The following is a 55574-nucleotide window of genomic DNA, read 5'->3' as shown; positions in this document are numbered from 1 at the left end:
TGCAGCAATTGGCCGGTTGTTCAGTGGTGATAGAGGCGGTAGTCGAGGATTTGCAGGTCAAGCGCGAGCTGTTCGCTGAGCTGGAGAATATCATCGGCGACGAAGCGATTCTGGCCAGTAACACCTCGTCGCTGGTCATGGCCGACATCGCCGCAGGTTGCCGAATTCCGCAAAGGGTGGCCGGGCTGCATTTCTTTAATCCAGTGCCACTGATGAAAGTGGTCGAGGTCATCGCTGCGGTGCGTACTGCACCGCCAGTGGTTGCGGCGCTGGTGGCGCTGGTGGAAAGCGCCGGCCATCGTGCGGTGGTTGCAGAGGATCTGCCTGGCTTCCTCGTCAATCATGCTGGTCGCGGGCTTTATACTGAGGGTTTGCGGATTGTCGAGGAACAGGTAGCCGATGTCGCTGATGTAGATCGCATTCTGCGTGAGGCGGCGGGCTTTCGCATGGGCCCGTTCGAGTTGCTGGACCTGACCGGTCTGGATGTCTCGGGCAAGGTGATGAGTTCTATTTATAGCCAGTTCCTGCAGGAGCCGCGGTTGCGTCCATCACCGTTGGTGCCGCCGAGGATTTCAGCCGGCCTGTTCGGTCGTAAGACGGGAGAGGGCTGGTACCGCTATGACGGCGCTGTACGGATTGAGCCGCAAGCGTTGGCCGTCCCACGCCTGCCTGGTGCCTTGACTGTTTGGGTGGCGCCTGAATGCGAACAGTACGACACGCTGCTGGATCGCATTATTGCAACGGGCTGCGCACGGGTCGTGGAGAGTGCCGAGCAGGCCTCGATCCAGATCGTTCAGCCCTGGGGCGAGGACGCGACCACTGCCTGTCTGCGTCTGGGGCTGGATCCGCAGCGCTGTATCGCAGTGGACCCCTTGGGGCTGCCGGGCGGGCGGGTGACGCTGATGCAGACGGTTGGCACCCGCGCCGAAGTTCGCGACGCGGCCCATGCATTGTTCGTGGCCTTGGGCGCTCCGGTAACGGTGATTAATGACAGCCCGGGATTTGTGCTGCAGCGTGTGCTGGCGACCATTGTTAATATTGCAGCCGATATCGCCCAACGCCGGATTGCCTGCGTAGCAGATATTGAAGACGCGGTACGCCTAGGGCTGGGCTACCCGTGCGGGCCATTGGCCTGGGGTGATCGGATCGGGCCCAAGCGGGTGTTGAGGATTCTGCGTAACTTGCATCAGTACACGGGCGATCCCCGTTATCGTCCAAGCCTTTGGTTGGTGCGCCGCGCTGAGGCCGGCTTGTCACTGCTGAGCGAAGAACCGGCGCGCGAGGCCAGAGCGGTATGATTGATATTAAGCATCTCGAAGGCTGGGTCGGTCGTGAGCGGGTGATGGAAGATCAACTGCCGGTGTTCCCAGCACGTGCCTTGGCGGCGGCCTTGTCTCGTGACACGTTGCTTGAAATGGGCGATCCCCTGCCGCCTTCGTGGCACTGGTTGTACTTTCTGGACACCCCTTCGACGCTGGGAACAGGGGTGGATGGACACCCGCTCAAAGGCGATTTCCTGCCTCCGGTGCCACTGCCACGACGTATGTGGGCATCCGGACAGTTGCGCATTGATAAGCCGCTGATCATTGGCCAAAGTGCCCGGCGGCAGAGCCGGGTAATGTCCGTCGAGTTGAAAGAGGGACAATCGGGCAGTCTGGTGTTCGTGACGCTGGAGCATCTGATTTTCCAGGAGCAGGCCTGTCGAGTCCGAGAGTTGCAACATCTGGTGTACCGCGATGCACCCACCTCGGCCATGCCGTTGCCGATAGGACAGCGGCCGATCGAGGAGGCACAGTGGGAGCGAGTGCTACAGCCAGATCCTGTGCTGCTGTTTCGTTTTTCAGCCCTGACCTATAACGGTCACCGTATCCATTACGACCGTGACTATGCTGTGCAAGAAGAGTTCTATCCCGGTCTGGTGGTGCAGGGGCCACTGCTCGCGACCGCGTTGTTGGAGCTGGCACTGGAACAGGCAGGACCTGGGGGTGTAGAGAATTTTAAGTTCCGCGCGATACGGCCGACGTTCGCTCAGGGGCCGATTCGGTTATGTGGTCGCCGTGAAGGCGAGCAATTGCAGCTGTGGAGCCTGGACCAGGACGGATTTATTGGTATGACGGCACTGGCTGTCGTGCGCGGTTAGGAAAATAAGACTTTATTTGTAGACATGCATGCTATAAAAAGACCGACCATACGGTCTTTTAATTGAAAGAACTTCCGTTATTAAGTGGATGCCTTGCGAGCAGGAGTACATATGACAACAACAAATGTAGCGGTCCAGCATTACGACACCATTATTCTCGGCGCAGGTGCAGGGGGTATGTGCGCCGCTGCGCGCATGGTCGCAGCCGGAAAACGTGTTCTGGTCGTCGAGAGTTTGAACCGTGTCGGCGGCCGCGCCTCCAGTGAAGTGATTGACGACTTCATCGTCAACATCGGTGCGATTGCTATCGAGCTAGGCAGTACTTTTGAAGAAACCTTTGCGGCCCTTGATGTACGGATGGATGTACGTGAGCCGAATCCGGCAACCGTGTTCTACGTGGATGGCAAGGTGATCAACGTGGCCAAGGGTGGGGGATGGGGTTTTCTCCTCGGCACCTTCACCAAGCAGGCTGCCAAGATTGGCGCCAAGTTCGCCGACGCCCGTGGTGGAGATCTGCCCGAGGCCCGCCTGACGACCGCCGAGTGGTTGGCCAAGTACACCAAGAACCAGACGGTGCATGCGATTTTTCGCAACCTGTGTGCCGCTATTTTTGCGGTCAATTCCGATGAATTGCCCGCTCGTGCCTTCCTGACTTACTTTGCAGTCAAGGGCGCGTTCAAGCGCTTCGGTTTCTGCCCCCGTGGCACCATTGGCCTGTGGAATGATCTGGCTGATGCCATACGTGCCCACGGCGGTGAAGTTTGGTTGGAAAGCCGAGCCCAAGGGCTGCGTGTTGAAGACGGTCGTGTCACTGCCATCGAAGTGGAGCGCAATGGCGAGCGTATCTGGGTCGCTGCCTCCACAGTGATCAGCAATATCGGTCCGCGGGCAACTGCGGCGCTGGCCGGAGCGGATATTCTGGCAGGTGATTACGCGGCTCAAGCGGCGAACACATTGCGTCCGGCGTCCAACATCGTGATCAACTTCGCGACCCGTGAGCGCCTGATCGATGCCCCGGGTCTGATTACCTTCGGTCCGACCCGTCGTTTGTGCAACATGGGTGAAATGACGGCGACGTGCCCGGAAATGGCGCCGCCTGGCTGGCACCTGTATGTGGCCTACGCAGTACCGCGCCCGGCCATCGATGCGTTCGATGAGGCGGCCGAGATCGAAGCTTCGCTACAGGATCTGCATGACCTGTTCCCAGGCTTCGCCAATGCCAAGATGCTGTCGGTGCGTGTGATGCGCGGTGAATGGCCGGCCCAGCGTACTTGTGCCGGATTCGATATGCCGCAGGACACTCCGTTGAGCAACCTCTGGCAGGTAGGCGATGCGGTCAAGGAGTATGGCGATGGCGGTACTCAGGCCTGCGCAGTAACCGCGCGCAATGCGGCGGCCAAGGCACTGGCTGTGCTTGATGGGGTTCGAGCATGAGTGCCCTGGCGGCACAACTGGAAAATGCACAGTCGTTGTTGGTAACGCTTCGTGAGGCTTTCTCGCTTGCGACCAAGAGTCTGGCTATTCGCTGCCGGCGCGGTCAGTGCGGTCAGCTGGATGCCGATCTATTGGATCGGCACCAGGTTCCCAGCTACGAGCTGGCACTGGCCAGCGCCGATTTGCTTGCGGCTGAGACCCTGGCTAAGGATCCAGGTAATGAGGCTCGCCTGGCGCTTGTGTTCATCTGTGAGGCCGTGCAGGCGCTGCTGACTCGTCTTGAGGGGCTTTTTCTGGAGCTGGATCTTGATCCAGTCGCCCTGCAAGAGTTAGCCCGCAGCACCGCCTGGCGTGAGCTGCGGGCCGCCGGTGGTGGTGCAGAGGCTTTGCAGCAGGCAGGCCTTGAAGTGTTCCAGCGTGATGATGAGCTCGGTGCCGAGTCGCTGGATCAGGATCAGGATCTGGCAATGGCTCGCGACAGCTTCCGGCGCTTTGCCGAGGAAGTGGTGGCACCACAGGCAGAGGGTATTCATCGTCACGACCTTACGGTACCAGAAACGCTGTTGCAGCCGTTGCGTGATATGGGGGTGTTCGGCCTTTCAATACCGCAGCGTTTCGGAGGCACTGCACCGGATGATCGTGATGACAACATCATGATGATCGTGGTCACAGAAGCGCTCTCGCAGGCGTCGTTGGCCGCTGCCGGTAGCCTGATCACCCGTCCTGAGATTCTTTCCCGGGCCTTGTTGGCGGGGGGTACTGAACAGCAGAAAAACGACTGGTTACCGCGTATTGCCGTTGGCGAGCCACTGTGTGGCATTGCTATCACCGAGCCGGATTTTGGCTCGGATGTGGCCGGTCTATCCCTGCGAGCCAGTCGCTGCGAGGGTGGCTGGTTGCTCAATGGTGCCAAAAGCTGGTGCACCTTTGCCGGCAAGGCCGGGTTGTTGATGGTGGTCGCACGTACTGATCCGGATCGTAGCCTGGGGCACAAGGGGTTGAGTTTGTTCCTGGTCGAGAAGCAGTCGACGGATCAGCATGCCTTCAAAGAAGTTCAGGAAGGCGGTGGTTGCCTGACGGGCACCGCGATACCGACGATTGGCTATCGGGGCATGCACTCGTTCGATCTGTTTTTTGACAACTATTTCGTTCCAGATAACTGTCTGATTGGCGAGCAAGGCGGGCTTGGTAAGGGGTTCTACTACACCATGGCCGGCATGATGGGTGGACGCATGCAGACCGCAGCGCGTGCCTGTGGCGTTATGCGTGCGGCTTTGCTGGCGGCTATTCGTTACTCGGGAGACCGCAAGGTATTCGCTGCGCCCTTGGTGGATTATCCGCTGACTCAGGCCAAGTTGGCCCGTATGGCGTCTCGGTTTGTGGCTTGTCGCCGACTGACGTATGCCGTGGGTCGCTTGATGCAAGATGGGGCCGGTCGTATGGAAGCCAGCCTGGTCAAATTGCTGGCCTGCCGATCGGCAGAGTTGATTACCCGCGAGGCCCTGCAAATTCATGGTGGTATGGGCTACGCCGAGGAGTCGGCCGTCAGCCGCTACTTTGTCGATGCGCGCGTACTGTCGATCTTCGAAGGCGCTGAAGAAACGTTGGCGCTCAAGGTGATTGCACGCAGCTTGCTGGAGAACGCACTGGAGTCAGCATGAATACGATTCTTGAAGGAATGCGGGTTGTCGAAGTCTCGGCCTTTGTCGCAGCCCCCCTCGGCGGCATGACGCTGGCTCAGATGGGGGCGCAGGTGATTCGCATCGATGGGTTGCGTGGAGGTCTGGACTACCACCGCTGGCCGGTGACCGAGGATAACACCAGTCTGTTCTGGTGTGGCCTGAACAAGGCCAAGCGCTCGGTCGCCATCGATATTGCCAGTGAAGAGGGGCGTGAATTGGCCATGGCTCTGATCTGCGCGGAGGGTGCGGATGCCGGTATGTTGCTGACTAACTTCCCCCCCCGTGGCTGGCTTGACTGGGAGCAGTTGCGCCAGCAACGGGCGGATTTGATCCAGCTGACTGTGCAGGGCGACCGCAAGGGTGGTTCGGCGGTGGACTACACCGTTAACCCTTCGGTGGGGTTGCCATTGATCACAGGCCCCGAGGCTTCGACTGCAGCTGTTGTCAATCATGTGCTGCCGGCCTGGGATCTGGTCACTGGGCAAATGGCTGCCACGGGGCTGCTGGCGGCGGAACGGCACCGTCGCCTGACTGGTCAAGGCCAGCATGTGCAGCTGGCGCTTGAGGATGTAGCGCTAGCTGTGGTTGCGCACTTGGGCTTTACCGCTGAAGCCGAGTTGGGAGGAGCGCGTGAACGGGTAGGTAATTACCTATACGGCGCCTTTGGACGCGACTTCGTGCTGGCGGATGGGAGCCGCATCATGGTCGTGGGCCTGACCGCGCGCCAGTGGAAGGGGCTTTGTGAGGCGACAGGGCTTCAGCAGCCGCTGCAGGCGCTGGCCCAACAGTTGAGTCTGGACTGGTCGCGCGAGGGTGATCGCTATCTAGGCAGGCATGCCATTGCGGCGCTGTTCGAACCTTGGTTTGTCCGTTTGACCCTGGTTGAGGCGGCGCGGATTCTGGACCATCACGGGGTGTGCTGGAGCCGCTACCGAGAAATGGCAGAGGTTGTCCAGGCGTTGGCTGGCGACGAGCCCAACCCGATGTTCTCGCAAGTGCAGCAGCCAGGTGTTGGCCCGCTTCTGATACCGGGCCTGCCATTGAGCTTTTCTGCCAGCCGGCGTCAGGCTCCACGCCCGGCACCCCGATTGGGCGAAGACACTGAAAGTGTTTTGACCGAGGTGCTGGGGCTGAGCTCGGTGGAGTTTGGCAAGTTGCTTGATCGGGGTGTGGTAGCGACCGCTGAGGGAGATGCGACATGAGTCAACAGAGCGTGAGCGAAGCCATACGAAACCGTTGCAGTGTCCGTGCTTTTGGCAGTGATCCGGTACCGGTTGAGGTGTTGCGTGAGGTGTTGCAACTGGCAGCGCGCTCACCTTCGGGCGGCAACGTGCAGCCATGGCGTGTGTATGTCCTGGGGGGGCAGGAGCTGAGTCGTTTCTGTGCCCGGATGCAGGTGCGTCTGCAGGCGGGGGAGCCTGATCCGGAGGAGTACCCCATTTACCCGCCGAACCTGAAGGAGCCATACCGGGACTATCGCTTTGATATTGGTCAGCGGTTGTACCGTACTCTGGGGATCGAGCGTGAAGACCGTGCCGGGCGTCAGCGCTGGTTTGCTCGCAACTTTGCTTTCTTTGGGGCGCCGGTCGGCCTGTTCTGTTTTGTCGATCGTTGTATGGGAAAGGCGCAGTGGGCCGACCTTGGCATGTTCCTGCAGACACTCATGCTGCTCCTGGAGGAGCGTGGCTATGGCAGCTGTGCTCAGGAAGCTTGGGCCTTATATCACCGTACCGTTACCGAGTTTGTCGGCTCCCCTGATGACTGGATGCTGTTCTGTGGCATGGCCATCGGAAAGCCGGATGCCCAGGCGCCAGCCAACCATCTGGACAGCCCCCGTATGGGGTTGGATGAGTTTGTCGTTATGCGTGGATTTGAGGAGTAATGGCTATGCAATCAATGCGTTCCGGCCCGTTGGTCGGCGTAACGGTGATCGAAATGGCCGGTATCGGTCCTGGCCCGTTCTGCGGCATGCTGCTGGCTGATCTCGGGGCTGATGTCATTGTCATCGATCGTCCCCCTAGAGAGGGGGGCGGGGATCATTTCGATAGCCTGCGGGCGGCTACGGCAGTGATCGGGCGTGGTCGCCGTTCGTTGGCCTTGAATATCAAGCAGCCCGAAGCGATAGAAACGCTGCTGAGCCTGCTTGAGACAGCGGATGTCCTGATTGAAGGCTTTAGGCCAGGTGTGATGGAGCGTCTGGGCCTTGGTCCGCAGGTGTGCCAGGCGCGCAATCCGGCACTGGTCTATGGGCGCATGACCGGCTGGGGACAGGATGGTCCCTTGGCCCAATCGGCCGGACATGACCTCAATTACATTGCTTTATCCGGTGCTCTGTATGGCATGGGGAATCCTGAGCAACCGCCGATGCCGCCGCTGAATCTGGTCGGCGATTATGGTGGGGGAGGGCTGATGCTGGCCTTCGGCGTGGTATGCGCGCTGCTGGATGTGCGGCACTCCGGTAAGGGGCAGGTGGTGGACGCGGCCATGAGTGATGGGTCTGCGACCCTGATGGCCATGCTCTATGGACTGTTGGCGGAAAAAAGCTGGAGCCCGCGTCGGGGGGAAAACTTTCTGGACGGCTCGGCGCCCTTCTATGCAACTTATGCGTGCGCAGACGGTGGCTATGTCTCGGTCGCTGCCATCGAACCTCAATTTTACCATCTGCTGCTGGATAAACTTGAGATCACCGAGTCTGCACTTCGACGCCAGTGGGACAAGAAAACCTGGCCGCAATTGCGCGAGCGCCTGAAGACCGTGTTCCTCTCACGCCCACGTCGGCACTGGTGCGAATTGCTGGAAAACACGGATGCCTGCTTTGCGCCTGTGCTGGATATGCACGAAGCGTTGGTCCATCCGCATAACCTGGCGCGTGGCACCTTCGTGGACTTTGAGGGCCTGATGCAACCGGCACCAGCGCCGAGGTTCAGCCGAACATCGGGTCAGATCCGTAATCTGGCGCCGCAGGCGGGCGCGGATACGCTCTCGATATTGGAGGGGCTTGGCCTCAAGGCTTCGGCCATTGACGTGTTACAGCGTAGTGGGGCTGTCTATGTCCGCTGAACGGGAGGCGCCAGCAAAGCCCGGCCGGAGTCTGGTTCACACCCGAAAGGTGGTTTGTCAGGGCTATGTCCGTGAAGACGGGTTATGGGATATCGAAGCCACACTGGTCGATACCAAACCCTTCGAAATTGGCTTGATCGAGCGTCGACTGATCCATCCGGAAGAGCCGATTCACGGATTGATGTTGCGTGTCGCCGTCGATCGAACGTTGCTTATTCATGAGGTGCAGGCCTGTTTCACGCACTCCCCTTATAAAATTTGTTCAAGTATCACGCAGGCTTACCAGCAGCTCGTTGGCATGCGGATCGAATCGGGCTTCATTCAGGCGGGGCGCAGGCTGTTCCGTGGGGTGGCTGGCTGCACACATGTCACCGAGCTGTTGGGGCCGCTTTCTACAGTGGCCTATCAGACCCTTTGGAACTGCCTGGAGGGCGATGGTGAAGGTTTCGATACCTTAAATACGTTGCCAGAGTTTGCGGTGAATGGCTGTCATGCCCTGCGCGAAGACGGGCCGATCGTACAGACTTATTTACGTCGCTGAGTAACACGCCTGTGGATCGCTAGTAGAAAGCGGCTGCACGGTGAAAATAAGTGCTGCCTTTATATTGACCGTCCAGACGGTCTTATGTAGTGTTTGTTCATGTGACGTTCCCTGGCCTATGTGCCGGGGGGAGCGAAAACAGCCAATCCGTACTGAGTTGCCTGGTGCGGCAATAAGAATAAAAGCCCTGATAAGAGGGTGGAGGAGCCCATGAGAAAACGATTCTTCGTCCCGGGTGGCCGTTGCGTATTTGCCCCATCTTTTAGCATCAAGGGCGTTCGCCAACTCCTGTGCCTGTCGCTGCTGGGGATTGGTCTGATGGTAGGTAGCGTGTCTGCTCAGGAACGCTCCCTGACGGACCGTCTAGAGGTTCCCTCTAGACTTTCCGAAAAGGCTGGCGAGGGTCTGCTGACGGCTCTGAGCGTGGCTGGCCAGCGCGTGATCGCCGCCGGACAACGTGGTCATATCCTTTGGTCCGATGACGGTGGTCACAGTTGGCACCAGGCGCAGGTTCCGGTCAGCTCCGATCTGACGGCCCTACAGTTTGTTGGTGAACGCTTGGGGTGGGCTGTCGGGCACGACGGCGTAATCCTGCACACTCAGGATGCCGGGGCTACTTGGCGGTTGCAGCTGGATGGGCATCGGATTGCCGAGCTGCTGAGGGCACAAGCGGCACGTATGGATCGCGATTTGAACCCGCGCGCTCTGCTCGATCTTGAACAGGCCGCTTCGCAGGGCCTGAATCAGTCGCTGCTGGCACTGCATTTCCTTGATGCCAACGATGGCTATGCATTAGGTGCAGGTGGCTTGCTGCTGCGTACCCGCGATGGTGGTCAGAATTGGCAGTCGGTATCCGATCAGATCGAAAACCCACGTGGTCTGCATCTCTACGGTATGCAGCAAGCCTTCGGGCGTCTGTTCATCGTCGGCGAGCAGGGCCTGATTCTGCGCCAGGCACTGAATGGCGAGGCCTTCGAGAAGGTTCAGAGTCCTTATCAAGGCTCCTGGTTTGGGGCGTTGGGAGATGCCGACAGCTTGCTGGTTTATGGCCTGATGGGCAATGCCTGGATCACTCGCGACAGCGGCGCCAGCTGGCAGCAAAGCCAACTCGACAGTGCCTTGGCACTAACTTCGGCAAGTACTGCCAATGGGAAGGATCTGGTGATGGTGAGTCTTGGTGGTGAGGTGTTTCGCTCTGCTGATGGAGGCCGGCACTTTCAATCCCAGGATATCGAGCAGCGTTATCCCTTCTTTGCAGTCGCGGCTACGGCGAATGCCGGCCTGGTACTGGCTGGCATCCACGGGGTGCGAAGCGTGACCAGCAAGAGCGGAGTACAGCCATGAACATGTCTATGAGCGTGCAGGAGTCGGGAACCAATCTAGTGTTTGATCCCGCCTCGGGTGGCCGTGCCGAACGCCTGGTTTTCAATCATCGCCTGGTGGTGTTGTTGCTCTGCGCGATAATGACCGTACTGATGGCCTACGTGGTATCGACGCGCCTGAGCTTGAGTGCCAGCTACGAAAAGATGCTGCCGCAAAGCCACCCTTATGTACTGAACTACTTGCACAACAGCGAAGAGCTCAGTGGTCTTGGCGGGGCGCTACGAGTGGTGGTGGCCAACCCCCATGGCGAGATTTTCGATCCGCAGTACCTGGAGCTGCTGCGCCAGATCACCGATGAATTATTTATGGTGCCCGGTGTGGATCGGGCATGGGTCAAGTCGCTGTGGACACCCGCCGTACGCTGGACTGAGGTGACTGAGGAAGGCTTTCGCGGCGGTCCGGTCATGCCTGGCGCATATGACGGCTCGCAAGCAGAGCTGCAAAAGTTGCAGCGTAATCTCGGGCGGGCAGGGATTCTCGGGGACCTGGTAGCCAATGACTACCGCTCGAGCATGATCTTCGTTCCGTTGCTGGACAAGGATCCCACCACCGGTCAGGCATTGGATTACGCGGTATTATCCAAGCGAATTGCTGAAATTCGCGACAAGTACGAGGCCCAGGGAAAGGTCAGCCTCCATATCGTCGGTTTCGCCCAGATCATCGGTGAGCTGGTAGCGGGACTATCGCAGGTGATGCTGTTCTTTGCCGTCGCCACGCTGATCGTAAGCCTAATCATCTATTTCTATACCCGCTGCCTGATTAGTACTCTGCTGGTCGTCGCCTGTTCGCTGGTTGCCGTGTTGTGGCAGTTGGGGCTCGTGGCGCTAATGGGCTTCAAGCTTGATCCTTTCTCGATTCTGGTGCCGTTTCTGGTCTTCGCGATTGGTGTGTCCCATGGCGCGCAGAAAATGAATGGCATCATGCAAGATATTGCTTGCGGAGTGCATCGGCTGGTTGCTGCGCGGTTAACCTTCCGACGTTTGTTCCTGGCGGGGCTGACTGCGTTGCTGGCGGATGTGGTGGGCTTTGCTGTCCTCATGTTGTTCGATATCCCGGTAATCCGAGACCTTGCACTGGCGGCCAGTATCGGTGTGGGCGTGCTGGTGTTTACCAACCTGATTCTACTGCCGGTCCTTCTGTCTTATACCGGTGTTAGCGCTTCGGCAGCACAGCGTAGCCTGCAGGAGCAGGAAAGTGAGCCAGCGCCTTGGAGCCTGGTCGGAGTGTTGGTACGTCTGCAAGCCTTCACCCGCCGCAGGTGGGCCGTTTCAGCGCTATTGGCTGGCCTGCTTCTGGGGGGGCTGGGCTTCATGACCAGTTTCCACTTGAAGATCGGTGATCTTGATGCCGGTGCGCCGGAGCTTCGCTCGGACTCTCGCTACAACCTTGATAATGCCTATGTGGTGAATCATTACACCCTTTCCAGCGATCAGTTTGCCGTGATTGTGAAAACGCCGCCGGACAGTTGTATGCGCTATGAGGTGCTGGATGCAGTGGATCGCCTCGCCTGGGAGCTTGAGCAGTTGCCGGGAGTGCAGACGACCCAGTCGCTGGTGGGGGCTGTGCGGCAGATCACCTCGGGCAGCTATGAGGGTAACCCTAAGTGGCTGACACTGAGCCGTAACCAGGATGTCATCAACTACGGCGCTCAGGCGGCCAGCGTGAACAATCAGGACTTGTTCAACGTTGAGTGTTCGGTGATGCCGGTGATTGCCTATCTGACCGATCACCGGGCCGATACGCTTGACCAGGTCGCCGCTGTGGTCGAGGACTTCGCGGCGCGTCATAACAATGAGCAGTATCAATTCCTGCTAGCGGCAGGCAATGCGGGTATCGAGGCTGCCACCAATCAGGTGGTGCGCAAGGCCTGGATCGAAATGCAGGTCTATGTGTACCTGGCGGTGGCAGTGCTGTGCTTCATTACCTTCCGTAGTTGGCGCGCTGTGGTCGTGGCGGTGCTGCCGCTGGCACTGACCTCTTTCCTGTGCGAGGCCCTGATGGTCTATCTCGGCATAGGAGTCAAGGTTGCCACACTCCCGGTGATTGCCCTTGGGGTCGGTATCGGTGTCGACTACGCGCTTTATCTGCTGAGTATTCAGTTGGCTGAGCAGCGCGCCGGTGCAACGCTGGCGCAGGCATACCGCAGGGCCTTGAGTTTCACCGGAAAGGTGGTGGCAGTGGTGGGGGTGACCCTGTCGGTGAGCGTGATTACTTGGGCCTGGTCACCGATCAAGTTTCAAGCCGATATGGGCATCCTGCTGGCGTTCATGTTCCTGTGGAACATGGTCGGCGCACTGGTTCTGATCCCTGCGCTTTCACACTTTCTGATACCTGGGACGGTTCGTTCTGCCCCCATGAGTCACGACTCACAGGCCTTCAATTACACAACTGATTCGAATAATTAACAAAGATTCTCTGTCGGGCCGCAGTGAGCTGTTTCAGCCCGGCAGGATGTCCCTCGACAACAAAAAGAAAAATAGCTGGAGGTTTGTCTGTGAATCAAACAAATGGCTTTGTGTGTATGGCTCGTTGGCCAGCTCTTTCCCGTCTGACACTTGCTATCGCTCTGGGCGCCGGTAGCTTGGGCTCGGCTCAGGCATTCACAATTGACACCGATAATCCGGACTGGAAGCTGCGATGGGATAACACGGTTCGAGTGAACTATGTGAATCGTGTTGAGAGCCAGGACAAGGACATTCTCAATCAAGTGAATGCCGACGATGGTGACCGCAACTTTGACAAGGGGATGGTCTCGACACGTGTTGACCTTCTGTCCGAGGCAGATCTGGTCTACAAGCGCAATCATGGCGCACGGGTCAGTGTCGCGGGCTGGTATGACCATGGGTATAGCGGTTCTCTGGATAATGACTCGCTGGCGACGAGCAACCATATTACCAGTAGCGGTGCTCCCGGATTCGGCCTGGACAATAGTGTCAAACGTTACTACCGCGGGCCGTCCGGTGAGCTGCTGGATGCCTTTGCGTTCACCCGGCTGGAACTGGGCAGCGTGACGACAGACATTCGTGCTGGACGTCATGTGGTGTACTGGGGCGAGAGTCTTATGAGTAATGGGGTTCTGCACGGTATTACCTACGGGCAAAGTGGCCTGGATCTGGCCAAGGCAGCGGCGATTCCAGGCACAGAAGCCAAGGAACTGTTCCGTCCGCTGAATCAGATTTCGCTGCAGCTGCGTCCGAATGAAGAGTTATCGATCGCCATGCAGTACTTCCTGGAGTGGGAGGCTTTCCGCATACCTGAGGCTGGAAGCTACCTGGGAACCAGTGATGTGCTACTTGATGGTGGCGAGTCACTGATTGCGGGCAGCAGGCGCTTCCTTCGAGGTCACGACGTGACGCCGGATAACCATGGGGAGTGGGGCGTTGCCGCGCGCTGGTCGCCCAGCTGGATGGGGACCGGCACGCTTGGTTTCTATTACAGAAACTTCGCGGATAAGCTGCCTCAAGTGTTTCTCACGCCGACCACCGGACAGTATCACCTGGCTTACGGGGACAACATCGATCTGTACGGCATCAGTTTGACCCAGCAAATTCAAGGGTTGAGTGTCGGTGCTGAACTGTCGTATCGCGTCAATATGCCCTTGGTCAGTGAAACTGCTTCTATCGTCAACTGGTTGAATGAAGGTGCGGTGCCGGGTGCACGAGGCAATACGTGGCACGGTCTGGTCAACGTCATGGGGGTAGGTGCCGGCAACGGTCTTTGGGACGCCCTGAACTGGTCCACCGAACTAACGTGGAGCCATGTTGACAAGGTTACGAAGAACGAAGCGTTGTACAAGGGGCGTAGTAGCTATAACGCTATAGACAAAGTCGATCGTGACTATGTGGGCCTGGCTCTGAGCATGACACCTACCTTCTACCAGGTGATGAATGGCGTGGATCTGTTCATGCCTGTCAGCATCTCCTATGGATTGCATGGTAACGCGGCGGTGACCTCCGGAGGCAACCAGGATGCCGGTAACTATGTAGTCGGCGTAGGGGCCGATGTGCTTAGCCGTTACCGAGTCGACCTGCGTTACACCGATTACTTCGGGCGGAGCTCGCTGAACAGTGCAGGAGCGCGCGTATTCAACGGTTCGAATGCTCTGCTGCAAGACCGTGGCAACGTCAGCCTCACCTTCAAGACAACTTTCTAATAATCAGGAACATCAACATGAAACGTATGATGATTTCCGGGCTCGCCCTGGCACTGATGAATACCGCTGTAGCTGCGGTATCTGTCGAAGAAGCGAAAAAACTCGGTACTTCGCTGACACTGTTTGGAGCGCAGGCCGGTGCCAGCGCCGACGGCCGTATCCCGGCTTATACCGGCGGCCTTACCAGCGCTCCCGCCGGCTATGTGCCTGGCTCGGGCAAATATGTAGACCCTTTTGCAGCTGAAAAGCAGCTGTACAGTATTTCTGCCAAGAATATGGGGGAGTACGAGTCGAGCCTGACCGAGGGTACGAAAGCCCTGCTGAAAAAATATTCCACCTTCCGCGTCGATGTATATCCGACCCATCGCACAGCGGCTTATCCGGAGTCCGTTCTCAAGGCGACCAAGGACTGTGCAGTCAATGCCAAGCTGACGGATGAAGAGGGTTACGGCTTTACCGGCGGCTTCAATTGCGTACTTTTCCCGATCCCGCAGAACGGTATGGAGGTCATGTGGAACCACAAGACTCGCATGCTCGGTAAATACCTCTCGGTTGTGGATTCGGAAAGCTACAACATCGGCTCCAATGGCCGGGCCGTACTGTCATCCGCTCTTGATCAGGATTTCCACAACGTTTTCTGGGATCCCGATGCCCGTGAGCAATTTGATAAGGGGCAGTTCTTTTCCATGTTCCGTGTCGACTACAAGATGCCGACCCGTCGTGCCGGGGAGATGTTACTGCTCAAGGAACCGGTGAATGATCAAGCGATCGGTCGTAAGGCCTGGGCCTATTTGCCGGGTCAGCGTCGTGTGCGCCTGGCCCCGGATGTCGGTCACGACACTCCGAATCCGACCTCTGCGGGGATGACTACCTATGACGATAACCAGCTCGGCGCTCTGGATCGTTTTGACTGGAAACTGCTTGGCAAGCGCGAGATGTTAGTTCCCTATAACAACTATCGCGCAGTGTTCTGGACACCTAAAGAAGACATGTTGACGCCAAACCACGTTAATCCGGATGCCGTGCGCTGGGAAATGCACCGGGTGTGGGTGGTGGAAGCTACGCTCAAGCCGGGAAAACGCCATGTCTACAGCAAGCGTCGTTACTATGTAGATGAAGACACCTGGGCGGTTTCGGCGGCTGAATCCTATGACAACCAAGGGCAACTGTGGCGCGTACCCTTGCTGATGACGGTTCAGGCGTATGACAAGCAGACGCCATTCTCCGGTTGGACGTCGATGTACCATGACCTCAACTCCTCGACCTGGAGCATGTACTTCCTGCTAAGCGGCGCCAAGTCGAAAGTTATGTACCGTGACAGTCAGCCAGAGGGCTTCTTTAGCTCCGAGGAAATGGCCGGCAGTGGTGTTCGTTAACTAATTTTGCTAGTACAAAGACCGTCTAGACGGTCTTTGTTTAGGATTCCGCAGTCAGTCGAGGATGATTTCCCAATGAGCGTTTTTGAATTCAAAGAGCCCGATATCGTAGGACAAGAGCTGCGCATGCTCCGTGAGCAGGCGCGTCGTTTCGTGACAGAAGTGGTTGAGCCCAATGGTGAGCAATGGGAGCGCGATGGTTGTGTTCCGCGCAGCGTGTTCCGCCAACTGGGTGAACTGGGCCTGCTGGGTATGCGTTTTCCGGTTGAATACGATGGCAGTGAACTGGGACCGCTGGCTTCAGTGGTGATGGCCGAAGAGCTGTCACGCAGCAGCTTTGGTGGCTTTGCCTCATCGGTAAACGTGCATACCGATATGTCACTGGCGCACATTGTTCACCGTGGCACCCATGAGCAAAAGCAGCGCTTTCTGCCCGCCGCTGCGGCTGGTGAAAAAGTGGGCGCCATCTGCGTGACCGAGACGCATGCTGGTTCCGATGTGGCGGGTATGAAGACCCGCGCAGTGCGTGATGGCAATGAATGGGTGATCAACGGTAGCAAGACGTTTATCACTAATGGGGTGTACGGCGATATCTACATCGTGGCCGCGCGTACCAATACCGAGGTCAAGGCCAGCCGTGGCATCTCGCTCTTCATCGTCGAAAAGGGCACTCCGGGCCTGACCGTGGCGCATGAGTTCGAGAAGCATGGCTGGCGTTCCTCCGATACTGCCGAGTTGTTTTTCGATGATGTACGTGTGCCGGCTGAAAACCTTCTGGGTGAAGAAGGCCAGGGCTTCTACTACATCATGAGCACCTTTCAGAACGAGCGCCTGGTTGTGGGAGCCATGTGTGCCGGCCAGTGCGCCAAGGCGCTGGAGCTGACTATCGATTACGTCAAGAACCGCCGCGCCTTTGGCCAGACCCTGTGGGACCAGCAGGCGGTACGTCAGCGCCTGGCCTGGCTGTGTTCCAAGGCGGCCGCTTCGCGCGCCTTGACTTACAGTTGTGCCCAAATGCTCGAGGAGGGGCGCGATACCGTGGCCGAGGTCTCCATGCTCAAGGCATTTGCAGCGGAAACACTGCAGGAAGTAGTGCACGGCTGCCTGCAACTGCATGGTGGTACCGGTTATATGGTGGGTACGCCAATCGAGCGCATGGTGCGAGATGCCCGAATTCTGACCATTGGTGGCGGTGCAACGGAAGTCATGCTGGAAGAAGTGGCCAAGCGATTCTAATCAGAGGAAATTTGCGATGACGATCAATGAATTGGAGGGCCAGGCGCAGCGCTTTTATCAGGCGCTAGCGGCTGGTGACCGTGCTGTACTTGACGAGCTTTTGCATCCGCAGTTTGTTGGTACCACTACCCGGGGGTTGCCGCTGAACCTTGGCGGGGTTTATCAGGGCCCCGAGCAGATGCGTAGGCATTTCTGGGGGACGTTGGCCCGGCACTATCAGGCACGGGCAGAAATTGAACAGATAGTCCGGGTGGCGGAGGATCAGCTACAGGTGGTGGGTGTGTATACCGGCCACGGGATCAAGTCTGGTACGCCGTTGGATGCCCGCTTTGTACATCTACTGCGTTTTCGTGGGGGGCGTCTCCTGGCACTAGAACAGATTACCGATAGTGGGGCGTGGCAGGCGGCGCTGACGCCAGTGGCGACACTGGATGTGCAGGTGGAGGAGGGCATAGCCCTGATTCAGTTGGATCGGGCCAGCGCGAACAACGGTATCAATGCGCAAATGGCACGTGAGCTGCTGGAAGTGGCCAGGCGTTGTGCTGCCGACCCATCGCTGCGCGTCGTAGTGCTGCAAGGCAAGGGGAAATCTTTCACCGTTGGCGGGGACATTGATTTTCTTTCATCGGTAGAGGCCGATGCCTTGCCGGCCATGCTGGGTGACATGACCACGCACTACCATGAAGCGTTGCGTATTTTCAATCGCTTGCCGGTGCCTGTCATTGCCGCAGTGCAAGGCGTGGCTGCCGGTGGCGGGCTAGGTTTGATGTACTGCGCAGATCTGGTTCTGGCAGCGCAAGACTGTCGCTTTGCGTTGGGATTCTCTGCGCTGGGGCTGTCTATGGATGGTGCAAATTCCTGGTTCTTGCCGCGTTTGGTGGGCGCGCGTCGCGCGGCTGAACTGTACTTCGAGAATAGGGTACTGTCTGCCCAGGAAGCCTTGGAGTGGGGCTTAGTCAATCGAGTGGTGCCGGTCGATCAACTTAAGCCCGAGGCGATGGCTTGCGCGCGTCGCCTGGCTCAGGGCGCTGCGACGGGCTTTGCACAGGCGCGTCAGCTGCTACGGCAAAGTTGGGACAAGTCCCTCTCCGAGCAACTGGAAGCCGAAACGGATGCGTTGTGTCGTTCAGCGGCGAAGCCAGAGGTGCAACAAGCTCTCAAGGCTTTCGGCGCTAAAAGGGCACAGCGCTAGTCCTGATCGGGCTCTGCCAAGGCAAGCAGTTTGTTTGCTTTGGCGATGACTGGTGCATCAATCATCTGACCATCCAAGCGGAAGGCCCCGGTGCCCTGGGCGGCCTCAACGACCCGTCGAGCCCATGCAATTGCACTGGCGTCAGGGCGCCAAGCAGTATGAATCGTCGGGATTTGTTTGGGGTGTAGGCAGAGCATGCCGGCAAACCCCATGGCGCGGGAACGTTTTGCGGTAGCGGCCAGCCCCGGATTATCATCCAGAGCGACATACACACCATCGAGCGGTGCTTCCAACGAGTTGGCACGTGAGTGAACCAGCAGCGCATAGCGTGCCTGATTGAGTATGACTTCGGCGGCCCCACCGTCTTCCAGGTTCAGGTCCAACGACAGGTCCACAGTGCCCAGGCACATGCGTCCAATCCCGTGGCAGCTTGCCAGGCTCTCGATGTTGGCTAGCCCTCGGGCGCTTTCTATGATCGGCCAGATCGGTTTCAGGCAGCGTGTAGCTTGGTTAATCTGCTCCGTACTTTCGGCTTTCGGCAAAAGAACCCCTGCGACATTGGGACATGTTCTGCAGAGCTCCAGATCCGATTCATGATGCGGATGTCCGGCGACATTGATTCTTACCAACAACATATGCCCAGGATTTGCTCCGGCAAATTCGGCCACGTTCTGCCGGGCCTGCTCTTTGCTTGATTCATCCACAGCATCTTCCAGGTCGATGATGACGTAATCTGCGCCGCTACCGTATGCCTTGGCAAAACGCTCGGGACGATCACCCGGGACGAAGAGTGCGGATCGCGCGTTTGAGATCATGAAAAAATCCTTTGAAAAAAAGGCGCACCCGTCGGTGCGCCTATTAAGCCTCAAGCTGAAACAGGAGGCAGTGTGAGGAGGGATTTGAGCGGCGTGTCCATATCGGCCAGTTGTTCAGGGCTTAACCGGCTGCGCTGGGCAACAAGCTTCTTGGCGAAAAGGAAGTCTTGCGGGCGATTGACCGCGTCAGCGGAAATGATGGTGCCCTTCGCAAGATAGAATGCGATAAAGGACTCATCGCTCATGCTGCCGCGGATCACTAGCTGGTCGTAACCCGAGGATAGGCCGACCATCTGCAGCTTTAGATCAAACTGATCGGACCAGAACCAGGGCACTGAATCATAGCTGGAGTCTTTGCCGCAGATATTGGCCGCGGCTATTCGGGCCTGCTCCGTTGCATTGGGTACCGATTCCAGCCGCATGGGGCGACCTTCATAAAACCGATTTTCGTGATAGGTACAGTCGCCAATCGCAAAGATGTGAGGGTCGCTGGTGCGTGTATGGGCATCAACGGCAATGGCGCCTTCGGTGATTGCAAGATTGCACTGTTGTGCCAGTGAGATCCCCGGGATCAGACCAATACCAACAATAACCAGATCAGCGTCCAGGCGACGTCCGTCAGCGAGTACGACTTGCTCGACCTGTGTTTGTCCATGAAAGGCCTCAACACCGCAACCAGTTAATATCGAGACACCACGGCGGCGGTGTGCCTGCTCATAAAAATTTGAAAGTTCCGGAGCTGTCACCCGGGCGAGAACTCGGGGCATGGCCTCCACGACGGTAACGTGTAGACCTTTCTTGCAGGCCACGGCGGCGACCTCCAATCCTACATAGCCGCCGCCGACCATGACCAGCCGACGACCAGGCTGCAGATCCAGACGTAAGCGCTCAATATCACTCACGGTGCGGATGTAATGCACATTGCGATGCTGGCTGCCTGGCAGTGTCAGGCGTCTGGCCTGACCGCCGGTGGCCAGGATCAGATGCTCGTAGGCTACGTTCGAACCATCGGAGAGCTGCACCTGCCGGTTGTGACGATCAATGGTCTCGACACGGGTGCCGAGATTGCACTGGATATTGAACTGCTCGTAGGTTTCAGCTGGCTTGAGCTGCAAGTCTTCCACGGTCATATCGCCGAGCAGGAAGGCTTTGGACAGCGGCGGTCGACGATAGGGCAGTTGCGGTTCATCGCCGATGAGGGTAATGCTTCCCTGATAACCTTGCTGGCGCAGTGCGGTCGAGGCTTCACCCCCACCTTGCCCTGCGCCCACGATGACGACCCCGGGGCGGGAATTGATTTGATTCATGTCTTACTCCCAAATGAAGGGCTTGCATGGCTGCGTCCAGGCGTTGGCTGATGGGTCAGCCGACACGACGGCTGTGGTCTTTCCAGTAGGGCGCACGCAGCTCGTTCTTTTGGATTTTGCCGGCACCGGTAACCGGGAGGGACTCGCGGAACTCGACGCTGACCGGGCATTTGTAGCCCGCGATAAGTTCCTTGCAGTGCGCGCGCAATGCTTCGGGTGTCATGTTTCGGCCCTGATGCAGTACCACCAGTGCATGGACTGCTTCGCCCCAGCGTTCGCTTGGAATACCGATTACAGCCGAGCAGGCAACGTCTGGGTGCAAGCTGATAGCGTTTTCAACCTCAGAGGAGTAAACGTTTTCGCCGCCAGAGACGATCATGTCCTTGACCCGGTCCACCAGGAACAGATAACCCTCGTCATCCAGGTAGCCGGCGTCTCCTGAATGTACCCAGCCATTCACCATGGTCTTGGTTGTTTCCTCTGGGCGGTTCCAGTAGCCAAGCATCACGCCCGGGCCACGGGAAATGACTTCGCCCACCAGGCCGTTGGGCAACTGTTTGCCGTCATCGCCAATGATGCGAATTTCCATGCCCCAGATGGTCTTGCCAGCTGAGCGAAGTCGATCCGGATTGCGCCCCTGCGGTGTGTGGCAGAATGCCGACAAGACAGTATAGGGTCCGCCGGTTTCGGTCATGCCGTAACCCTGCAGGAACTCGACATTGGGCAGAGCGCTGAAGCTGCGCTCAAGGAGGCCTTCGCTGATGGGGGAGGCGCCATACAGGATGCGACGCAGACTGCTGAGGTCGTAGTTGGCAACTTCTGGGTGGTCGACAATGCGCTGGATCATGGTTGGAACCAGCAATGTGAAGGTGACCTTTTCCTTTTCGATCGCTTCGAGGATCTCAAGGGTGTCAAAGCCATTAATGATGGTGCAGCGGCAACCCCGGACAAATGCACGTATAACGACGCACATACCTGCTTGGTGGAAAATAGGCGCAGCGCAGAGCACCACTTCATCTTCCCGGTAGTCCAAGTCCAGCAGGTACGCCAGGGCATTGCTCAGCAGGTTGGTGTGACTCAGCATGACGCCTTTGGGGAAACCGGTCGTGCCACCTGTGTAGAAAACACCGGCGAGATCCTGATCCTGGCGCTCGGCATCCTGCACGGGCGGGTATTGCTTCAGTAACTCTTCATAGTTTGGCAGCCCTTCAGGGGCGACTCCGTCACCGGCGAAAATAATGGTTTTCAGCGATTTTGAGCGCGCACGCAGCTCTTCAGCCAGAGGTGCGAAGTGCTCATCAATCAGCAATATCTGGGTGTTGCAGTCGTCCAGCGAGTAGGCGATTTCCGCCACACTCCAACGGGTATTGACCGGGTTGAGGGCTCCACCGCCCCACCAGACGCCCATCATGTATTCCAGGTAACGGTCGGAGTTTAAAGCCAGAATTCCGACTCGATCTCCCCCCTCCATACCAAATGCTTGCAGGCAAGAGGCTAGGCGAGCAACGCGATCACCGAACTCGGTCCAGGTACGGCGCCGATTCTGGTAGTGGTAAGCCTCCTGGTTCGGCTTTTGCTGAATCAGCCGATGGAGAGTCTGAGTCATCTGGAAGTGCATATGGGTACCTCTTGTTATTTTTGTAGGCGCACGGGGCGATAGGTATACGGACTATATAATAATCCGTCCGGACGGTCTGTCAATGGCTAATGCGTGTCTCCATGTTGTGTTTTAGACGGGCTGAATGCAAGTCCGATAAACCGTACCCAGCGTTAGCCGTTGAGTCGCCGACTCAACGGCTTGCTATGACAATCTGGGCAGCAGCTTCAAGGTTATGGTCGCGCAAACCCTATCCACGATAGTAGGGGTATTAAACGGGTGGGGTGCTGTCTTGAAAGCCTGCGAGGAAGAGGTGAGAAATGCGTGAGGCCAGCTCTTCGGGGGAGACGGCGCCGTTTTTCTCATACCATGTGAAGGTCCAGATCACCATTCCGAATAGCAGCATGGCGTAGGGTGTGCGGACTTTCACGGGGGTCATTAAGGTTGGGTTAATTTCCTGTAGCAGGGTAATCAGCATGGAAACCAGGTGGGTTTCCAGTTTGAGCACTTGCTTGCGCTTGTCTTCAGGCAAGAACTTGATGTCGTTGACCAGTACCAGGTGTTCATTTCGCGAATCGGCACTGCATCTGATAAAGGCCGTGACGAACTGCGCAAAGCGCTCTTTAGCCGGGATTGGGCGGCTGGAAATCGTGCTGAGTTCATCGCTCAGATTCTTGATGTGCTCGATGATGATGTCGAAAAGGACGTCTTCCTTACTGGAAAAGTAATGATAAATTCTAGACTTCGACGCACCGCAGGCTTTGGCAACGTCGATCATGGTTGCACTACCAAATCCTCTGGTTGCAAATAGAGCGGCTGCCTTTTTCAGAATGAGCTGTTTCTTGTCGTCGTAATCGTCTGCTCTGACGCGGCTCATGGGGTTTATTTGCTCCTGTCTAGTGTATAAAAAATGCCTAATCCTACCTTTTTTTAGTAGGTGGCGCTCGATAGCCTAGGGGTTTCCGTATCCGGCAGAATGGGCTGAAGCGGCTCTGGCTAACGTGGCCGGGGCTGAAAAGCGTCATGTCTTCGTTTTCAGCGTCGGGAATGGCTCGCTTAGTTCACCCTCCGATCAATGTCGCATCACAAGGGCTCTCTGAGTTAGAACACGCCGGTCAGTTCATTGTCAGTACGCGGCACCTGTGCCACGGGTTTGTTTTCCCTCAGTCGGTGTTCGTAATCAAGCATCAAAGGAGGGCATTCGCCAGGCCCTGCGTAGATGAACGTCTACAGAGTGCTGCAAGCCCCCCGGATTTCACTGCCAGTGTTTTGTATTTGTCGTCAATGAGTAGAACCCACGCTTGGCAGTCATCCAATGAGTAGGTCATCTTACTAGGGCTCCAGCGAGCGTTCATTGGGTTGAGGGAACCGACAGCCCAGCATTCCTCTGACATCTACTCAAGGCAGTGGTCGAAATAGAGGCCTAACATCGCGATGGACTCCGAGGTTAATCAGCGTCGAGGTTAGGTGCGCTTGCTTGGTCAGCCCGGGTACGTTCCCGTTCATTGCAGTGGGAAGCTATGTGCATGGGGTTTAGAGTAGCGAAACGTTTGTACCGTTGCAGTGAACTGGAATTTCATGAGGGTCTCTTGGTCTCTTTATGGCTATGACGCTGGACGAGTGTAGTGGACTGATTGAATAGCAATTAAATAATAGACCGACTATACGGTCTTTGATTTTTGGATTAAATCACATCCTTTGAGTATTTTTCTACAATCTTGAGCTGCTGCTGGTCGTACAGCAGGTCAAAGTCCGGGCGATAAAGTTGCCATCGGACGCTTAACAATGGCAGTCAAAGCTTTTAGTTTATTTTTATTATTCTTCATATCATATTGATATATAAGCAAAAGTAAGAGTTTATGTCGCACTCAGAGATATTTTTTGAATGTCGCCGCTGTGATGGCCATGGCCACCCCGAGCATCACGGCGCAAGGCAGAAGTACGGCCATTGGGTTGAGCGAAAAGGGTAGGGACAGGTAAGGATCCAGGGCACGATCAGCAGTGGGATGACCGCTCGCTTGGCCCGGTGATAGACAAAGCTGCTTTCTCGCCCGGCGCCAAATTTACGCAGGTCACGGCGCATCAGACCGTCGATGAAACCGGTGAGCATGGCCAGCAGAAAAAAGGGGGGGCGCCAGCGCTAGAATGGTCAGGCGCACCACGAAAGTGAAGGTGGCATACACCGCCGCCAGGACAAAATCCTCAATACTCACATACCGCTGACTGATCCCTCCCCACAAACCGTTGTCTTGGCTCGACACTCGCGCCTGCTGGGCGAAATCCATAAAACCGGTCTTGACCAGTAACCACTGCTTGAGGAAATCCAGCCACTGGACAATCGTCTGTCCAGGCTGTTGGACAATCAGTGAGAGTGTGAAGTGCTCACTGAGCCAGCCCAGTTCGCTGCTCAGCATCGCCTGACAGTGTCGCCAACCTTGATCACCCCAGAACAGCAGCAGACCGACGAGCTCGACCAGGATTGAGAACAGCAACGAGGCGATCAGCAAACCTATAATGCGCAGGACCAGGCCTATCGCCGAAACGATCAGCCCAGGGCGCTGGATGGGTTGCGATGGAGGGCGCTGAACTGAAGTCACCATCTTTACTCCAAAGCGCGGTGCAAGTCCGACGGCGTCACGGCGCCTCCTGAGTGGGCGCACTCGTATCTACTGCTGAAGAAGTGCGTGGAGGCGTAACCCGATCTGGATCGAAGTCGAGCGTCGGACCGCCCCCGCTCGCGCTCCACCAGTGTCCCGCCTGCAGCTGGCGCGCATCCGCTGAGCCAGCTCCTGCAAACTCTTGGGCATGGCATCGTCCGGCGAAGGCTTGGGCAGTGGCATGCGGACTTTCCAGAGCTGCCCGCCCACCTGGAAGGAGAACATTTGCCCCTTGGGCAGACTAACGATATGCGCTGGCTCGATCAGGGGCACGCTGTTGCTGCTGACCCGATCTTGGGAGGACGAAGTGAAGTCCGTGTTGGCCTCGGGGTTGGAGGTGTCAGTGGCGCCCGAGACCAGGGTTTTCGTCAGCACGTTGATCTTGGGCAATTGTTGGGTGAGCAACTCGGCAGTGGCAGTTTCGCGCACCCGGAGCATCTGCAGGGTGTTGAAGTTACCGATGACCTGGCCGGCTTTGGCCCGGTTGCCGATGCGCGCCTCGATATCGCTGAGGGTCTGGGTGTAAGCCGTCACCTGGATGCCCGCGCCGCCGCCTTTGTTGATCAGCGGAATAAATTCATCGCCCATCAATTCGTTGAACTCATCGGCGTGCAGGTTGATCGGTAGCTTGTCGGCGCTGCTGGCGTCACGGCCCGCGGTGCGTGGAGTGGGTTGAGCCTCCGCTTCGGCATCCGCCGACGTTGAAGAGGATTCATGATTTGACGTTTGCTCAGCAGGGGCTGTTGCTTCCTGCCGGGCGGGCGCTTTGTACTCGAGCGAGCCGTTGACCTTGATCCAGTCGATGAAGAACAAACGACCTTTCAGGCTTGCGCCTGGCTGGCCCTGTCTCTCACCTTTCTCGTAGAGAAACGGATCGATCCACAGATCACCAACACGAAACGACAGCAAAACCTTTTGCTCGGCTTTGACGGCGTCCATATAAAGACGAATCAAGCGTTCAGCTTCGCCGCCGGCGACCTTGCAATCGAATCGGGTGTATTCCACCGCATCGGAGGCACCATGTAGGGTGTAGTGGTCAACTAATCCCGGACACGACGTTAAGTTTTTTCTCGGCCTGAGCTGGGGCCAGTCCGTTGTTGAATTGGTGCGGTCTAATCCAGTTGTACCGATGCATCAGGTAATGACTGATGTCGCGGTGCGCTTCTTGAGCTGTCATGTAGCCCACAGTCGGTATCCATTCAGTTTTCAAGCTGCGAAACACACGCTCCATCGGCGCGTTATCCCAGCAGTTACATCTTGGCGACTGGGTCAATTCGGCGTCGGCGCCAACAGACGGTAGATGCGAGTCTCGTTTCCCGCTCCAAAAACGCAAAAACGCCGCTCACTGAGCGGCGTTTTTATTTATGCGTGATTTGTTGGACTGCGTCGCAGTGAGATCACACCTCTGTTTTCGTTCCGGCGCTTCCTGCGGAAGCTGACTCAAAACCCGTTCTTCAGGGCTGCGGGTGCAGGCAAGAGACCATACGAAGAATTAGCCGCTGGTCGAAAAGTAATGCTTTATCCAAGGTGTGGGCCGAAGTGTGGGCTGCAAGTTTTTCCAAAAGCCAGAGACGACAAAGCCCTGAAAAATCAGGGCTTTGTCGTATAAAGATGGCGGAGGCGATGGGATTCGAACTCATGGACCTGTTACAGTCGACGGTTTTCAAGACCGCTATTTAAAGTCGCTAAATACGCGGCGTGCAGCGATTTTCCGTTCCATTACTTTCATTTTTGAGCACCTCTACAGACCGCATTCTACAAGGGGTCTACTTTGAGTTATGGAACGCTTTTTTTGGCTATTTTGACGGTCTAGCAATGGCGCCGATACGTCGATAAACCCGCTCGGTGATGTCGCCTTTGGTGTGCCCTAACAGTAGGCTCGCCTCGCCAACATCGGAGATTTCCGACGCAGCCTTCGGCCTGATATCCCTGAACTGGAACCCGCCAATCTTGGCCGCCAGTAGTTCGTCGCCGACCTCGACCGCAGCCAGCTTTGCCTTATCGCGAGCAGTATCCCAACGCTTTCTCAGCATCGTCGCGGTCATCCGCTTGCCGTGTCGGCTGACGATCAGGTAATTCGAAACATGCTGAGCATTGCGCTCGGTTATCTCTGCGATCAGTCGGCCCAAACTGTTTGCTTCTCCGCCAGTCGTCATCTGAATACGCAGCTTTTTGTTCGTCTTGTTTTGCTTCACACCCAGATATCCCCCTTCTGCATCATCCTTTCGCATCACCAGGACATCTGCCGGCCGTTGCCCGGTAAGGTAGGCCAGGTCCATCGCGTCTTTCAGCTCTTGAGCTGCTTTTTTGTAAACCGCCTCCCACACCACATCATTTGCGTAGTAGTCCCTCGGTGTTTCCTTGTTTTTGCGCACGCCCTGGCATGGATTCTCCTTTGTTGTCAGGCCCCACTCCCGTGCGATGTTGAAAACGTGGGACAGGGTGGCGATCTCGCGGTTTGCCCGCACCTTTGCCGTTCGCGCATCCCGGTATCCGGCAATTGTGGCTGGCGTGATTGAGTCGATAGGGGCGCTGTCGAACATAGGGCGAAGCTGCTTGATCTCCGACAGGTTGTCCTTCTGGGTGCGCGGTGCTTTCTTGGAGACGATGTCGCGGATATACCTGTCGAAGATGCCCTTCATGGTGCGTAGGTCCAAGGGCTTTTCTTCGGCTTCGAGTTCGGCCCATTTGATCCTAGCCTTATCTAAGTCCTTCCCTAGAGGTATGTCCTTGCCGAGAAAGTCACGATAGTAGTACGCCGTCCATACTTGGCCGTTTTTGCGAGTTCGGGACCGCTGATACATTCGAGGTGGGAGATGATGGTGCTCGGTCTTGCGCGGACGCATATCAGTTCACTCGCGAAAAGTCGGGCGTCCATACTGGCGCTGTGGGCGCAGGGGCCGGTTTGAGAGAAGTAGCTATCACCATGCCCAGTTTCATTCGGGCATAGTACCGACCAACTCGTGGGCGATTACGGCTTAACTCGTACACCCACTGGCGATCTATCAGCCATTGTCTTTGGCGTGCTGGGACCTTATAGCCGGTGAGTTCCACGAGCTCTTCCTTCGAGAGGATTTCGGATTCCATGTGATGTTCCATGCCGCGCGTGGCGGCAGAAGGTTGGGAGGGGGTAGGGCTCGGCAGACTTTCGCCTAGCCGCCGAGTCGATGCGTTTACATCTCGGGCCCGTCGGCGGACACTATGCCCAGGTACGGGGTGATAGCTGGGCGCGGTCGATGAGCCACTCGGCGAACGTTTGGCGGTCACGCAGCTTGGCGATCAGACGCCAGAATATCGTGCCTATAGGGATTCTTCTTTCCCACAGTCGCGATCCATGGAAATCAAGGGATAGGTGAGATGAGGGTAGCAGACGCAGATATTTGGCTCTGTTTAAATTCAGAAAAGAATTTACGTTTTTAATGGAGTTTTATACGGACTCTATTATTGCATTTAGAAGTCTCTCTTCAAGCGACTCATATTCAAGCAAGCAGGCTGAGCTGTGTTTTCATAAATTATATGTTTCGTTTGAGGTCTATCTGTCTGAACTTTTTGTAGCAAAAGCAATATCGATCCATCTCAATATCAAAAAACGCTTCACTCTCATGCATTGAGTTCTTTTTCAAATGCTGTCCCTCAATGGTTGAAAGACAGAACCGAGTTCAAGACGGAAAAACATATAAAGCTGGATGATGTCCGGATAATGCTTGATGCGGATCAAGCGAATATTACGTTCAAAAACGTAAAGGATATGAAGGATAAAGCAAAGAAATGGATCTCTTCTGATCTGTCAAAACCAATACTTTCGTTGCGACCTGAGGACGAATCTTTGATTCATGCCGCTATCGCGATGAGGAATTTCATAGCTCATGAGAGTCAGAAATCACGGCGCTTAATGAATGAGGCTTTGAGAAAGTTAGGGGATCATTCTGATCACTCGGATCTAAAGATTTCTCACAAAGATGTTAAAACCGTTGGCGCGTATCTCAAGGCTTTTACGAACAATGGTCCAAGGTTTTTAAGTTTGGCAGTAAAGCTTGGTAATTTGGCAGAAAAACTTGATCCCAATGTGAAGAGCGTTAAGGCTCGCCAAGCTAAAGAGCGCCGTATGAAAGAGTTCTAGCGCTGTCAGTCGCCACAAAAGCAGACAATAGCCTCGTCATGGTCGGTGAACATATCGAATTGGGTAACGATCAGATCGCTCAGGTCTTCGTTGTTGTCCAGCACCTTGCGCAGCATGTAGGCGCTGGTGCATCCGCCGGAAAAGCTGACGACCGTCGTCCCGGACAATTTGTAGGGGGACATAGGGGATCCTCGCCGGCTGGCGTGATTCGTAAATTGGGATGATGATTTGCACCTGGCGCAAACCTGACGGTGGCTGCGATGAGTGCGAAAATCGATGTGATGGCTCTACGATTTATCGGCGATGAGGTGGTTCGGTTGCTCAGCCTTCCCGAGGAAATGCTTGACGAGGCCGAGACTCGCGCAGGGCTTCGAGTGATTGCTGAGTTGGCCCGATGGCGGGAAGTTGTCTACCCGGATGAGTTAGCGCTTCAGCGCAAGGGGTGAGGGTGGGTTAGGCGGTTTTGCCCATGATCTCTTCGTATTCCTTTTCGAACTGCCAGCGCTTGACCTCTGTGAACTCTGGCGGTGGAGTCCAGAGCAGGTGGTCAAGGCATCCGTCCATGCGAGTGCCCGCATTACGATCCGCTTGGTACTGCTCAAGCGCCCGCGGATGATCATCTCGCCATGGGACCGATACGAACCAGACCCCAGCAGAATCTTTGCCGCAGAGTGTGGGCCCATACCAGCGATTGCTTTCAACCAGAGCTGGGCCGGTATGAAGGTCGACTACCTTAAGCGCCTCCTGCAATTGAGTCGGTACGGTTAGTGCGTCAATCCGCTGCTGCAACGCCTTTCCAGCCTTCGTGCTTTTCTTTGGAAGCCACAGCGCGCCCGATTGTTTCCAAGATTTTGCATCCTCGGGCCCCGGCGGGCTGAACTTGAGGCCCGCAAAGGCTCGACCAGCATGTGCGCTGAGCGCACCGACATCCCGACAAAGGTCGTCCCATTGTTTTGTGGCAGCCTCACGCTCGGCAAATATCTCTTTGATCCGATTTACAAGGAGACCGGTTGTGACGCGGAAGTAGCGCTTGTACACGCTCATGGTGGTACTCCGATCAGGCGCCGCCCTCCGTGACCGGATGCGACAGTGGCAATTTGATTTTAGGTGGGGTATTACGGGAGCCGGCATCGAGCCGAGGAAATAGGAAGGCAATGAACATTCGCAAAGCTATGATCGACAGCGCCCCCTTCGCAATTAGGCTGACATGGGTGATTCTGTTGTGCGTACCGGCGTCTTGGATACTTATGAGCCCTGCCGCCAAGCTTCAGGGGTTCTATCAACTTCTGAGAGCGTGGCGGCGGCTGCTTGGATGCAAGCAATCGTTTCTTATATTGGCTATTGCTGGCGCTGGCTTCTTTCCTCTATTTTCTTTCATGAAGCTAAAAAAGATCGCCCCCAGTGACGACTGCGTAGAATTTTGCTTTTACTATTTATAAAACCAAAAGGAGCAGCTCCGACTTTTGCACAGTACGCTTTTGAATGCTGTTAACGATTTTGGCGAGAACTCCATCAATCCATATCTTGGAAATCAGTGGCAGATGAAGTGGCCGCCTCACATTGAGGCACTGCGCTCCATCCTTATCACCGATCTCGATCCTGGTCAGGTTTACATGTTGACTGAAATGAAGGTGGGTGCGGACTTCGCCTGGTCTATTTGCTTGCGGCTAAATGACTGGAATGTCATTGGTGACAAGGAGCAAGTAGATATTCAACAGCTTCACCATTATCAGGCCTGGGCGGCGAGCATAGCGCTGGAAACTTACTGGGCTAAGGCACAATGGGAGGACGTTAGTTCCGCGGTTTAATGAACTCATCTCCCGGATCTCGCTTTAGTTCCGCCAAGCTCTCGTCCTGAAATACTTCAGACACTATCTCGCTTGCCTCCTTCCACGTCGTGACACCGCGAAGCGCCATCGCTGCGCGCTGCGGTATCGAAGTCAGCGGCACTCACATTGCGCAGCAAATTCTGATACACTTTATGCTGGTTGTTGAAGCCGTTTTCTTTCATCACTTGATTGAGATCCGGCTTGAACACGCCGGCACCCTTCAATAGTTAACTTCTCGACGCCTTCTGCGCGCAATTCTCGGCCGCTCCCTTCTTGCGCTTCTTGCGTTGCTTTTGGGCTTCCTCCGTCAGCCCCGGCTTTTCGGCCATGGTGGCCTGACTCTTCAAGTCCGTGTGCCGGTAGACCCAGCCAAGTCTGTTGGCGGCGTTGGCGCACCAACTTGCGAATTGATCTCAATGTCCTGCGCCGAAGTAGGCGAACAAGATCAGCAGGAACGCGGAACCGGTGGTCCAATGCAGAAGCGTGCGAGCGAATGCTTTCGCTGGCTTGTGGCTGGCAGCGAACTGGCTGGCATTGTTATGACCAGACGGCTCACTTTTTTCCGTACCAGTGGAGCGCTCGATTACTTGAAATGTGATGCCGCCGCCTGGTGCAGCGGTGTAGTCAAGTATGCGAACGGGCTCATCACGACCTGGCGCGTTGGTACATTTTGGTGGTGGCCTGGGACGTCTGGAACCGCACCCCTTGGAGGATTGCTTGGCTCTGTCTGATCGTTTGGTTCATGACGATTCCTCAGTGTGGGTTGCGTGTATTCGTCAGCACTCGGACCGGTTGCTGGTTGCCGTTGCGCGCAGGGGAGAGTGCTGACGGATAAAGGCGTGAAAAAGAAAGGCCCGTTGGACGTTCGGGCCTTTCGCAGATGCAGTGATCTTTGGGCTATGGTTTATTTCATGATGGTCATCCTCGAATGCGCGCCGTTGGCATCTTGGCGGGCGCTCGCCGTACTCTGGTTTGTTGCATGCGGGTGGCCGGTATAAGCCGGGATTTCGTCCGCATCGGTGAACTCTGAAGCGATGGCACAGAGACCATCCAACAATCGTTGTGCTTCAGAGCTCACCGATGCGGCCTGGTGCTGGGGAGTACCAAGTGCTCGGGCAGTTATCGTCAGGCTGACGTGCAGTGGTGCAGTTCAACCTATTTCCGCCGGAGTGGCGGGGCGGCATTGCTTGCCGGGTCATTCACACGGTTCTGGCTTTTCACCATCGAGCAGCCGTCCAGGTTGTTCCTGTCGTGGGCAGGCTTTCGGGCCTGTCTGCTCGCCGGTCGCCGGTAGAGGCAATGCGGTCTGTTGTTTGTTGCGCTGACTGTTAAAGAGTGGCGCGGCTTTCGCTGCTGGCCGGTTTCGCTTGGCTTGGGATAATTTAAGCAAGCTGAAATAGAAGAGTCAAGCATGCTGAATTAATAATTCAGCAATCTGAAACTCATGGGCGTAAAAAAGCCCGCTCATTGGCGGGCTCAATTCACGATTCGCAGTACTGTCGCCACCCGATCCTTACAACGCCACTTTCTAGGCGATCCATTCTGATCCCGTCTGTTTCTTCAATTTCATGAAGGATATGTAACCACGCTTCAGCAGATTCGTCCTCTGACCTGGTGATTACGATGGATTGGGTTTTCTGCGCATCCGGTGCAGAGATCAGGTGTTGGATACGTCGGCGTATAAGCTCACAGGAGGTCCCAACTGAGCTTGCAGGAGGTGGGGGGCGATGCATGCAGTGATCCTTAGTTTTATCGTTTGGAAGCGCCCCATAAAATGTCAAATGTTTGACGTGCTGGGATATCCCATTTCAGCCAACTGAAAAAGCTTTGTGCAAAACAGAGAAACGCACACCGCGGGCGTAAGAGAAGTGAAAGACTTGAGTGGACCGAAGAAGAAAAGCCCGCGCATGGCGGGCTCTATAAAGGCAGACAAGATGGACGTCCTATAACTTTTGTAGCGCCCTAACCACGACTCCAACAATTCGGCAGTTCTCTGCGCACATCTCTGTAGGGTAGGCAGGGTTCAAAGGCTTTAAGTAACGTCGACCACCGTCATCCACGAGCTTCTTGAAGGTAGCCTGGTCACTGTCCGCCAATTTGGCCACCACTAGTTTTCCGGACTGAACGTCAGCCTCGGTATCAACCAGGATCAGCGTTCCCTCAGTCACGCTTGTCCCGACCGGAGATGTCATCGAGTCGCCCTTCACCTCAAGCCAGAAAGCCGGGCCCTTTGAGTTGTAGTCCGATAGCTCGTATCGATCTGAAAACCCGGGAGGGAAGGACCCGATTAACTTTCGCCCATCACCAGCGGCAACCCAGCTGATTACCGGGTATCGAAACGACTCGACTGGTTGACGTGTGTCCTTCACGTTCGAATCGGAAAGCTCCGTTTCTGCGCCTTCACCTATAGCGAGCCATTCAGCGCGGAAGCCAGTCGCCTTAGCTAACGCATAAAGATTTTCAGGGCGCAGGCTTTTACTTTCCCCTGAAATCCACTGCGTCACAGCAGAGTTCGCAACCCCACATAGGGACGCGATTTCGCCTTTCTTTTTCCCGCTGAGCGCGATGGCTCGGGCAATACGTTCGTGTCTATCCATGACGCCAATATTAAGTTAGCTGAATTTAAGTATGCAGAGCTTTTAAATCCTCGTTGACGCAATAACTTAAGCATGCTGAAATTGCGGCACGCTTGAACGAGGAATGCGCAATGAATACGCGTGAGGTTGCCGAACATTTCGGCAGCAAGAAAAAACTAGCAGTGGCGTTAGGTATTCATCCCAGCGCCGTGACGATGTGGGGGGAAACAATTCCGGAGTCCCGTCAGTACCAAATACAGGTTCTTTCTAAAGGAAAGTTCAAAGCCGCTCGAACCGTTCGGTGAGACGAATTTTTACCAATCTGCTGGCAAATCGCTACGGAAACAAATCTGAGGTTTTACGAATGGAAGGTTTCTTTAGGGCCTGTCACGACGTGGTCAAGGACGCGGATACCAAGAAGCTTGCGACGCTGATGAATATGCCGCCCGTGAGCCTGCTCCAGCGCGCGAATCCAGACGACGATGGTCACTGGATGAACGTTAAACATCTCTATGCGCTGTTGCTGCACTCAGGCGACATGCGCCCACTTGCTGCGCTGGCCGACGAGTTCTGTTTTGACCTGGTGTCCCGCGAGAAGCCGTCGGCCAAACCGCTGATGGTAGCGCTGGGTCATCTTTCTGCTGAATGCGGAGATGTTGGCCGACTGATCTTCGATGCTGCCGAGGACAACCACATCAGTCAGCACGAAAAGGCTCAAGGCGATAAAGCAATCCTTGAAGCAATCGACGCGCTGCAGGTTCTCCGTGTGTCGTTAAAGGCTGCCTGAATCGCAGGCACAAAAAAGCCGACGGAGAAGGTCGGCTTTTTCAACACCAGCAGTAAAACTAGAGGATCCATTATGAACACGATCGTCGCTAACCAGAACAATACGGTCAGCATGTCGAGCCGGGAGATCGCCGAACTCACGGGGAAGCAACACAAGGACGTCATCCGCGACATCCGTGTGATGTGCAAAGCCCTGGCTGATGATGGCGCAGATCTGCGCCATCTCCATGAGATCAAGGATGGGCGGGGTTATACCGCGGAGTTCCGCCTTGGCCGGATCTTGACTGAAACCCTTTTGACTGGTTACAGCATCCCGCTTCGTCACCGTGTCGTGACACGATTGAGCGAACTCGAAAACGTGTCACGACAGGATGTCACGATTCCCCAGACACTGCCCGAGGCTCTCCGCCTGGCGGCCGACCTAGCCGACCAGAATGGCAAGCTTCAGCGTGTCATCTCAAAGCAAGCACCTAAGATCGCCGCCATTAACCGGTTGGCCGCCGCTGGCGGTGCCATCTGCATCACTGATGCGGCAAAACAATTGGGCATGCAGCCGGCACGATTGTTCGCATGGCTGGAGCAGCGCCGCTGGATCTTCCGCCGCCGCGGCTGCAAGCGCTGGGTTGCCTACCAGCCTCGTATCACCTCTGGTCACATGACCCACAAAGTCACAGCCCTCAAGCCTGACCCCAAAACCCGGAATCGAGCGGGCTGCCTTCGACCTCCCACAAAAACATCCCACCCTCGCTGAACTTCTGCAGGAGGCCGCGCGTAATGGCCCGCATACGTACCGTCAAACCTGAGTTTTCTGGTCCAGTGAGCAGGTCATGTAATGCAGCGCCCGCTCGCCCCTGTTTATTGGGATCTGCAATTTCGGCGATGACGCAGGCAATCACCTTTGCCGCCCAAGACCCTAGAAGGCTCTTGTGTTCCCTCGGTATTTCATCACTGCGAACCGTGTTGCCGATCTGCTCGCCGAGCTTGAGTCGAACGGTCTTCTATCGGTCTACTCCCATTCGGCGAAGCTGTACCTTCATGTGAATGGCTGGCATCACCAAAAGATTGATAAGCCGACTATCAAGCACCCGTCTTTCGTTCAACCCCTAGAAGACCGCCTTCAACGAACACTTCTGCCATGCATTTACGAGAGACTCGTCGAATGGTCGCGGAGCCCTCACCCCTGGAGTGCTTGGGAAACAGAGATCTACACACCACACCGCGTGGTCCATTTGCAATGAGTTTGGATTGGGCGCCCGACTCGGATCTGCTCAATGCCTACTCCATTCGTGCCGGCCTCAACGCCTCGGTGTTTACCCCGGACGCGATATTAGGCTTCGTCCTGCACCACGAAGCCAAAGGGCTCGCTCAGACCGAGAAACAGTGGGTTGCCGCACCAGTTGGCAGTGTGAAGCGCGACAACGTCAAAGCTGCTCGGGTTGTTCCACTTCGTGCCCGGCAAGCAAACGGCCCTGATTTCGATAGCCGGGACTGGGCTGACAACCTGGACGCTGTCCTGTGAGCAAACCTGCGCCGATGAGAAGCGCGACCCAGCTCATGAAGTCCGCTGGTGCCACCACAGACTTGCGCGCCGCAGTTGACAGCTATCAGCCACCGGCCATGTCCGTCATCCCGAAGACCTTCAAGCCATCGGGGAATAATCGATGTCGTCAACGCCCTTCTTCAGGCAGCTGCAGGCGATATTCCCAGCGTGGAAGCAGCCCGCCCAGACGGATGCCGCGTTGAATACCGTCCGGCGCAGCTGGACCAAAGCCTTCATCGTCGAAGGAATCAGCCAGCTTGAGCAGATTCGGTTCGGCATTGAGCGCCGTTGATCGCTGGGCATCGACTTCATGCCGAGCGTCGGCAAAAGTTCATCTCGTTGTGCCAGCCGACACCCGAGATGTTTGGCATTCACCCGCACGTGATCGGGCGTTTCGCGAGGCGTTGGAGAATTCCCATCCACGCCGGTTTGGCGACCGCACCCGTTCTCATCCCGCCGTTCGACATGCCGCGCTCCACTGTGAACCACACAACCCCGTATCTTATCTCCGACAAAGCCAGCAAGGTCTTTGACAGAGCTTACGACATCACGATTCGGATGTTGGTCAGCGGACAGCCGCTCGAAGACATCGCCATTGGCATTGGCCACGACTCGCAAAAGCCCGAAACACAGCTGGCGGAAGAGCACGGCGAGGCGCGGTTGTTGATGACCATGTCGCAACAGTCGATCCCGCTTGACGGCAAGGTCGCTCGCGCCGAGTTAAGGGTCTGCTTTTGCCACTGGCCGGGTCAAACGCGAGCAGCATTCCGCCTCGCTTCCACGTACCCGCTTGAACTCCCTCCCCTGATCCATTCAATCCCACAGGTGGCTTCTTGATGAATGCAGCCAAGCTAAACAAAACATGCCCGCCGGACAATCTTCACTTGCCCGCATGAAATTCCGTGTCGCCCCAATCCGTGAGCGTTGTAGTGCCCACGATATTTTTCAGTTCGTTGATGGCTTCCGATGCCTGGGGGCCCGCCAGTTCTTGGCTGTCCCCCGCGGCCTGGGTGAGCGAAGGGAGGTTTGTCTCATTCGCGAACCCGTTAACGGTCACTTTCAGCGTACCGCCATTACTATCAAATCCCCGAAGGATCAGAGCATGTCAAAACCAACCCAGCCGGCCGCCATGACCATTCAAAAAGCCGAGATCAGCGCTCTGGATACGTTGGCAATGCTGTCTGGCGAAGTTATCCACTTTGCCGAGGAGGTCGGACAGCGCATGAAAAAGCTGGCGGCGCGTATCGAGGAAGTGGCGCTTTCCGTCGAGGCCGAGCGTGAGTCCACCGCTGAATCACTCGAAAAATTCAAGCTCCTGCAATCTCTGCTGAAGGGGGGCTAATGCGCAAGCGCTTGGCGATCGGTTTGGATATGCCTGATCGCCGCTTTCCTACAGCCAAACCCGGCGAACTATCGGTTCGCCGTGTTCTGCTGCGTTTCTGTTCAAGATGGATATGGGCAGCACCCCGACCACGCTTTGGCGCTGTTCGTTGACCGCAATGGCCTGGCTTTATGGCGCCCGTATTTAGCCGACCACGTTTCAAGTCGTTGGTCTTGATGATCCTCACTGAGCCCAAAAATGACGCCCTTTGTTCCCCCCCTGCGGTGAAGCTGTCGGATGCCGAGATCGAACGCAACGCCAAGAAGCTGCATGTTCGAGATCTGCGCGATGCCAGTCACCCGGCGTTGCACTTTCGCTTTGCGAAGAACCGTTCCCGTGGCTCATGGTACCTGCTCAGCAAACGCACCTGGCACCGTATCGGCGGTTTCCCTGATCTAAGCACCAAGCAAGTGGTCACGGCACTGCCGGCAGTTCGTTTGCGGGTGGCTGCCAACGAAGGTTCGGCGCTGTCCAAGTGGGGCACGACCAGCGAGCTGTTGGGATGGTACGCCGAACGCATGTCCCGTGATCGCAGCCTTTCCAGCAAGCGCAAGAGCACTGCCGCTTCGGCCATCAAACGTCACTTGATGCCGCGTCTGGGTGATCTGCCTCTAAGCGATATCAACAAAGCCATGCTCGACAGCGAGCTGATCTGGCCGTTGCAGGAAAGCTACTCAGCGGGCTATGTGCAGCTGGTGTTTAAGCTTCTGGTCCAGGCGATGCACCAGGCATTCAAACTTGGCTTTATCCGCGTTAACCCGATGGCGGGAATCAAATTCAGCGACTTCAGCAAGACGAAAGTCGGAGCCAAGCCTGGCCGGTTACGTGGTGTTCAGTTGCCGCAACTACTGGAGCAATTGTCCCATGTCGTGCTGACGGCGCCGGCCGACGCCATGTTGGCGCTGATGATGCTTTGTCATGGCACGCGTATCGGCGAAACCCGGCAGGCACGCTGGTCGCATATCAGTCTGGCGGAGCGCGAGTGGTTCATCCCGGCGGAGCACACCAAAACTGGTGTCGAGCATCACCTGCCACTGACGGACCAGGTGCGCGAGCTGCTGATTCGTTATCGCGACATTCAGCAGACTAAGGAGCGCGACGGCCAATTCCTGTTCCCGGCGCGCCATGGCAAGGCTCTCAGTGAAGAGGCAGGCCCGGTGCTGCATTGACCCGATTGGGGCAAGGCGAATGGACCAGCCACGATCTACGCAAATTGGCGCGCACCGGTTGGGCAGATATCGGCATTGACCATCTGATCGGCGAGCTACTGATCAACCACGCCATGGGCCACAACGTGAAGGTGTACATCCAGTCGGACGTCATGAGTCGCAAGCTCGATGCACTGGAGCAGTGGCACATCCATCTAGATCAGAAGGGTTTTTCCATGATTCACGGGTTGACCGGTGTTAGATCCGGAGATTCCCGTAAACCTCTGGAGGCCATACAGAACAAGGCCTGCGATGCGCCTTCAGAAAACAACCACAGGAGAGAATTCGCAGAAACATCCAGAAAGGGCAGGGGGCTTGGCTTTTAAGAGAAAACGGATCGAGCTGGAGTCTTGCCCGACCTGCAAGGGAGTAAAAGCAATGAGTGAAAAGGGCTGTTTTATAGGTTGATGTGGCCCACTGCTTGCAATGGCTCAGGTTGGGTTAACCAAGAATAGCTGGAGTTGGTGCTTTCTTCGGACGAGTTGGTGACTCAATTGAGCTTCCAGTTGCAGCAGGCCCAGCGAGGGGTAGACGCGCCCCAGCATGGATCGTCGTCACAGGCCCGGCTGAATATAAACAGAACAGCCGTCGCGGCGCCGGCGGATCAGAATACAGAGAAAGTTGAAGAATATGATGATTCGCAAGCCGGCAAGCCGACCTTTTGGCGATACCGCGCCCCTGCTGGAACAATGGGGTTGGTGGCGGATGGACGGCGCAGGAGTTTCTGGTTACAACTCGCCGACTTTTGCGTTGATGCGTCGAGCGATGCCGCAAGTGTCGGCTAGCAAGAACTGTGCGCATCTCCAGATGAGTGGGCAGGAGCTATTGATAGTGCGGTTGCGCAGCTATCGCGGGCTGATCAGCAGATGGGCGATATTATTTTGGCTTTTACTACGGTGCTTCAAATGGACCATGGTTCAGGAGTTGGCAAACACTACGGCATAAGCGAAGGGAAGACGCGGGGAATTGGCGAGCCCAGGAATCCCGTGGATCGATTGCGCGGTGGGAATTAGAAACGCGGCATGATCAGTTTGGAACTATTCCCGTGGCTTGTTTTTACGAGCAAAAGGTTTTGCATGAATTATAGTAGCCTTTGCGTGGCAGCAATTATAATTTTAGCTTCAAGACTAAATTTCAACAATTTCAAATCCAGTAGCGCCCCTGATAGCCCTGCTAAACTGAATATGAGAGTTAGGGTTGATTTGTGATATGGCTTCCCTAATCTCCGCGATGGTTGATTTTTCAGTGTGTAACCCAAAAATAATTTGAGAAATAGCACTGGCCGGGAAGTCGAAAAGAAAAATGTCTTCTTGTGGGTTGGGGATTTTCGTGTTTGCTGTACTGAGGGGGAGTAACATTCGCCACTCCTCCTCATACGCCCAGCTTTCATTTTTTTGAATGAGCATATCGTTTGTCATTTCCGACACGCTACCGAAAAGCTGCATGGTCTTATAGGTTACTTTCCGTAGATGGTAAAACTCATCGGATTCTGAACGTCTTTGATTAAAGAATTGATTCGCTGTATCAAAGCCAATTACAAAGCCTTTAGAGCTATTGGCATAACTCGCCCACATTGGTGCAATATCGCATTTGGAACTGAGGCTTAATATCCCTATGTTTTTGTTTAAGCCTGATGAGATTTCGCTTCTGATTCTATTTGTATGGGGTCTTATAAATTCGCTATTGATTTTTCTAATGTTTTCCAAAGAGTAGATTTTCTGTGCCTGGGCCATTATGAGCTCGAAAGCCTCAGGCGATGGCGCTCTTAAAGGCGGCTCGCTCAGGCGCTGGAAGTTTTTCTAGAGTTTGGCGAATCAATAGCTCTTTATCAAGTGTGAGTATTTTTTCGGCCAGTTCGTTATCTGAAACTAGCTCCTGAAATGACAGGTTAAATTCAAATGGGTCATTTAAGGCGAGTGGTTGTGTAAATCGTATTTTTAAGTTTTTTAAGATATCAGTTCTTTCAGCTGTTACATACTTGTATAACGTGTGAGGGACAGTTGCCATAATTTTTATTCGCCAGCTCACGGGCAGGTTGAAGGTTCGAGGCTTCAGCATAGTAACTTTTTCTGCCGGTTCAAAGCTTCAAACCGCAACAGGCGCGTCAGTAGAAGGCGAAAAATGAAAAAAAACCTCTTTTCCGCGCGGAATAGATCTGTTTTTATAGCAGCGTGTATTGCTGTGAACGCAGCCCGACGCTTTCAAAAACCCGACCATTAAATCGGGTTTTAATTACTTGTAAGCCCTGCCATTGAGCGGGGCTTTTTCGTTTTCGGTTCCACCACACCCATCGCTCCGAGCTGGGAGTGCTGTTGGAGCCGGATCTATTCACTCCCCGAGAGGGAGGAATCCGAGATGCCGAACATGCCGGACAAACCCGATACCTGGGCCATTGCATTCATGTGGCTGAGTCAGCATTCGCAAACTATTTGGGCGGCATTTTTGTCACAGTCTATGAATGTGCTGGGTGTGTGTTCTACACGGGCGGCACTTGGAAAGACGCGCTGATCGAAGGTCCCATGTGTGTCTTGCTCTCCCTGAGCATTATTTGGGGCTTCGAGTTGATGGGTTTGTCGCCATCGCTGGCCCAGCCGGTCGGCATTTGGGTGGGTTTCCTTGGGGTGAAGAAAGTCGCCCACTGGGCTGATCGGATTGCTGAAAGCAAGTTTCCAAAATCGGATTCGGCGCCGTGAATCGCCTTCCTTGGTTGCTGCCTCTTGTGCTCCTGTTGGCCTATGCCAGCACCGGCTACATCCATTGTGGTGAGTCGCCGGCATGCCAGCCGCTCACTGCTCAATCATTCAATCGCGAGGTTTAAAGAATGGCCTACACCCAATATGCCGCAATCGTGGCCGATAATGCTGAAGATCTGGTGGCCAAGCTGACCGAGTCCATTGCCGATGGCTGGCAGCCGTACGGTAGCCCTGTTTCCATCACTGAGGGCTTTCAAGTGCTTCAGGCTGTGGTGAAGGGAACGAACAATGCAGCCGGCACGCCAGGTGATATCACCTCTGAAAACATCTCGGACGCCTCGGATGTAGGCAAGGCCGTGCTGGTGAGCGTCGACGCCGCCGCTGCTCGTGTTGCAATCGGCAGTGGAACTTCGGACTTCTCCGGTAGTTACAATGATCTGAGCGACAAACCGGCCATTCCAGCCGAGGGTGATGCTGCACTGCTGGAAGCCGGTACCGACCTCATCGCGCATACCTGGTCAGCCAAACTGATTCATGACGAGATTGCCCGCCAGATTGCAGCGCTACCTGTATGAGTCTTTCACACGCGATCTCGACTGCCTCCGTTTCAAGCGCGGTCGTCAACCAGCGCAAGACCTTCGGGGGTTTCCAAATCCATCGGGGACCCTGGCAACTTCCAAGGAACACGGGGCATAAGACTCGCGCAAACGCGCTAGCGGCAGGGTCTGAAAGTTAGTTGACACAGGTTGACAGGTTGACAGCAAATCCCCGATTTTGAGCCGTCAAAGATTGTACTTATCCCCCCTCATCGTTTCTCCGCACAGGCCCGTTACGACTGGTCGTAACGCCTATCTGCTCTATTCAGATGTTCACATTGAAACTCTCGGATAAACGCTTGGGAAGCCTGTCAAGTAAGTTGACAATTTTAGGCGTTACCCGGAAATAAACAGGTGAAGGTGTATGGCTTTTTTAACTCGCAAGGAATATGGCGAACTGAAGGGCTGGTCGAGGCAGCACATCAGTAAATTGGTCCAAAATGAAAGGCTGGTTGTGAACGGCGCCGGGTTGATTGACGTGAATGCTAGCGATCAGCTCCTGGCGATGACCAGCGATCCGAGTAAAGTCGGCGTCGCTGCTCGACACGAGCAGCAGCGACTTCAGCGCGACGCCCCCAGCGCGGGCGAAGAAATCGAAGCTGATCAGCTGGGACTGGCGCCGGATTTTCAGAAGGCCCGCGCTATGCGGGAACACTATTTGGCCTTGCAAGAGCAGGCCAACTTTCATACCCAGCAGGGCACACTCGTTGAGCGAAAGGCAGTGGAAAATGCAGCCTATAACGCTGGCCGCCTAGTGCGTGATCAGTTGCTGGGATTGCCTCCGCGCCTGGCCCCGGAAATGGCAGGGATGACCGACCCCTGGCAAATCGAGAGGCTTTTGACTGCGGCGATTCGACAAGCGCTGGAAGACGCCGAACGAGTGTCATTGGCGGATCTAGAGCACGCCGTAACCCCGAGTTAAATCTATGCCCTCAGAGATCCCAAATGGTGCAACGGTGTACCGTGAGGCGCATTTCCGTGGGCTACAACCGGACCCAGATCTCTGGATCGATCAGTGGGCCGACGAGTACATGCGCATCCCGCGTGATGCCGGCGCCGCCGAACCCGGCCAGTACCGTACGGCGCGGACCCCGTATGCCCGCGAGCCCATGCGGTGTTTGTCGCCGGCTCATCCATGCAAACGCGTGGTCACCATGGTGGCCTCGCAGTTGATGAAAACCCAAATTGCCTTGAACTGGATTGGTGGCCTGATCCATATGGCACCGTCGAACATTCTCACGCTGCTGCCCAGCCTGGGATTGGCCAAACGCGTCTCGTCGCGCATCGGCAAGACCATCAAGGCCACCCCGGTGCTGCGCGAGCGTGTGGCGGCGAACCGTGCGCGTGATGCGCGCAACACTATGGACACCAAAGAGTTCGAAGGGGGCTCGTTGTATGTCACTACGGCCGGCTCGGCGGCAAACCTGTCGGAGCTGTCGGCTCGCTACATCTATGGCGATGAGGTGGATCGCTGGGTGGTGGACGTGGGCGATGAGGGCGATCCGATTGAGCTGGCCGAAACTCGCGGCAGTACGTTTGGCCGTAACGCCAAGTTCTACTTTTCCAGCTCACCGACGATCAGGGGCGCCTCGCGCATCGCCGATTTGTTCGAGATCAGCGATCAGCGTTATTACTACGTGCCGTGCCCGAATTGCGGGCACATGCAAGCGCTGGAATGGGAGCGCCTGCATTACTCGGCGGATTGCCAACTGGCGCACTACGAGTGCGCCGGGCCTGACTGTGATGTGCTGATCGAAGAGCATCACAAGGGCGAGATGTTGGCCAAGGGCGAATGGCGCGCCCATGCCGAGGGTGATGGCGAAACCGTCGGCTTCAACCTCAACGCGTTGTACTCGCCACCCGGTTGGACCGGATGGGCCGCGCTAGCAAAGCAGTTCGAAAAGGCCAAGACCGCCATGTCACGCGGCGATCTGGAGCCGATGCAGGTGTTCTATAACACCCGTCTGGCCAGGGTCTGGGACAGCGCCCAAGAGCAAACCAAAGCCGATGTGCTGATGGCCCGGGCGCGCCTTGAAACCTATGGGCTGGGTTCGATGCCATCCGCCGTGCTGATGCTCACGGCCTCGGTCGATGTGCAAGCCAACCGGTTGGAGTTCATGGTGGTCGGTTGGGGCGCTGGCATGGAGCGCTGGATCATCGACTACCAGGTGATCTGGGGCGACCCCTCTGATGAGCGCACCTGGTCGGTGCTCGACGACAAACTCAAGGTGCGTTACCCGCATCCGTGTGGGGCGCAGCTGACGATCCGTGCTGCCGGCATCGACTCCGGCGGCAACCACACCGACGAGGTGTATCAGTTCTGCCGGCTGCGCCGCTGGCGCAACATTTTCGCGGTCAAGGGCGCGAGCAAGCCGGGTCGGCCGGTGATTGCGCAACGGCCCTCGATGATGGATGTCACCTGGAAAGGCCTGACCGAGCGCAAAGGTGTCGAGCTGTGGTTCGTCGGTACTGACACGGCCAAGGACTGGATTTACAACCGCTATCCGGTGGAGGACGGTCCCGGTGCGCTGCACTTTGCCAATGATCTGCCGGACGATTTTTTCGCCCAGTGCGTCGCCGAGCGCAAGGTGACCCGCTATGTCAAAGGCTACAAAAAAATCGAATGGGTCAAGGGCAAGGCGGAGCGCAACGAAGCCCTCGATCTGATGGTGTACAGCTTGGCGATGGCGCATTACCTGGGGCTGAACCGCTACAAGGAACACGACTGGGAGCGGGTGAGAAATGCGCTGTTTCAAGCGGCAACACCGGGCGAGAAACCCGTCACGGTCGAACGCGTCAGCGCTCCGGTCACACCCCGGCAGCCACCTGCTGATTCCGTACCGCAACCGGCCAAGCCGGCAGTGGCACCGCTGCCCGTAGCACGCCCCCCACAACGTCGAAGCTCCAGCAGCGGCTACCTCAAGCGGCGCTGAGTGGAAGCACGCAGTTTTACCTTACGTAGTTTTTCTCTTTTAGAGCGATCCCCATGGCCTTTACCCAACAGCAACTCGATGCGGTCGAGACGGCAATCGCACGCGGCGAGAAAATCGTGCGCTACGCGGATCGAAACGTTGAGTACCGTGACATCGACGAATTGCTCAGGGCACGTGATGAAATCCGTAGCTCGTTGATCGCGGCGGCCGGACCTCGTTCACGCATCGTGCGGCTTTACCATGGAGGCAAGGGACTGTAATGGCTTCTCACTTTCCTACCTTGGGTCGCAGCGGATTCCTGATCCCCTCGAACATCAAGGCCAGCTATGAAGGCGCTGCCGAAGGGCGTCGTTCCGCCAGTTGGGATGCGCCCGACGCCGGGTTCAACAGCATTGCCATTCCGGCGCTTCGTAACCTGCGCTCACGCTCCCGTGCTGCGGTGCGCAACGATCCCTACGCCTTCAACATCATCGACAAACGGGTCAGTAACCTGATCGGCACCGGTATTACGCCGCGGCCGAAAACCCAGGACGATGACCTGCGGCATCTGTTGCAGGAGCTTTGGGCCGACTGGACCGAAGAGTCCGATGCCGATGGCCTCACCGACTTTTATGGACAGCAGGCGTTGATCGCCCGAACGGTGGAAACCGCCGGTGAGTGTTTTGTCCGCCTGCGTCCGCGCAGTCTCGACGAAGGGTTGGTGGTGCCGTTGCAGCTTCAGGTGCTGGCCCCGGAGTTTGTGCCGCACGACAAATTTGAGGCAGTACGCAACGGCAACATTATCCGCGCCGGCATTGAGTTCAGTCCGGACAGCCGCCGGGTCGCCTACTGGATGTACCGCTCACACCCTGGCGATGCCTCCTCACTGAACAGCGGATACAACCAGTTGGTGCGGGTTCCGGCCAGTCAGGTACTGCATATTTTTGAACCGGTCGAGCCGGGGCAGTTGCGTGGCTTGCCGCGCTTGTCTCCAGTGCTCAAGCGTCTGCGCAGTTTGGACAACTACGACGATGCCGTGTTGTTCCGCCAAGAGGTGGCTAACCTGTTCGCCGGCTTTATCAAAAAGCCCTCACCGGATGACATTCAAACCCCGGTGGACCCGGTCACCGGGGCGCCGTTGAACCTTTCTTCGGACGGTTTCACACCCATGGTGGCGTTGGAGCCCGGAACCATGCAGGAGTTGTTGCCGGGAGAGGAGGTCGAGTTTTCCTCGCCGCCGGATGCCGGCAACAACTATCCGGACTTCATGCGTCAGCAATTGATGGCGGCGGCAGCGGGTGCCGGGATGCCGTACGAGATCCTTACCGGCGACATGCGTGAAGTGAATGACCGAGCGCTGCGGGTAGTGCTCACCGAGTTTCGGCGTCGATTGGAGCAGCTGCAGTTCGGTGTGTATGTCCACCAGTTATGTCGTCCGGTGCGGGCCGCGTGGATGGACATGGCCGTGCTCAGTGGTGCCGTGCTGTTGCCGGACTACGCGCAGCGGCGCCGTGAGTACCTGCGTACCCGTTGGGTGCCCCAAGGCTGGGCCTACATCCACCCAGTCCAGGATGTTCAGTCACGCGCGATGGAGGTCAACGCCGGCTTTGCCTCGCGCAGCGAGATGGTCTTGCGTACCGGCTATGACGCCGAAACGGTGGACGAAGAAAACGCCGCCGATGCCGAACGGGCTCGGGGCAAAGGTCTCAATTACAGCACGCTCGTCGAGCTGCTTCAGGCGCTCGACGACAAGGAGCAAGCATGAGCAAGAACACGCCGCCGCGCATTTACAACAAGGCCGGTCAGCCGGTCCCGGTGCAGGACAAAAGCTGGTACGCCGTGCACGCCAGTGGCGAAGCCGCCGAGCGGGTGATCGAAGTCTTTGTGTACGGTGAAATTGGCACCTGGGGCATTACCGCCAGTCAGTTTATGCAGGACCTGCGCGCCGTGGATGACGGTGTGTCACCGGTGATCGCGGCGTTCAACAGCATCGGCGGCGACCTGTTCGACGGGTTGGCCATGCACAACACCTTGTCGCGGCTCGGAGAGCGTTGCACGGCACGTATTGATGCACTGGCGGCGAGTGCGGCCAGTGTCGCCGTGTGCGGTGCCCACAAGGTGGTGATCGCGTCCAATGCGATGTTGATGATTCACAACCCGTGGACGTACGCAGCCGGCGACGCGGACAGCTTTCGTAAAGTGGCCGATGTTCTCGATCAGACCATGGAGGCGATCATCGCGGCCTACAAGGCCAAGGCACCGGACATCGATGAGGTGGAGTTACGAGGGATGGTGGCCGCCGAAACCTGGTTGACCGCAAGTGAAGCTGTGGCACTGGGGCTGGCCGATGAAGTAGGTGACGGGGTCCAGGTGAAAGCGTGCCTGGGGCAGGGTGGGGTGATGCAGCGTTACCAGCACACTCCCGCGGCGTTGCTGGCCCAGCTCGATGAATTGCCTGAGCCCGCTCCGGAGGTGGAGCCAGAACCAGAACCAGAGCCAGAGCCAGAGCTAGAACCAAACGATCCACCCAAGCTTGCGATCGACTCAGCCAAGCTGGCATTGTTGATTACGCAGCGTTGCGCGGAGTCAGGGATCAGCAACCTGGTCGCGCCATTGCTCAGTTCGACTCAGCTTGAAAGTGAGGAAGTTGTCCTGGCGGGGTTGACCCGGGCCAAGGCGGTGCATGACCTGTGTGTCGCAGCGCGTCTGCCCGAACTCAGCGTCGAGTACGTGACCGCGGGGCTGGACGAGCCCGCGGTGCGCGCACGTCTGTTCGACAAAATCGTCAGCAGCGGCAACGGTTTCGAGATCGACAACAGCCTGCCGCTTAATCATGACCCGGCTCCGAAAGCGCAGGCGAAACAACCGGATCCCCCATCGATCTGGGCGGCCCGTCAAGCGGCTCACGGCAGCCAATCCAACAATGCAAAAGGAGCACGCGCATGACCATCAAGTACGAAACGCTACACGCTGGCGAGTTTCTGCTCTCCGAGGGGGCCGGGAAGATTTCTCGTGAATCCATTCTGGTCGCCGCTGGTGCCGCCCTGAACGCCGGGCAAGTGCTGGGGCTGATCGCGGCGAGCAATGAATTTGCCCCCTACGATCCTGCCGCCGTCGATGGCACTGAAGTGGCGGCTTGCATCCTCTACGGACCGCTGGGTGAATCGACCGAAGAGCGCCGCGCCAGTGCCGTGGTGCGGCTGGCCGAGGTCAGCGAAGTGCACCTGACCGGTTTCGATGCTGAGGCCGAGGTTGCCTTGGCGGCTCAGTTTGTAATTGCCCGCTAAGTCATTTCCCTTTCATCCCAACCCCGCCCTGTGCGGGGTTTTGCTTTTTTGGAGAGTCCTTCATGGCCGACATTGGCATTTTTACCGACGATGTTTTTTCCGTGTCCTCGCTCACCGCGGCGATCAATGAGCAGGAATACCTGCCGGGGCGCATCAGCAGCCTGGGCCTGTTTCGCGAGGAAGGCATCAGCACCCTGACCGTGCAGATTGAAAAGGACGGCAACACCCTGGCCCTGGTGCCGGCGGGTGAACGCGGTACCTCGGGGCTGGTCGTGGGTGTCAGCAAGCGTCAGATGATCCCGTTCAACACCGTGCATCTGCCGCAGCGTTTCACCATCAAGGCCGACGAGATTCAGGGCATTCGTGCCTTTGGCACAACGAGCGAATTGCAGGCGGTGCAGGGCGTGGTCAATACACGTCTGAGCAACGCCAAACGTCAGCTCGATGCCACCCATGAGTTCCAGCGTATGGGCGCGCTGAACGGTCTGGTGTTGGACGCGGACGGCTCGACGGTCCTGCTGAACATCTATCAGGCGTTTGGCGTGGAGCAACAAAGCCTGTCCATGGGCCTCAATGACTCGGCGACGAAAATCCGGGTCAAGTGTGGCGAAGCGCTGGACATGCAGGACGATGAACTGGGCAGCGTCACCAGCTCGGGCGCGCGGGCCTTCTGCGGCAAGAATTTCTGGAACAAGCTGATCACCCACAAGTCGGTGGAAGAAACCTACCTCAATACGATCCAGGCCGCGGAATTGCGCGGCGATGCGCGGGACAGCTTTGAGCTGGGCGGCATTGTCTGGGAGCGTTACCGCGGACGCATCGCCGGGGTGTCGTTTATTCATGACGATACCGCGCTGTTGATTCCGGAAGGCGTACCGGATTTGTACATCTCCTGCTTTGCGCCGGCGGATTACATGGAAACGGCCAATACCCAAGGCCTACCGTATTACAGCAAATTGGAGCCTTTGCCGTTCAACAAGGGCATGGCCGGTGAAGCACAGTCCAACCCGTTGCACCTGTGTACACGGCCCCGGGCACAGATCCTGCTGACGCTCTGAGCATGGCCTTTCGAGAGCTGGTCGAGAGGATCGACAGTGTGGTGTTCGACACCCTGGGCGATGTCGGCTACATCGAAGGCCGGCGCGTGCTGGGCATGTTCTCGGCCCCGTGGTTGCAGCCCAAGGTCGGGCGCTTGAACACGGGCCTGCGCGAACCGTGTTTTCACATCCGGGTGGCCGATGCCGCCGGCGTTGAAAAAACGCAGACGGTGCACATCGATCTGCCCGTCCTGGACGGTGGCGGCGAGTACACCCTGACTCACCTTGAGCCCGCAGGCGATGGCCTGGTGGCCTTGTCGTTGAGGTTAAAAGCATGAGTGCCGTGCCGGTGGCAATGCGGTTTTCTACCGACGATATGCAGGCGTTTAAACAGCTGGCCAAGGTCATGCCCAAGGCCGCTGCCGCGGCGCAACGACGGGCGATCAACAAGACCTTGGGCTGGCTGGCCACGCACATGGCCCGCGATGTCAGTAAGCAGGAGCGGATTGCCGTGCGGGCGGTGCGTCAGCGCCTGCGCAGCTATCCCATCAAAGGCCCGGGCCAATTGGGCAAACTCTGGTTTGGCACCAACCCGATTGAGGCCAGCCGGACAGGCAATCCCCGTCAGGGCAAGGCGGGTGTTTCGGTGGCGGGTCGGCGTTATCAGGGGGCGTTTTATAAACGCGTCTATGGCAACAAGGCGGACATCTGGATTCGCACCTCCAGCAAACATTTCAACCCGGACGACTATCCCGGCAGCAGCGCGTCCATGGGCGGCGGCACCAGTTCGGGCTGGATCGCGGAAAACGACAACCGCTTTCCCTTGGCCAAGGCCAAGGTCTCGCTTGAAGACGTCGAAGGGCCTTTTTACACCTGGGCCAACAAGGCCGACGAGCGCCTGCTGGTCGTGTTTCGGCAGGAGATGAACTTCGAACTGCATAAATACCTGAAGGGGAACGCCCGTGTCTGATCCTGCCTTTTCGCTGGATGCGTTGTACGCCGCCATCGAGGACCACATCCGTCAAGCCTTGCCGACGGTGCGGTTTGTGGCGACCTGCCCGGACATTCAGGACCGAATCGCACTGCCGGCGGTGTTTCTGGAGCCGGTTGAGTTTGAACCTGGGACAGACATTGGTACCGGTGAAACGGTGTTGGTGTTGCGTTTTGAAGCACGGGCCATTGTCGCGCCCGAGCTGGCACGTCATCAGCAATTGGGTGCCCAGTTGGCGGCACAGATTGCGGTGCTATTGCGAGCGCAAACCTGGGGGCTGGATAACGTCGAACAGGCGCAGTTTGTGGCCTCGCGGCAAGACTGGACCAAACCGGAGCTGGATGGTTACACCGCATGGACGGTGGAGTGGACCCAGCAGATTCACCTCGGTGAGGTGGAGTGGCTGTGGCCTGTCGAGCCTCCGGGCACCCTGTATCTGAACGTCGATGGCTGCACCGGTACCGGCAATGAAGATCACTACTTTCCGCCGGAGGATCTGGCATGGGATACGTCAGCGCTGAACACGACCGGATGATCGCGGCGATGCTGCTGCCCTGCGTGGTGGTCGGCGTCGATCTTCTGGCCGCTCGGGTGCGGGTCAAGGCCGGTACGTGGGTCAGTGCCTGGGTGCGTTGGCACAGCCTAGCCGCCGGCAAGGCCCGTCATTGGCGCGCACCCAGCCTGAATGAACAGGGCGCGCTGTTCAGCCCGAGCGGTGACCCGGCCATGGGCACCTTTATCCCGGGCTTGTATGGCAACGCCGGGGCCCCGCCGGATAACCGTGACCATGTCGAGGCCTGGTACTTCGACGATGGCGGCTCGCTGATCTACGACTGGGAGGCTGGCTCCTACAGCATCGCGTTACCCGGCGGCACGAGCGCGGCCATCACGGTCGGTGGCTCGCTGATTGAAGTGACGCCGGATCAAATCCGGGTGACGGCCAGCCAGATCACCCTGGCGGGTGAGGTGAGCATCGACGGTGCGTTGAGCGTGTCCGGCGACATCACCGGCGCCGGCGCCATCATGGATGCCGGCGGCAACAGCAACAACCACTCGCATTGAGTGAACATTCACCTTCAGCCCGCCGCGTGCGGGTTTTTTCATGTCTGGAGAAAGCCATGACCAGTAAAACCAAGGACGTCCCAACTACCACCGAGGCGCCGGCGCCGGCCACGTTGAGCGTCTTTCGCGACACCTTATACACCTCGCGGGTGCTGGTCCTGCTGGAGACCGAGCGCACCTTGAAAGTGGAAAAGGCGCAGGTGGCGGTGGCTTCGGATGACGCGGTCGCGCTGGAGTATTTGCGCGGCCGTAAGGACTTTGTCGCGGTCGAGGGCTGATCCAATGCTTGGGATGATCGGCTTGGACCGCCGCACCGGTCAGCTCATTTCCGGCCTCGATCACCTGCGCCAGTCCATCGAGGACATTTTGTCCACGCCGTTGGGCAGCCGGCGCATGCGCTCGGAATACGGCAGCAAGCTGCGGCGCTTTGTCGACCTGCCGGTCAATGACGGCTGGAAAAGTGCCGTGCAGGCCGAAGTGGCGAGCACGCTCGGGCGGTGGGAGCCACGCCTGAAGCTGGGCCGGGTGCGCGCCGTGGCCATCCTCGACGGGCGTATTACGTTCGAGCTGACCGGGCAGTACCTGGGCAGTGATGTGACTTTGGAGGTGTCCGCATGACCATGGAACTGGCAGCACTGCCGCCGCCGCAAGTGCTGGAGGACCTTGACTTTGAAGTGGTCTACCAGGAGAAGCTGGAAGCCTTCCGCCTGAGCATGGGCGACAACTGGAGCGCGGAACTGGAAAGCGACCCGGTGCTCAAGCTGATCGAACAGGCCGCGTACGGCGCCGTGCAGAATCGGGCGCGGGTCAACGACGCGGGCAAGGCCTTGCTGTTGGCCCACGCCGTGCGCGGCGACCTCGATCACCTGGCCGCCAACGTCAATCTGCAGCGTCTGGTGATTCAGGCGGGAGATTCGAGCACGGTGCCGCCGACGCCGCAGGTGCTGGAGGAAGACGATGCCCTTCGCGAGCGGGTGCAGATGTCGTATGAAGGCTTGACCACCGCCGGACCGCGCAACAGCTACATCCTGCATGCCCGCAACGCCTCGGGGCTGGTGGCCGATGCCACGGCGGAAAGTCCGGCACCGGCGGAGGTAGTGGTCACCGTGCTCAGCCTGGACGGCAGTGGCGCCGCCTCGCCGGAGCTGCTGGAAGAGGTCCGGCTGCACCTCAATGATGAAGACGTCCGGCCCGTGGCCGACCGTCTCACAGTGCAGAGTGCTGTGGTGATCGACTACCGCATTGAAGCGGTGCTGTACCCGCAGGCACCCGGTCCGGAAAACGAAGCCTATCTGGCCGAAAGCCAGAAACGCCTGAGCGAGTGGATCAACCCGCGTCGTCGCCTGGGCTTGGAAGTGGCGCGCTCGGGGATCGATGCACAGTTGCACATACCCGGTATCGCCCGAGTCGAGCTGCTGGACTGGGCCGACATCAAACCGAGCAAGTCCGAGGCGGCGTATTGCACCGGTTACAGCGTGACGCTGGGAGCCTGACATGAGCAGCCAGTTACCGCTCAACAGCACGCCGCTGGAGCTGGCCGTGGAAGCGGCCAACCACGAAAACACGTTGATACCGCTGCGCAGTTTGTACAACGCCGATACCTGCCCCGAACACTTGATGCCGTACCTGGCCTGGTCCTGGTCGGTGGACCGCTGGAATAACACCTGGACACCGGAGGCCAAGCGCACGGCGATCCGGTCGGCCTACGACGTGCACGCACGCAAAGGCACCATCGGTTCATTGCGCCGGGTGGTCGAGCCCTTGGGCTACCTGATCGACGTGGTCGAGTGGTTCGACACCGTGCCGGAAGGCGTGCCCGGTACCTTTTCCCTCGAGGTGGGGCTGAATGATGCCGGCATCACCGAGGAATTGTACGAGGAACTGGCGTGGCTGATCGATGACGCCCGTCCGGTCAGCCGGCACATGACCCATCTGGCGCTCAGTCTGCAAACCGAAGGGGTGCTGGGCATTGCCGTGTGTGTGCAAGAAGGCGAAGAAATCGATGTGTACCCCCCGGCGCCGAAAGACATCGACGTGACCGGCTCTTTTGGCCCGGCGCTGTGCGTCGATGAAACCGATACTTTGGATGTTTATCCCTATGATTGATAAAACCAGTCAGTTTTTTGCCATTCTCACGGCGGTCGGTGAAGCCAAGCATGCCAATGCCATCGCCATGGGCCTGGACTGGATGTTCACCGAGATGGGCCTGGGGGATGCCAACGGCACCGACCCGATACCCGACCGTCTGCAAACTCAGTTGATCCACGAATGGCGCCGGGCGCCGATCAACCAGATCCGCGTCGATCCGGCCAATCCCAACACCGTGATCACCGAGCAGATCATTCCGCCGGAAGTCGGCGGTGAGTGGATCCGCGAAATCGGCCTGTACGATGTCGACGGCGACCTGGTGGCGGTGGCCAACTGTGCGCCGAGCTACAAGCCATTGCTCGACCAAGGCAGTGGCAAGACCCAGGTCGTGCGGATGAACTTCATCGTCAGCAGCTCGGCGAACATCGTGCTGAAGATCGATCCGGCGGTGGTGCTGGCCACGCGTGAATACGTCGATCTGGCTATCAGCGAGGCGCTGGCCAAACTGGATCACAAGCAGTCAGCGCGGGTGGCGGCGACTGCCGCCATTGCCCTGAGCAATGTGCAAACCATCGATGACGTGGCGGTGGTGGTGGGGGATCGCGTGCTGGTGACCGCGCAAGAAGAGGCACAGGACAACGGTGTCTATGTTGTCAGCGCCGAAGGCTGGGAACGGGCGGCCGATGCCGACAACAGCCTGGAAGTGACTCCGGGACTGTTTATTCAGGTGGAGCAGGGCACTGTCAACGGCGACAGCCTCTGGCAACTGGTCACCGACGCGCCGGTTACCCTTGGCACCACCGGTTTGCAATTCGAACTGATTGCGGGTGGCAGCGGGGCCGGTGTGGATACCTTTCGCAGTGTCACCGTGGATGCCCTTGGCCGGGTGATCGCCGGCACCAACCCGACCACCCTCGACGGTTACGGCATCACCGATGCTTTGCCCGTGGACGGTACTGCCGTGGCGGCCACCCAACTGGAAACAGAGCGTACGCTGCGCATCACCGGGGCGGCCACCGGCAGCGCGTCGTTTGATGGAACCGACGACGCTGACATAGCAATAACGTTGGTCGATAGCGGCGTTGTGGCGGGCACCTATTCCAGCGTTACCGTTGATGAAAAAGGTTTGGTGACAGCGGGTGACCAGTTGACTGGTGATGATCTGGGGCTGGGGACCGCCGCGTACAAAAATGCGCAAATTAGCTCTGATGATGTCACGGCTCAGGCGTTGATGATGGTTGGAGCCTTCGGGGTGGGAGGACCGGCTCTTAGCCTACCTAATGGAAATATTGACCTCTTAAGCCTCATTAGCGCGCTTTATTACGTGAGTGCTGGCACGGGGGGGCCGCAAGATGAGTATTACGGCTGGATTCGTGTGTCCGCGGGTGCGCCGGGGGAATATGCATTTCAAGAGGCGTTCACTGTTGGCGGCCCTAGATATGAGCGGAGCATGAATGCCGGTGTTTGGGAACCGTGGGTTACGGTTTGGGACAGTGAAAACTTTAACCCCGTCTCATATCAACCCGCCCTCGGCTTCACCCCAGTCCAGCAAGGTGGCGGTACCGGACAAGGCAATAGCAAGATTTTCATCGGATGGTCGGACACAGGCTTGAAGGTTACGGTTGATACCACCGATCTTGGTGGCCTTGCCCTCTTGAAAGCCCCTGCGTTTGTCAACGGAATCACCGTATCGGGTGATGGCACCTTCTGGAACAACATCATTGCGCAGGCCAACATTACTGGACATACCGGCCTCTACTCGGGTGTTGGTGTATCCACCGGCTACGGCACTGCGACTTTCGATGCCCTTGGCAACTCCTATGGCCCTACATGGGGCGGATGGTTAAGCACCTACCTAGCCGCCAACTTCCCAACCTTCTGGAGCCTCATGTCCACCCTTGGCAGTCAGCCTGTGGGTGGAGTAGGCACCTATGGCCTCTTTCGAGTCGGTGGCAATGGTCTCACTGCGCCAGGCACCTTGGTTGCAGCGGTAAACCTGCTCTTTTCCGACTGCCAGGCGACGTCGAATCATGGCAATCCGGCGGGTACTTGGATGTTGATGGGCGGCGTTAACGACTCGGATGCCTCGACCGGTGACTCCGTGACCCTGTGCATGAGGGTTGCCTGACGAATTAAGCGCCTTTTACTGGGCACTTAACGGCTTATCTCAATTCGGCAAGTTCCGCTTACAGCACTCTATTCATGAGGGTTTCACATTGCCTGACGACATTGATAACGATCCAATTGTAGAACCCTTTGATCCACCTCCACCGCCGCCTCCACCTGAAGTCCCGCCACCCTATGCCTACCAAGTCAGGGAGTTAACCCAGTTTCAGGATGGGATTGTTGACTGTGAAATTCTTCACGAAACGTATGGGTGGATTCCGTTCAGTGCAAACCCGGACGATACAGCGCCGGCTACGTTGGCTGTGTTTGGGTACATTGAAGAAAACGACATTGATGTGTCGACCCTTCCTCCAAGCCCCAACCTTCCGGTCCACATCATTAACACCGAACGGTCGTGGCGTGACAGCGAGCTGAAGGTTGCCGATGTCGAGCTGCTGAAGGCCGAGGACGCTGACCCTGCATCCGTGGGTACACCGACTCAGTGGCGCCAGTACCGCGTGGACCTTCGCAATTGGCCCCAGTCACAAGCCTTTCCGGATTCCACCCTGCGTCCAGTAAGGCCGGCTGCTTAACAAAAGTTTCAGTTTGGGTGTCACCTCATTCACTGCCTCGCTTATGCGGGGCTTTTTCGTTTCTGGAGATCACACTATGAGTTTCTTTCACGGCGTCACCGTGACGCTGGTGGACACCGGGGCACGTCATATTGCCACTCCGTCCGCATCGATCATCGGCCTGTGCAACACCTTCACCGTGGGGCCACCGGCCGCC

General features: G+C 57.2%; 57 protein-coding genes and 6 pseudogenes (2 of these 63 cut by a window edge). 46 read left to right on the top strand and 17 right to left on the bottom strand.

The annotated features are described in order from the left end of the window. The 14 genes from QMK58_RS18380 to QMK58_RS18315 all read left to right on the top strand — a co-directional run. Nucleotides 1–1298 carry the 3' portion of a 3-hydroxyacyl-CoA dehydrogenase gene (locus QMK58_RS18380; RefSeq protein WP_320395233.1) on the top strand. The gene continues 232 nt to the left of window position 1, outside the view, so only the last 1298 of its 1530 coding nucleotides appear in the window; its start codon lies beyond the left edge, outside the window; the stop codon is at nt 1296–1298. Further along, nucleotides 1295–2140, top strand: a complete 846-nt coding sequence (locus QMK58_RS18375) for an acyl-CoA dehydrogenase (RefSeq protein ID WP_320395232.1) — start codon at nt 1295–1297, stop codon at nt 2138–2140. The genes QMK58_RS18380 and QMK58_RS18375 overlap by 4 nt, the downstream gene beginning before the upstream one ends. A 111-nt stretch (nt 2141–2251) precedes the next feature. Further along, on the top strand, nt 2252–3574 hold the full coding sequence (locus QMK58_RS18370; RefSeq protein WP_320395231.1) for a phytoene desaturase family protein: 1323 nt from the start codon (nt 2252–2254) through the stop codon (nt 3572–3574). After that, nucleotides 3571–5235, top strand: coding sequence for an acyl-CoA dehydrogenase family protein (locus QMK58_RS18365; protein WP_320395230.1), 1665 nt, complete (start codon nt 3571–3573; stop codon nt 5233–5235). The genes QMK58_RS18370 and QMK58_RS18365 overlap by 4 nt, the downstream gene beginning before the upstream one ends. After that, entirely contained in the window at nt 5232–6458 is a 1227-nt protein-coding gene (locus tag QMK58_RS18360; RefSeq protein ID WP_320395229.1) for a CoA transferase, read from the top strand. Before QMK58_RS18365 ends, QMK58_RS18360 begins: the two co-directional genes overlap by 4 nt. Next, complete coding sequence (locus QMK58_RS18355; protein WP_320395228.1) at nt 6455–7138, top strand: nitroreductase; 684 nt, start codon at nt 6455–6457, stop codon at nt 7136–7138. The genes QMK58_RS18360 and QMK58_RS18355 overlap by 4 nt, the downstream gene beginning before the upstream one ends. A 5-nt stretch (nt 7139–7143) precedes the next feature. Then, entirely contained in the window at nt 7144–8316 is a 1173-nt protein-coding gene (locus QMK58_RS18350; RefSeq protein WP_320395227.1) for a CaiB/BaiF CoA-transferase family protein, read from the top strand. After that, nucleotides 8306–8857 carry a DUF2889 domain-containing protein gene (locus tag QMK58_RS18345; RefSeq protein WP_320395226.1) on the top strand — a complete coding sequence of 184 codons (552 nt, stop codon included), beginning with the start codon at nt 8306–8308 and terminating at the stop codon, nt 8855–8857. The genes QMK58_RS18350 and QMK58_RS18345 overlap by 11 nt, the downstream gene beginning before the upstream one ends. A gap of 210 nt (nt 8858–9067) precedes the next feature. Further along, nucleotides 9068–10201, top strand: coding sequence for a WD40/YVTN/BNR-like repeat-containing protein (locus QMK58_RS18340; RefSeq protein ID WP_320395225.1), 1134 nt, complete (start codon nt 9068–9070; stop codon nt 10199–10201). Then, nucleotides 10198–12645, top strand: coding sequence for an efflux RND transporter permease subunit (locus QMK58_RS18335; RefSeq protein WP_413817386.1), 2448 nt, complete (start codon nt 10198–10200; stop codon nt 12643–12645). The genes QMK58_RS18340 and QMK58_RS18335 overlap by 4 nt, the downstream gene beginning before the upstream one ends. 89 nt (nt 12646–12734) lie before the next feature. Next, the gene (locus QMK58_RS18330) at nt 12735–14393 is read left to right on the top strand and encodes a DUF1302 domain-containing protein (RefSeq protein WP_320395224.1); all 1659 of its coding nucleotides are present in this window, start codon (nt 12735–12737) and stop codon (nt 14391–14393) included. 17 nt (nt 14394–14410) lie between these two features. Beyond that, complete coding sequence (locus QMK58_RS18325) at nt 14411–15769, top strand: DUF1329 domain-containing protein (RefSeq protein WP_320395223.1); 1359 nt, start codon at nt 14411–14413, stop codon at nt 15767–15769. Nucleotides 15770–15844: 75 nt separating this feature from the next. Next, on the top strand, nt 15845–17005 hold the full coding sequence (locus tag QMK58_RS18320) for an acyl-CoA dehydrogenase family protein (protein ID WP_320395222.1): 1161 nt from the start codon (nt 15845–15847) through the stop codon (nt 17003–17005). A 16-nt stretch (nt 17006–17021) separates the two neighbouring features. Continuing rightward, nucleotides 17022–18197 (top strand): enoyl-CoA hydratase-related protein, encoded by a 1176-nt coding sequence (locus QMK58_RS18315; RefSeq protein ID WP_320395221.1) that lies wholly within the window; start codon nt 17022–17024, stop codon nt 18195–18197. Here QMK58_RS18315 and QMK58_RS18310 read toward each other — a convergent pair. The 10 genes and pseudogenes from QMK58_RS18310 to QMK58_RS18265 form a co-directional block, all read right to left on the bottom strand. After that, entirely contained in the window at nt 18194–19012 is an 819-nt protein-coding gene (locus tag QMK58_RS18310) for a CoA ester lyase (protein ID WP_320395220.1), read from the bottom strand. The genes QMK58_RS18315 and QMK58_RS18310 overlap by 4 nt on opposite strands. A 50-nt stretch (nt 19013–19062) precedes the next feature. Next, a complete protein-coding gene (locus QMK58_RS18305) occupies nt 19063–20319 on the bottom strand; it encodes an NAD(P)/FAD-dependent oxidoreductase (protein ID WP_320395219.1) in 1257 nt (418 codons plus the stop codon). Between the two features lie 55 nt (nt 20320–20374). Next, nucleotides 20375–21925, bottom strand: a complete 1551-nt coding sequence (locus QMK58_RS18300) for a long-chain-fatty-acid--CoA ligase (RefSeq protein ID WP_320395218.1) — start codon at nt 21923–21925, stop codon at nt 20375–20377. A gap of 262 nt (nt 21926–22187) precedes the next feature. Beyond that, nucleotides 22188–22793, bottom strand: a complete 606-nt coding sequence (locus tag QMK58_RS18295) for a TetR/AcrR family transcriptional regulator (protein WP_320395217.1) — start codon at nt 22791–22793, stop codon at nt 22188–22190. Between the two features lie 991 nt (nt 22794–23784). Next, nucleotides 23785–24516 (bottom strand): annotated as a pseudogene (locus QMK58_RS18290) (TIGR03747 family integrating conjugative element membrane protein). 34 nt (nt 24517–24550) lie between these two features. Continuing rightward, nucleotides 24551–25215 (bottom strand): annotated as a pseudogene (locus QMK58_RS18285) (TraM recognition domain-containing protein); the annotation flags it as partial. A gap of 120 nt (nt 25216–25335) precedes the next feature. Beyond that, a pseudogene (locus tag QMK58_RS28990) lies at nt 25336–25704 on the bottom strand (DUF3577 domain-containing protein); the annotation flags it as partial. Continuing rightward, nucleotides 25610–25843: pseudogene (locus tag QMK58_RS18275) on the bottom strand (integrase core domain-containing protein); the annotation flags it as partial. The pseudogenes QMK58_RS18275 and QMK58_RS28990, both read right to left, overlap by 95 nt. 526 nt (nt 25844–26369) lie before the next feature. Next, nucleotides 26370–27419: a tyrosine-type recombinase/integrase gene (locus tag QMK58_RS18270; protein ID WP_320395216.1), complete on the bottom strand. Its 1050-nt coding sequence runs from the start codon at nt 27417–27419 to the stop codon at nt 26370–26372. 1 nt (nt 27420) lies between these two features. Then, nucleotides 27421–27660, bottom strand: coding sequence for a DUF4224 domain-containing protein (locus QMK58_RS18265; RefSeq protein WP_320395215.1), 240 nt, complete (start codon nt 27658–27660; stop codon nt 27421–27423). Nucleotides 27661–28273: 613 nt separating this feature from the next. On the opposite strand from QMK58_RS18265, the gene QMK58_RS18260 reads away from it, so the two are divergent. Then, nucleotides 28274–28693, top strand: a complete 420-nt coding sequence (locus QMK58_RS18260) for a hypothetical protein (RefSeq protein WP_320395214.1) — start codon at nt 28274–28276, stop codon at nt 28691–28693. Nucleotides 28694–28731: 38 nt separating this feature from the next. On the opposite strand, the pseudogene QMK58_RS18255 reads toward QMK58_RS18260, so the two are convergent. After that, a pseudogene (locus tag QMK58_RS18255) lies at nt 28732–28875 on the bottom strand (Nin-like protein); the annotation flags it as partial. A gap of 78 nt (nt 28876–28953) precedes the next feature. Between QMK58_RS18255 and QMK58_RS18250 the strand changes: the two are divergent. Continuing rightward, the gene (locus QMK58_RS18250) at nt 28954–29139 is read left to right on the top strand and encodes a hypothetical protein (protein WP_320395213.1); all 186 of its coding nucleotides are present in this window, start codon (nt 28954–28956) and stop codon (nt 29137–29139) included. A 7-nt stretch (nt 29140–29146) separates the two neighbouring features. Here the strand turns inward: QMK58_RS18250 and QMK58_RS18245 are convergent, their stop codons facing one another. Next, a complete protein-coding gene (locus QMK58_RS18245) occupies nt 29147–29737 on the bottom strand; it encodes a hypothetical protein (protein ID WP_320395212.1) in 591 nt (196 codons plus the stop codon). Between the two features lie 163 nt (nt 29738–29900). On the opposite strand from QMK58_RS18245, the gene QMK58_RS18240 reads away from it, so the two are divergent. Next, on the top strand, nt 29901–30098 hold the full coding sequence (locus QMK58_RS18240; RefSeq protein ID WP_320395211.1) for a hypothetical protein: 198 nt from the start codon (nt 29901–29903) through the stop codon (nt 30096–30098). Between the two features lie 58 nt (nt 30099–30156). After that, the gene (locus QMK58_RS18235; protein ID WP_320395210.1) at nt 30157–30501 is read left to right on the top strand and encodes a hypothetical protein; all 345 of its coding nucleotides are present in this window, start codon (nt 30157–30159) and stop codon (nt 30499–30501) included. A 56-nt stretch (nt 30502–30557) separates the two neighbouring features. On the opposite strand, the gene QMK58_RS18230 is transcribed toward QMK58_RS18235, so the two are convergent. The 3 genes from QMK58_RS18230 to QMK58_RS18220 form a co-directional block, all read right to left on the bottom strand. Beyond that, the gene (locus tag QMK58_RS18230) at nt 30558–30731 is read right to left on the bottom strand and encodes a hypothetical protein (RefSeq protein WP_320395209.1); all 174 of its coding nucleotides are present in this window, start codon (nt 30729–30731) and stop codon (nt 30558–30560) included. Nucleotides 30732–32003: 1272 nt separating this feature from the next. Further along, nucleotides 32004–32255: a DUF1654 domain-containing protein gene (locus QMK58_RS18225; RefSeq protein WP_320395208.1), complete on the bottom strand. Its 252-nt coding sequence runs from the start codon at nt 32253–32255 to the stop codon at nt 32004–32006. A gap of 210 nt (nt 32256–32465) precedes the next feature. Next, nucleotides 32466–33119 (bottom strand): LexA family protein, encoded by a 654-nt coding sequence (locus tag QMK58_RS18220; RefSeq protein ID WP_320395207.1) that lies wholly within the window; start codon nt 33117–33119, stop codon nt 32466–32468. A gap of 110 nt (nt 33120–33229) precedes the next feature. Between QMK58_RS18220 and QMK58_RS18215 the strand changes: the two genes are divergently transcribed. The 8 genes and pseudogenes from QMK58_RS18215 (at nt 33230) to QMK58_RS18180 (ending at nt 38339) form a co-directional block, all read left to right on the top strand. Further along, nucleotides 33230–33403, top strand: coding sequence for a Cro/CI family transcriptional regulator (locus QMK58_RS18215; RefSeq protein WP_150755804.1), 174 nt, complete (start codon nt 33230–33232; stop codon nt 33401–33403). A gap of 59 nt (nt 33404–33462) precedes the next feature. Further along, nucleotides 33463–33885, top strand: coding sequence for a phage regulatory CII family protein (locus QMK58_RS18210; protein ID WP_320395206.1), 423 nt, complete (start codon nt 33463–33465; stop codon nt 33883–33885). Between the two features lie 72 nt (nt 33886–33957). After that, nucleotides 33958–34635: a phage regulatory protein/antirepressor Ant gene (locus tag QMK58_RS18205; protein ID WP_320395205.1), complete on the top strand. Its 678-nt coding sequence runs from the start codon at nt 33958–33960 to the stop codon at nt 34633–34635. A gap of 483 nt (nt 34636–35118) precedes the next feature. Then, nucleotides 35119–35403: a DnaT-like ssDNA-binding domain-containing protein gene (locus QMK58_RS18200; RefSeq protein ID WP_320395204.1), complete on the top strand. Its 285-nt coding sequence runs from the start codon at nt 35119–35121 to the stop codon at nt 35401–35403. Between the two features lie 142 nt (nt 35404–35545). Continuing rightward, complete coding sequence (locus QMK58_RS18195) at nt 35546–35716, top strand: replication protein P (protein WP_320395203.1); 171 nt, start codon at nt 35546–35548, stop codon at nt 35714–35716. Between the two features lie 68 nt (nt 35717–35784). Then, on the top strand, nt 35785–36261 hold the full coding sequence (locus QMK58_RS18190) for a hypothetical protein (protein ID WP_320395202.1): 477 nt from the start codon (nt 35785–35787) through the stop codon (nt 36259–36261). A 265-nt stretch (nt 36262–36526) separates the two neighbouring features. Continuing rightward, nucleotides 36527–36766 (top strand): hypothetical protein, encoded by a 240-nt coding sequence (locus QMK58_RS18185; protein ID WP_320395201.1) that lies wholly within the window; start codon nt 36527–36529, stop codon nt 36764–36766. A gap of 215 nt (nt 36767–36981) precedes the next feature. Then, nucleotides 36982–38339: pseudogene (locus QMK58_RS18180) on the top strand (tyrosine-type recombinase/integrase). 801 nt (nt 38340–39140) lie between these two features. On the opposite strand, the gene QMK58_RS18175 reads toward QMK58_RS18180, so the two are convergent. Together QMK58_RS18175 and QMK58_RS18170 are read right to left on the bottom strand one after the other, a co-directional pair. Beyond that, nucleotides 39141–39746, bottom strand: a complete 606-nt coding sequence (locus QMK58_RS18175; protein ID WP_320395200.1) for a DUF2971 domain-containing protein — start codon at nt 39744–39746, stop codon at nt 39141–39143. A gap of 16 nt (nt 39747–39762) precedes the next feature. Next, on the bottom strand, nt 39763–40071 hold the full coding sequence (locus QMK58_RS18170; protein ID WP_320395199.1) for a hypothetical protein: 309 nt from the start codon (nt 40069–40071) through the stop codon (nt 39763–39765). A 254-nt stretch (nt 40072–40325) separates the two neighbouring features. Here QMK58_RS18170 and QMK58_RS18165 point away from each other — a divergent pair, with 254 nt between their 5' ends. From QMK58_RS18165 to QMK58_RS18070, 20 genes are all read left to right on the top strand, one after another. After that, nucleotides 40326–40706, top strand: coding sequence for a phage holin family protein (locus QMK58_RS18165; protein WP_320395198.1), 381 nt, complete (start codon nt 40326–40328; stop codon nt 40704–40706). Between the two features lie 128 nt (nt 40707–40834). After that, nucleotides 40835–41281, top strand: coding sequence for a DUF1737 domain-containing protein (locus QMK58_RS18160; RefSeq protein WP_320395197.1), 447 nt, complete (start codon nt 40835–40837; stop codon nt 41279–41281). Between the two features lie 385 nt (nt 41282–41666). After that, entirely contained in the window at nt 41667–42224 is a 558-nt protein-coding gene (locus tag QMK58_RS18155; RefSeq protein ID WP_320395196.1) for a terminase small subunit, read from the top strand. A 4-nt stretch (nt 42225–42228) separates the two neighbouring features. Further along, entirely contained in the window at nt 42229–44235 is a 2007-nt protein-coding gene (locus QMK58_RS18150) for a phage terminase large subunit family protein (protein WP_320395195.1), read from the top strand. A 53-nt stretch (nt 44236–44288) separates the two neighbouring features. Then, nucleotides 44289–44495 carry a phage head-tail joining protein gene (locus QMK58_RS18145; RefSeq protein ID WP_320395194.1) on the top strand — a complete coding sequence of 69 codons (207 nt, stop codon included), beginning with the start codon at nt 44289–44291 and terminating at the stop codon, nt 44493–44495. Beyond that, complete coding sequence (locus tag QMK58_RS18140) at nt 44495–45979, top strand: phage portal protein (RefSeq protein ID WP_320395193.1); 1485 nt, start codon at nt 44495–44497, stop codon at nt 45977–45979. The genes QMK58_RS18145 and QMK58_RS18140 overlap by 1 nt, the downstream gene beginning before the upstream one ends. Further along, the gene (locus tag QMK58_RS18135; protein ID WP_320395192.1) at nt 45976–47160 is read left to right on the top strand and encodes a head maturation protease, ClpP-related; all 1185 of its coding nucleotides are present in this window, start codon (nt 45976–45978) and stop codon (nt 47158–47160) included. Before QMK58_RS18140 ends, QMK58_RS18135 begins: the two co-directional genes overlap by 4 nt. Continuing rightward, a complete protein-coding gene (locus tag QMK58_RS18130) occupies nt 47157–47501 on the top strand; it encodes a head decoration protein (protein ID WP_320395191.1) in 345 nt (114 codons plus the stop codon). Before QMK58_RS18135 ends, QMK58_RS18130 begins: the two co-directional genes overlap by 4 nt. Nucleotides 47502–47563: 62 nt before the next feature. After that, nucleotides 47564–48559 (top strand): major capsid protein, encoded by a 996-nt coding sequence (locus QMK58_RS18125; protein ID WP_320395190.1) that lies wholly within the window; start codon nt 47564–47566, stop codon nt 48557–48559. Between the two features lie 2 nt (nt 48560–48561). After that, nucleotides 48562–48876 carry a hypothetical protein gene (locus QMK58_RS18120; protein ID WP_320395189.1) on the top strand — a complete coding sequence of 105 codons (315 nt, stop codon included), beginning with the start codon at nt 48562–48564 and terminating at the stop codon, nt 48874–48876. Further along, the gene (locus QMK58_RS18115) at nt 48873–49508 is read left to right on the top strand and encodes a hypothetical protein (protein WP_320395188.1); all 636 of its coding nucleotides are present in this window, start codon (nt 48873–48875) and stop codon (nt 49506–49508) included. Before QMK58_RS18120 ends, QMK58_RS18115 begins: the two co-directional genes overlap by 4 nt. Then, nucleotides 49501–50064: a hypothetical protein gene (locus tag QMK58_RS18110; protein WP_320395187.1), complete on the top strand. Its 564-nt coding sequence runs from the start codon at nt 49501–49503 to the stop codon at nt 50062–50064. The genes QMK58_RS18115 and QMK58_RS18110 overlap by 8 nt, the downstream gene beginning before the upstream one ends. Beyond that, complete coding sequence (locus QMK58_RS18105) at nt 50031–50591, top strand: phage baseplate assembly protein V (protein ID WP_320395186.1); 561 nt, start codon at nt 50031–50033, stop codon at nt 50589–50591. Before QMK58_RS18110 ends, QMK58_RS18105 begins: the two co-directional genes overlap by 34 nt. A gap of 56 nt (nt 50592–50647) precedes the next feature. Next, entirely contained in the window at nt 50648–50869 is a 222-nt protein-coding gene (locus QMK58_RS18100; RefSeq protein WP_320395185.1) for a hypothetical protein, read from the top strand. Between the two features lie 13 nt (nt 50870–50882). Then, nucleotides 50883–51209 carry a GPW/gp25 family protein gene (locus QMK58_RS18095; protein ID WP_320395184.1) on the top strand — a complete coding sequence of 109 codons (327 nt, stop codon included), beginning with the start codon at nt 50883–50885 and terminating at the stop codon, nt 51207–51209. Next, nucleotides 51206–52084: a baseplate J/gp47 family protein gene (locus tag QMK58_RS18090; protein ID WP_320395183.1), complete on the top strand. Its 879-nt coding sequence runs from the start codon at nt 51206–51208 to the stop codon at nt 52082–52084. The genes QMK58_RS18095 and QMK58_RS18090 overlap by 4 nt, the downstream gene beginning before the upstream one ends. Before the next feature lies 1 nt (nt 52085). Further along, nucleotides 52086–52697, top strand: a complete 612-nt coding sequence (locus tag QMK58_RS18085; RefSeq protein ID WP_320395182.1) for a phage tail protein I — start codon at nt 52086–52088, stop codon at nt 52695–52697. After that, the gene (locus QMK58_RS18080; RefSeq protein WP_320395181.1) at nt 52690–54807 is read left to right on the top strand and encodes a phage tail protein; all 2118 of its coding nucleotides are present in this window, start codon (nt 52690–52692) and stop codon (nt 54805–54807) included. Before QMK58_RS18085 ends, QMK58_RS18080 begins: the two co-directional genes overlap by 8 nt. Further along, nucleotides 54800–55378, top strand: coding sequence for a phage tail assembly chaperone (locus QMK58_RS18075; protein WP_320395180.1), 579 nt, complete (start codon nt 54800–54802; stop codon nt 55376–55378). The genes QMK58_RS18080 and QMK58_RS18075 overlap by 8 nt, the downstream gene beginning before the upstream one ends. Nucleotides 55379–55454: 76 nt before the next feature. Beyond that, nucleotides 55455–55574, top strand: the start of a protein-coding gene (locus QMK58_RS18070) for a phage tail sheath family protein (protein ID WP_320395179.1). It continues 1044 nt past the right edge of the window; the window shows 120 of its 1164 coding nt (coding positions 1–120); it begins with the start codon at nt 55455–55457; the stop codon falls past the right edge of the window.

Origin of the sequence: Pseudomonas sp. P8_241 (assembly GCF_034008315.1) — a bacterium.
GTDB lineage: Bacteria > Pseudomonadota > Gammaproteobacteria > Pseudomonadales > Pseudomonadaceae > Aquipseudomonas.
The sequence above is the reverse complement of the archived record's forward strand: the minus strand, read 5'-3'. Positions and strand labels throughout refer to the sequence as shown.

Bases quoted from the DNA above. Each gene is read 5' to 3' on its own strand.
- QMK58_RS18370 (WP_320395231.1), top strand. From the start codon at position 2,252: ATGACAACAACAAATGTAGCGGTCCAGCATTACGACACCATTATTCTC.
- QMK58_RS18205 (WP_320395205.1), top strand. From the start codon at position 33,958: ATGAACACGATCGTCGCTAACCAGAACAATACGGTCAGCATGTCGAGC.
- QMK58_RS18125 (WP_320395190.1), top strand. From the start codon at position 47,564: ATGGCCGACATTGGCATTTTTACCGACGATGTTTTTTCCGTGTCCTCG.
- QMK58_RS18095 (WP_320395184.1), top strand. From the start codon at position 50,883: ATGATCGGCTTGGACCGCCGCACCGGTCAGCTCATTTCCGGCCTCGAT.
- QMK58_RS18245 (WP_320395212.1), bottom strand. From the start codon at position 29,737: ATGAGCGTGTACAAGCGCTACTTCCGCGTCACAACCGGTCTCCTTGTA.
- QMK58_RS18315 (WP_320395221.1), top strand. From the start codon at position 17,022: ATGACGATCAATGAATTGGAGGGCCAGGCGCAGCGCTTTTATCAGGCG.
- QMK58_RS18375 (WP_320395232.1), top strand. From the start codon at position 1,295: ATGATTGATATTAAGCATCTCGAAGGCTGGGTCGGTCGTGAGCGGGTG.
- QMK58_RS18160 (WP_320395197.1), top strand. From the start codon at position 40,835: ATGGCCTACACCCAATATGCCGCAATCGTGGCCGATAATGCTGAAGAT.
- QMK58_RS18340 (WP_320395225.1), top strand. From the start codon at position 9,068: ATGAGAAAACGATTCTTCGTCCCGGGTGGCCGTTGCGTATTTGCCCCA.
- QMK58_RS18170 (WP_320395199.1), bottom strand. From the start codon at position 40,071: ATGCTGAAGCCTCGAACCTTCAACCTGCCCGTGAGCTGGCGAATAAAA.
- QMK58_RS18305 (WP_320395219.1), bottom strand. From the start codon at position 20,319: ATGAATCAAATCAATTCCCGCCCCGGGGTCGTCATCGTGGGCGCAGGG.
- QMK58_RS18295 (WP_320395217.1), bottom strand. From the start codon at position 22,793: ATGAGCCGCGTCAGAGCAGACGATTACGACGACAAGAAACAGCTCATT.
- QMK58_RS18360 (WP_320395229.1), top strand. From the start codon at position 5,232: ATGAATACGATTCTTGAAGGAATGCGGGTTGTCGAAGTCTCGGCCTTT.
- QMK58_RS18200 (WP_320395204.1), top strand. From the start codon at position 35,119: ATGAGTTTGGATTGGGCGCCCGACTCGGATCTGCTCAATGCCTACTCC.
- QMK58_RS18195 (WP_320395203.1), top strand. From the start codon at position 35,546: ATGTCGTCAACGCCCTTCTTCAGGCAGCTGCAGGCGATATTCCCAGCG.
- QMK58_RS18365 (WP_320395230.1), top strand. From the start codon at position 3,571: ATGAGTGCCCTGGCGGCACAACTGGAAAATGCACAGTCGTTGTTGGTA.
- QMK58_RS18220 (WP_320395207.1), bottom strand. From the start codon at position 33,119: ATGGATAGACACGAACGTATTGCCCGAGCCATCGCGCTCAGCGGGAAA.
- QMK58_RS18335 (WP_413817386.1), top strand. From the start codon at position 10,198: ATGAACATGTCTATGAGCGTGCAGGAGTCGGGAACCAATCTAGTGTTT.
- QMK58_RS18085 (WP_320395182.1), top strand. From the start codon at position 52,086: ATGAGCAGCCAGTTACCGCTCAACAGCACGCCGCTGGAGCTGGCCGTG.
- QMK58_RS18080 (WP_320395181.1), top strand. From the start codon at position 52,690: ATGATTGATAAAACCAGTCAGTTTTTTGCCATTCTCACGGCGGTCGGT.
- QMK58_RS18155 (WP_320395196.1), top strand. From the start codon at position 41,667: ATGGCTTTTTTAACTCGCAAGGAATATGGCGAACTGAAGGGCTGGTCG.
- QMK58_RS18350 (WP_320395227.1), top strand. From the start codon at position 7,144: ATGCAATCAATGCGTTCCGGCCCGTTGGTCGGCGTAACGGTGATCGAA.
- QMK58_RS18210 (WP_320395206.1), top strand. From the start codon at position 33,463: ATGGAAGGTTTCTTTAGGGCCTGTCACGACGTGGTCAAGGACGCGGAT.
- QMK58_RS18300 (WP_320395218.1), bottom strand. From the start codon at position 21,925: ATGACTCAGACTCTCCATCGGCTGATTCAGCAAAAGCCGAACCAGGAG.
- QMK58_RS18310 (WP_320395220.1), bottom strand. From the start codon at position 19,012: ATGATCTCAAACGCGCGATCCGCACTCTTCGTCCCGGGTGATCGTCCC.
- QMK58_RS18355 (WP_320395228.1), top strand. From the start codon at position 6,455: ATGAGTCAACAGAGCGTGAGCGAAGCCATACGAAACCGTTGCAGTGTC.
- QMK58_RS18320 (WP_320395222.1), top strand. From the start codon at position 15,845: ATGAGCGTTTTTGAATTCAAAGAGCCCGATATCGTAGGACAAGAGCTG.
- QMK58_RS18140 (WP_320395193.1), top strand. From the start codon at position 44,495: ATGGCTTCTCACTTTCCTACCTTGGGTCGCAGCGGATTCCTGATCCCC.
- QMK58_RS18215 (WP_150755804.1), top strand. From the start codon at position 33,230: ATGAATACGCGTGAGGTTGCCGAACATTTCGGCAGCAAGAAAAAACTA.
- QMK58_RS18130 (WP_320395191.1), top strand. From the start codon at position 47,157: ATGACCATCAAGTACGAAACGCTACACGCTGGCGAGTTTCTGCTCTCC.
- QMK58_RS18120 (WP_320395189.1), top strand. From the start codon at position 48,562: ATGGCCTTTCGAGAGCTGGTCGAGAGGATCGACAGTGTGGTGTTCGAC.
- QMK58_RS18250 (WP_320395213.1), top strand. From the start codon at position 28,954: ATGAGTGCGAAAATCGATGTGATGGCTCTACGATTTATCGGCGATGAG.
- QMK58_RS18090 (WP_320395183.1), top strand. From the start codon at position 51,206: ATGACCATGGAACTGGCAGCACTGCCGCCGCCGCAAGTGCTGGAGGAC.
- QMK58_RS18105 (WP_320395186.1), top strand. From the start codon at position 50,031: ATGGGATACGTCAGCGCTGAACACGACCGGATGATCGCGGCGATGCTG.
- QMK58_RS18115 (WP_320395188.1), top strand. From the start codon at position 48,873: ATGAGTGCCGTGCCGGTGGCAATGCGGTTTTCTACCGACGATATGCAG.
- QMK58_RS18260 (WP_320395214.1), top strand. From the start codon at position 28,274: ATGCTTGATGCGGATCAAGCGAATATTACGTTCAAAAACGTAAAGGAT.
- QMK58_RS18240 (WP_320395211.1), top strand. From the start codon at position 29,901: ATGGGTGATTCTGTTGTGCGTACCGGCGTCTTGGATACTTATGAGCCC.
- QMK58_RS18100 (WP_320395185.1), top strand. From the start codon at position 50,648: ATGACCAGTAAAACCAAGGACGTCCCAACTACCACCGAGGCGCCGGCG.
- QMK58_RS18265 (WP_320395215.1), bottom strand. From the start codon at position 27,660: ATGGAATCCGAAATCCTCTCGAAGGAAGAGCTCGTGGAACTCACCGGC.
- QMK58_RS18345 (WP_320395226.1), top strand. From the start codon at position 8,306: ATGTCCGCTGAACGGGAGGCGCCAGCAAAGCCCGGCCGGAGTCTGGTT.
- QMK58_RS18175 (WP_320395200.1), bottom strand. From the start codon at position 39,746: ATGGCCCAGGCACAGAAAATCTACTCTTTGGAAAACATTAGAAAAATC.
- QMK58_RS18190 (WP_320395202.1), top strand. From the start codon at position 35,785: ATGTTTGGCATTCACCCGCACGTGATCGGGCGTTTCGCGAGGCGTTGG.
- QMK58_RS18225 (WP_320395208.1), bottom strand. From the start codon at position 32,255: ATGCATCGCCCCCCACCTCCTGCAAGCTCAGTTGGGACCTCCTGTGAG.
- QMK58_RS18150 (WP_320395195.1), top strand. From the start codon at position 42,229: ATGCCCTCAGAGATCCCAAATGGTGCAACGGTGTACCGTGAGGCGCAT.
- QMK58_RS18135 (WP_320395192.1), top strand. From the start codon at position 45,976: ATGAGCAAGAACACGCCGCCGCGCATTTACAACAAGGCCGGTCAGCCG.
- QMK58_RS18325 (WP_320395223.1), top strand. From the start codon at position 14,411: ATGAAACGTATGATGATTTCCGGGCTCGCCCTGGCACTGATGAATACC.
- QMK58_RS18270 (WP_320395216.1), bottom strand. From the start codon at position 27,419: ATGCGTCCGCGCAAGACCGAGCACCATCATCTCCCACCTCGAATGTAT.
- QMK58_RS18145 (WP_320395194.1), top strand. From the start codon at position 44,289: ATGGCCTTTACCCAACAGCAACTCGATGCGGTCGAGACGGCAATCGCA.
- QMK58_RS18185 (WP_320395201.1), top strand. From the start codon at position 36,527: ATGTCAAAACCAACCCAGCCGGCCGCCATGACCATTCAAAAAGCCGAG.